This window comes from Anaerolineae bacterium (assembly GCA_016931895.1).
In the GTDB taxonomy this organism is placed as follows: Bacteria; Chloroflexota; Anaerolineae; order 4572-78; family J111; genus JAFGNV01.
Map to the genome: position 1 here is coordinate 1 of JAFGDY010000099.1, position 57,671 is coordinate 57,671.

47 protein-coding genes (1 of these 47 running past the window's edge) are annotated in these 57,671 nt (G+C 55.2%); 16 read left to right on the plus strand and 31 right to left on the minus strand.

Annotated elements, in window-relative coordinates; genetic code table 11:
• Positions 1-105 precede the first annotated feature (105 nt).
• On the minus strand, positions 106-654 hold the full coding sequence (locus JW953_07650; protein MBN1992566.1) for an NUDIX domain-containing protein: 549 nt from the start codon (positions 652-654) through the stop codon (positions 106-108).
• Between the two features lie 221 nt (positions 655-875).
• Here JW953_07650 and JW953_07655 point away from each other — a divergent pair, with 221 nt between their 5' ends.
• The 8 genes from JW953_07655 to JW953_07690 all read left to right on the plus strand — a co-directional run bounded on the left by JW953_07655 (position 876) and on the right by JW953_07690 (position 7,396).
• Positions 876-1,613, plus strand: coding sequence for a hypothetical protein (locus JW953_07655; protein MBN1992567.1), 738 nt, complete (start codon positions 876-878; stop codon positions 1,611-1,613).
• 40 nt (positions 1,614-1,653) lie between these two features.
• The gene (locus JW953_07660) at positions 1,654-2,016 is read left to right on the plus strand and encodes a cupin domain-containing protein (protein MBN1992568.1); all 363 of its coding nucleotides are present in this window, start codon (positions 1,654-1,656) and stop codon (positions 2,014-2,016) included.
• Positions 2,017-2,159: 143 nt separating this feature from the next.
• Positions 2,160-2,768: a TetR/AcrR family transcriptional regulator gene (locus JW953_07665; protein MBN1992569.1), complete on the plus strand. Its 609-nt coding sequence runs from the start codon at positions 2,160-2,162 to the stop codon at positions 2,766-2,768.
• 103 nt (positions 2,769-2,871) lie between these two features.
• The gene (locus JW953_07670; protein ID MBN1992570.1) at positions 2,872-4,476 is read left to right on the plus strand and encodes a hypothetical protein; all 1,605 of its coding nucleotides are present in this window, start codon (positions 2,872-2,874) and stop codon (positions 4,474-4,476) included.
• A 303-nt stretch (positions 4,477-4,779) separates the two neighbouring features.
• Positions 4,780-6,444 carry a dihydroxy-acid dehydratase gene (gene ilvD / locus JW953_07675; protein ID MBN1992571.1) on the plus strand — a complete coding sequence of 555 codons (1,665 nt, stop codon included), beginning with the start codon at positions 4,780-4,782 and terminating at the stop codon, positions 6,442-6,444.
• A 90-nt stretch (positions 6,445-6,534) separates the two neighbouring features.
• Positions 6,535-7,026 (plus strand): hypothetical protein, encoded by a 492-nt coding sequence (locus tag JW953_07680; GenBank protein ID MBN1992572.1) that lies wholly within the window; start codon positions 6,535-6,537, stop codon positions 7,024-7,026.
• On the plus strand, positions 6,942-7,184 hold the full coding sequence (locus JW953_07685) for a type II toxin-antitoxin system HicB family antitoxin (protein ID MBN1992573.1): 243 nt from the start codon (positions 6,942-6,944) through the stop codon (positions 7,182-7,184). The genes JW953_07680 and JW953_07685 overlap by 85 nt, the downstream gene beginning before the upstream one ends.
• The gene (locus tag JW953_07690) at positions 7,184-7,396 is read left to right on the plus strand and encodes a type II toxin-antitoxin system HicA family toxin (GenBank protein MBN1992574.1); all 213 of its coding nucleotides are present in this window, start codon (positions 7,184-7,186) and stop codon (positions 7,394-7,396) included. The genes JW953_07685 and JW953_07690 overlap by 1 nt, the downstream gene beginning before the upstream one ends.
• 99 nt (positions 7,397-7,495) lie before the next feature.
• On the opposite strand, the gene JW953_07695 is transcribed toward JW953_07690, so the two are convergent.
• The 11 genes from JW953_07695 to JW953_07745 all read right to left on the minus strand — a co-directional run bounded on the left by JW953_07695 (position 7,496) and on the right by JW953_07745 (position 15,764).
• Positions 7,496-9,205: a nucleoside kinase gene (locus JW953_07695; protein ID MBN1992575.1), complete on the minus strand. Its 1,710-nt coding sequence runs from the start codon at positions 9,203-9,205 to the stop codon at positions 7,496-7,498.
• Positions 9,206-9,207: 2 nt separating this feature from the next.
• Positions 9,208-10,206, minus strand: coding sequence for a M42 family metallopeptidase (locus tag JW953_07700; GenBank protein ID MBN1992576.1), 999 nt, complete (start codon positions 10,204-10,206; stop codon positions 9,208-9,210).
• Between the two features lie 117 nt (positions 10,207-10,323).
• Positions 10,324-10,713, minus strand: a complete 390-nt coding sequence (locus tag JW953_07705) for a HEPN domain-containing protein (GenBank protein ID MBN1992577.1) — start codon at positions 10,711-10,713, stop codon at positions 10,324-10,326.
• Positions 10,670-11,008: a nucleotidyltransferase domain-containing protein gene (locus tag JW953_07710; protein MBN1992578.1), complete on the minus strand. Its 339-nt coding sequence runs from the start codon at positions 11,006-11,008 to the stop codon at positions 10,670-10,672. The genes JW953_07705 and JW953_07710 overlap by 44 nt, the downstream gene beginning before the upstream one ends.
• Before the next feature lie 54 nt (positions 11,009-11,062).
• A complete protein-coding gene (locus JW953_07715; GenBank protein MBN1992579.1) occupies positions 11,063-12,118 on the minus strand; it encodes a M42 family metallopeptidase in 1,056 nt (351 codons plus the stop codon).
• A 26-nt stretch (positions 12,119-12,144) separates the two neighbouring features.
• The gene (locus tag JW953_07720) at positions 12,145-12,606 is read right to left on the minus strand and encodes an FHA domain-containing protein (protein MBN1992580.1); all 462 of its coding nucleotides are present in this window, start codon (positions 12,604-12,606) and stop codon (positions 12,145-12,147) included.
• Positions 12,600-12,992, minus strand: a complete 393-nt coding sequence (locus JW953_07725) for a DUF3662 domain-containing protein (protein ID MBN1992581.1) — start codon at positions 12,990-12,992, stop codon at positions 12,600-12,602. The genes JW953_07720 and JW953_07725 overlap by 7 nt, the downstream gene beginning before the upstream one ends.
• An 86-nt stretch (positions 12,993-13,078) precedes the next feature.
• Entirely contained in the window at positions 13,079-14,332 is a 1,254-nt protein-coding gene (locus tag JW953_07730) for an MFS transporter (GenBank protein MBN1992582.1), read from the minus strand.
• Positions 14,333-14,360: 28 nt separating this feature from the next.
• The gene (locus tag JW953_07735; GenBank protein MBN1992583.1) at positions 14,361-14,753 is read right to left on the minus strand and encodes a hypothetical protein; all 393 of its coding nucleotides are present in this window, start codon (positions 14,751-14,753) and stop codon (positions 14,361-14,363) included.
• Positions 14,754-14,796: 43 nt separating this feature from the next.
• Positions 14,797-15,384, minus strand: a complete 588-nt coding sequence (locus JW953_07740; protein ID MBN1992584.1) for a hypothetical protein — start codon at positions 15,382-15,384, stop codon at positions 14,797-14,799.
• Positions 15,385-15,386: 2 nt separating this feature from the next.
• Positions 15,387-15,764, minus strand: a complete 378-nt coding sequence (locus tag JW953_07745; protein MBN1992585.1) for a DUF2089 domain-containing protein — start codon at positions 15,762-15,764, stop codon at positions 15,387-15,389.
• A gap of 407 nt (positions 15,765-16,171) precedes the next feature.
• Here JW953_07745 and JW953_07750 point away from each other — a divergent pair, with 407 nt between their 5' ends.
• Positions 16,172-18,646 carry a DUF2079 domain-containing protein gene (locus tag JW953_07750; GenBank protein MBN1992586.1) on the plus strand — a complete coding sequence of 825 codons (2,475 nt, stop codon included), beginning with the start codon at positions 16,172-16,174 and terminating at the stop codon, positions 18,644-18,646.
• Between the two features lie 229 nt (positions 18,647-18,875).
• The gene (locus JW953_07755) at positions 18,876-21,782 is read left to right on the plus strand and encodes a glycosyltransferase family 39 protein (protein MBN1992587.1); all 2,907 of its coding nucleotides are present in this window, start codon (positions 18,876-18,878) and stop codon (positions 21,780-21,782) included.
• Between the two features lie 23 nt (positions 21,783-21,805).
• On the opposite strand, the gene rpiB is transcribed toward JW953_07755, so the two are convergent.
• The 18 genes from rpiB to JW953_07845 form a co-directional block, all read right to left on the minus strand.
• The gene (gene rpiB, locus JW953_07760; protein MBN1992588.1) at positions 21,806-22,255 is read right to left on the minus strand and encodes a ribose 5-phosphate isomerase B; all 450 of its coding nucleotides are present in this window, start codon (positions 22,253-22,255) and stop codon (positions 21,806-21,808) included.
• Positions 22,256-22,365: 110 nt separating this feature from the next.
• Positions 22,366-22,809 (minus strand): response regulator, encoded by a 444-nt coding sequence (locus JW953_07765; GenBank protein ID MBN1992589.1) that lies wholly within the window; start codon positions 22,807-22,809, stop codon positions 22,366-22,368.
• An 87-nt stretch (positions 22,810-22,896) separates the two neighbouring features.
• Positions 22,897-24,369: an NADH-quinone oxidoreductase subunit N gene (locus tag JW953_07770; protein ID MBN1992590.1), complete on the minus strand. Its 1,473-nt coding sequence runs from the start codon at positions 24,367-24,369 to the stop codon at positions 22,897-22,899.
• Between the two features lie 69 nt (positions 24,370-24,438).
• Positions 24,439-25,923, minus strand: a complete 1,485-nt coding sequence (locus JW953_07775; GenBank protein ID MBN1992591.1) for an NADH-quinone oxidoreductase subunit M — start codon at positions 25,921-25,923, stop codon at positions 24,439-24,441.
• Positions 25,924-25,939: 16 nt separating this feature from the next.
• Positions 25,940-27,961 (minus strand): NADH-quinone oxidoreductase subunit L, encoded by a 2,022-nt coding sequence (gene nuoL, locus JW953_07780; GenBank protein ID MBN1992592.1) that lies wholly within the window; start codon positions 27,959-27,961, stop codon positions 25,940-25,942.
• Between the two features lie 69 nt (positions 27,962-28,030).
• Positions 28,031-28,342, minus strand: a complete 312-nt coding sequence (nuoK, locus tag JW953_07785; GenBank protein ID MBN1992593.1) for an NADH-quinone oxidoreductase subunit NuoK — start codon at positions 28,340-28,342, stop codon at positions 28,031-28,033.
• Positions 28,339-28,887 carry an NADH-quinone oxidoreductase subunit J gene (locus JW953_07790; protein MBN1992594.1) on the minus strand — a complete coding sequence of 183 codons (549 nt, stop codon included), beginning with the start codon at positions 28,885-28,887 and terminating at the stop codon, positions 28,339-28,341. Before JW953_07790 ends, nuoK begins: the two co-directional genes overlap by 4 nt.
• Positions 28,888-28,894: 7 nt before the next feature.
• Positions 28,895-29,437 (minus strand): NADH-quinone oxidoreductase subunit NuoI, encoded by a 543-nt coding sequence (nuoI, locus tag JW953_07795; GenBank protein ID MBN1992595.1) that lies wholly within the window; start codon positions 29,435-29,437, stop codon positions 28,895-28,897.
• Between the two features lie 33 nt (positions 29,438-29,470).
• A complete protein-coding gene (gene nuoH, locus JW953_07800; GenBank protein MBN1992596.1) occupies positions 29,471-30,535 on the minus strand; it encodes an NADH-quinone oxidoreductase subunit NuoH in 1,065 nt (354 codons plus the stop codon).
• 53 nt (positions 30,536-30,588) lie between these two features.
• Positions 30,589-33,258, minus strand: a complete 2,670-nt coding sequence (nuoG, locus tag JW953_07805) for an NADH-quinone oxidoreductase subunit NuoG (GenBank protein MBN1992597.1) — start codon at positions 33,256-33,258, stop codon at positions 30,589-30,591.
• Positions 33,259-33,276: 18 nt separating this feature from the next.
• Positions 33,277-34,995 (minus strand): DUF11 domain-containing protein, encoded by a 1,719-nt coding sequence (locus JW953_07810; GenBank protein ID MBN1992598.1) that lies wholly within the window; start codon positions 34,993-34,995, stop codon positions 33,277-33,279.
• Positions 34,980-36,365, minus strand: coding sequence for an NADH-quinone oxidoreductase subunit NuoF (gene nuoF, locus JW953_07815; GenBank protein ID MBN1992599.1), 1,386 nt, complete (start codon positions 36,363-36,365; stop codon positions 34,980-34,982). Before nuoF ends, JW953_07810 begins: the two co-directional genes overlap by 16 nt.
• Positions 36,366-36,500: 135 nt before the next feature.
• Positions 36,501-38,654 carry an Ig-like domain-containing protein gene (locus tag JW953_07820; protein MBN1992600.1) on the minus strand — a complete coding sequence of 718 codons (2,154 nt, stop codon included), beginning with the start codon at positions 38,652-38,654 and terminating at the stop codon, positions 36,501-36,503.
• A 132-nt stretch (positions 38,655-38,786) separates the two neighbouring features.
• Positions 38,787-41,711: a glycosyltransferase family 39 protein gene (locus tag JW953_07825; GenBank protein ID MBN1992601.1), complete on the minus strand. Its 2,925-nt coding sequence runs from the start codon at positions 41,709-41,711 to the stop codon at positions 38,787-38,789.
• On the minus strand, positions 41,683-42,198 hold the full coding sequence (locus tag JW953_07830; protein ID MBN1992602.1) for an NAD(P)H-dependent oxidoreductase subunit E: 516 nt from the start codon (positions 42,196-42,198) through the stop codon (positions 41,683-41,685). Before JW953_07830 ends, JW953_07825 begins: the two co-directional genes overlap by 29 nt.
• A complete protein-coding gene (nuoD, locus tag JW953_07835; GenBank protein MBN1992603.1) occupies positions 42,198-43,970 on the minus strand; it encodes an NADH dehydrogenase (quinone) subunit D in 1,773 nt (590 codons plus the stop codon). The genes JW953_07830 and nuoD overlap by 1 nt, the downstream gene beginning before the upstream one ends.
• 26 nt (positions 43,971-43,996) lie before the next feature.
• Entirely contained in the window at positions 43,997-44,524 is a 528-nt protein-coding gene (locus tag JW953_07840) for an NADH-quinone oxidoreductase subunit B (GenBank protein MBN1992604.1), read from the minus strand.
• Positions 44,515-44,871: an NADH-quinone oxidoreductase subunit A gene (locus tag JW953_07845; protein MBN1992605.1), complete on the minus strand. Its 357-nt coding sequence runs from the start codon at positions 44,869-44,871 to the stop codon at positions 44,515-44,517. Before JW953_07845 ends, JW953_07840 begins: the two co-directional genes overlap by 10 nt.
• 337 nt (positions 44,872-45,208) lie before the next feature.
• Here JW953_07845 and JW953_07850 point away from each other — a divergent pair, with 337 nt between their 5' ends.
• From JW953_07850 to JW953_07875, 6 genes are all read left to right on the plus strand, one after another.
• Positions 45,209-48,454, plus strand: coding sequence for an N-6 DNA methylase (locus JW953_07850; GenBank protein MBN1992606.1), 3,246 nt, complete (start codon positions 45,209-45,211; stop codon positions 48,452-48,454).
• A 10-nt stretch (positions 48,455-48,464) separates the two neighbouring features.
• Complete coding sequence (locus JW953_07855; GenBank protein ID MBN1992607.1) at positions 48,465-49,982, plus strand: M1 family metallopeptidase; 1,518 nt, start codon at positions 48,465-48,467, stop codon at positions 49,980-49,982.
• A gap of 162 nt (positions 49,983-50,144) precedes the next feature.
• Positions 50,145-51,824, plus strand: coding sequence for a M1 family metallopeptidase (locus JW953_07860; protein ID MBN1992608.1), 1,680 nt, complete (start codon positions 50,145-50,147; stop codon positions 51,822-51,824).
• 242 nt (positions 51,825-52,066) lie between these two features.
• Positions 52,067-53,506 carry a CpaF family protein gene (locus tag JW953_07865; GenBank protein MBN1992609.1) on the plus strand — a complete coding sequence of 480 codons (1,440 nt, stop codon included), beginning with the start codon at positions 52,067-52,069 and terminating at the stop codon, positions 53,504-53,506.
• A gap of 50 nt (positions 53,507-53,556) precedes the next feature.
• The gene (locus JW953_07870; GenBank protein ID MBN1992610.1) at positions 53,557-55,659 is read left to right on the plus strand and encodes a GAF domain-containing protein; all 2,103 of its coding nucleotides are present in this window, start codon (positions 53,557-53,559) and stop codon (positions 55,657-55,659) included.
• Between the two features lie 202 nt (positions 55,660-55,861).
• Positions 55,862-56,641, plus strand: a complete 780-nt coding sequence (locus JW953_07875) for a class I SAM-dependent methyltransferase (protein MBN1992611.1) — start codon at positions 55,862-55,864, stop codon at positions 56,639-56,641.
• A gap of 6 nt (positions 56,642-56,647) precedes the next feature.
• On the opposite strand, the gene JW953_07880 is transcribed toward JW953_07875, so the two are convergent.
• Positions 56,648-57,671: the 3' portion of a hypothetical protein gene (locus tag JW953_07880; GenBank protein ID MBN1992612.1), read on the minus strand. It continues 80 nt past the right edge of the window; only the last 1,024 of its 1,104 coding nucleotides appear in the window; its start codon lies off the right edge, out of view — the gene reads right to left on this strand; its stop codon occupies positions 56,648-56,650.

Genomic DNA, 57,671 nt, shown 5'->3' on the forward strand with positions numbered 1-57,671 from the left:
CGATGACTTAAAAAAACGGCTGGAGGCTCTTCATAATTTTATGACAATTTAGCTTCACCCTAAAAACTTTTGAAATGAAGGTCTAGGGTGATAACCAGGCCGAAGTTACAAATGCCCCACTTCAAGTTTAGCCCCGTCTGTGCCGGCCTGTTCAAAAAAATACCTGTAGAATTCCGGCCTTGACAAACCCGAACGGTCGCGCAAAGCGTACAATTCTTCCCGCGATTTGATCTTTTGCCGGGGACGCACGTTAAAGGACCAGGCCACCCCGTTACCCACCCCGTTGAAAACATCCGCTATCGGCTGCCGGTGCCACCAGAGCATATCCTCCGGCAAAGCGTCGGGCGAAAAATACCCTAACTCAAGCACTTCACCCACCTGGGGTTTCAGTACGCCCCCTACCGGACTGGCCGCAAACAGGGCCAGATGCACATCAACACCGCTGCCTGTCCGCGAATAGACCCCCACCAGCCGCTCTAAAACAACCTCCAGGCCGGTTTCCTCTTGCGCTTCGCGGATGGCCGCTTGAGCCAGCGACTCCTCCGGGTCAACTTGCCCGCCGGGGATGCACCACACTTCAAAATCTTCTCGTTTGGTCAGCAAAATTTTACCGGCCTCAACAATAATGGCCACATTAACCCCAAGAACCAACATCGGCGCTACTCCGTATTTTCCAAATATTCGCCGAGTTTTTGGGCATACAAGGACAACGATAATTGGCTGGAGCGTGGTTAAACATGGGCCATCCTTTCTTTATAACCGGCGTGGACGTATTATACCAAGCCGGCCGGATTGCACAATATTTAACCACAGCGGCGCTCTTCCGTTTTTCTCCTGGCCCAAGTGATGGTATGATGAGAGAGAGGAGAGACATAATGACCACCCATCAAAAACTATTATGGGGGGGAGCAGGTTTTTTGGTAATCATTGCCTGCGGCATAGGCCTGATTTTGGGCATCATCCTGGTCCGGCGAGACACAATCGCACCACCCCAACCTATCGCCTCGCCGGAGATCATTTTTGTGCCGGAGCCGGCCACGCCCACGCCTTTGGTCATTATTGTGCCCACCACCACGCCCCTCCCCACCCTGCCACCCACCGCCGTGCCCACCCTACCGCCGGCCACCCCACCTGCCCCCGCAGAAACCGTCACCAATTTTGACGATATGGCCCAATACGCCGCCGCCATCAAACCTATCTTGGAAGAAGGGCTGGCCGCTGCCGAGCGAGACAACGATGTCCTCAAAACAGCCGAACAGAATCCGGCGGCTATTTGCGGCGCGGGTCTCACCCCCCATCCTACCCTGGTGGCCGATGCCGCTTTGATGGAAAACCTGGCCAATCGCCTGGACAGCCTCACTCCCCCGGCTGAAGCCGCCGACTCGGTGCATAAGCCGCTGGTGGAGAGCATGCGCCTGTGGAGCGACGCCCTGAATAATCTCAACCTCTCTTGCCAAACCGACGACCCGACCGGTCAGGGACTGCTGCGGCTGGGCGCAATGCTGCAACTGGGCGGCTCGTTGCTCAATTTTCAAACTGCTGCCGCCAATTTTTGGAAATTGGCCATCACCAAAGGACTGGAAGAGGTGGTGGGGCCGCTGCCACGTCAATGAAGTTCGGCTTATGAGTGAAAGATGTAAGGAGACAAGCACAATGAACCAAACCGTTATCAACCTCAAAGAAAAATTGGCCACATTCACCGACCAGTGGTCACCAAAGATTATAGCGCAGATGAACGATTATCATTTTAAGATCGCCAGGTTGCAAGGAGAGTTTGTGTGGCACAGCCACGCCGATACGGATGAGACGTTCATCGTTCTTGAGGGCGAGTTGGGTATTGACTTTAGAGACGGCCCGGTGACGTTGAAAAAAGGGGAGATGATCGTTATCCCCAAAGGTGTTGAGCATAAACCTTTTGCCCAAGAGGAATGTCAGGTGATGTTGGTAGAGCCTGCCGGAACCCCCAACACGGGCGACGCGGGCGGCGACAGGACGGTAGAGCCGGAGTGGATTTGATTTTCACACGGTGACAGTCACTTACAAAGTGACTGTCACCGGAACGCGCGTAAATCCTAATTTTGACAAAATGAGTGGCTTATATTATATTCCCCACACATACCAATCGTTCAGTATGTAATTTTTTCAATAGAGTTGTTCCCTTGACTAAAACCCAAAAACAAATTCAAAGCGAACAAACCCAACAAAAGATCATCGAAGCCGCCACCCAGCTTTTTGTGCGCAAAGGCTTCTATGGCACTTCGATATCCGATCTGGCCCAGGCCACCAGCTTGACCAAGGGCGCGCTCTACCATCATTTTGAAAACAAAAACGCCATCTTTTTTGCCGTCATCCAAACCGTGCGTAACACCTGGCACAATGAAGTAGCCCGCGATGTCTTAAAAGCCAAAACCGCCCCCTCTCGACTGACGGCCCTATTGGACAACCATGCCCGCCTGCACAAAAATAACGAAACCATCTGTCTTGTTCTGAATGGTTTGATGATGGAAATGGAGGGCATGAACCCTGAATTTATGCTGGCCTTGCAAGAAATTTATAATGAACTGGCTCAGTTTATTGAACATATTATCCAAAAAGGGCAGCAAGCGGGGGAAATAAAACCTGATTTGGATTCCCGCCTGGTCTCGCTCAACATTGTAGGGATATTGAGAGCCATCGGCTGTTCCGGGATATTCAACCACATGGATGTGGAATATGAAGCAATGACGGAAACATTGAAGCAAATGCTTTTGGACGGTCTGCGACCGTAGTTTTTTCGCTTAGTTCACATACCGGTCGTTCAGTACTTATAAGTTTTGGCTGTTCCCAAAATCAAGGAGTCGCTACAAAAAACAGGATAAGGTGAAGCCATAGATGAAATACAGAAACTTTTTAAGCATCGCCACCTTCATTTGGCTTTTTATCGTCGCCGGGATATTACCTGTCCCGGCAGCGGCGCAATCTTCAGAGGAGCCGGTGGTGCAAGCTGTTCTTTTTTACTCCAATAACTGCTATCATTGCCATCAGGTAATATCCCAACTCCTGATCCCGATGCAAGATAAATACGGCGAGCAACTTCAGATTTTGGGCCTGGAAACCTCGGAACCCAGCACAGGAGAACTTTTCCAGGCGGCCATTGCCTATTACCAAATTCCGCCCGAATACCAGGGCGTGCCCTTTTTAATCATCGGCGACACCGTGCTGGTCGGCAGCCAACAAATTCCCCAACAACTCCCGGCCATCGTCGAAGCGGCCCTGGCAGCCGACGGGATTGGCTGGCCCAATTTTCCCGGTTTCGCCCAAGTTTTGGCCGCAACTGGGCCTGCCCCGGAACCTTCGCCCTCGCCGCAGCCCACCGACACCCCCACCCCGGCGGCCGTAGTAGCTCTGGCCGGGGCGGTTGAGCCGGTTTATTTGGCCTATTTTTACGATCCCTCTTGTCTGGAATGTGCCCGCGTCAGCAGGGAATTGGCCGAAATTCAGGCCGGCTACCCCCAGGTAGTTATCCGCAAATTCAACGTGCAGGAGGAGGCCCCCCTCAACGAAACCATTTGCGACCAATACGATGTGCCCGATGAATATCGCCTGGCTTCGCCCATGATCTTCATTGGACAAGAATATCTGGGGCCTGGCGAAATCACCCTGGAGCGTTTAAAAAACCTCGTTGAAGCGCCTGCCGCGGCCAAAGCGTCGCCGCCCTGGGAATCAATCAAAACAAACCAGGCCGAAGTCACCGCCCGAATTACGGAACGGTTCAAACACTTTGGCGTGTTGGCCGTGGCCGGAGCGGGTTTATTGGATGGCGTCAACCCTTGCGCCTTCACCACCATCATCTTCTTTGTTTCCTACCTGGCCCTGGTGGGGCGCAAAGGGCGCGAAATTTTGCTGGTTGGCGCAGCCTTTACCCTGGCCGTATTTCTCACCTACTTGATGATGGGCCTGGGCCTGGCCGAAGTATTGCGCCGGCTCAAGTCGCTAACCCTGATCGGCCAGATCATTTACGGCGTAACGGCTCTCATCTGCCTGGTTCTGGCCTTTATCAGCATTTCAGATTATCTAAAGATCCGCCGGGGCCAACTGGCCGAGATTTCACTACAATTACCCAAGGCGCTCAAAAAACGCATCCATGGGACAATTCGCACCCACAGCCGGATGCGGGGCTATATTGGAGCTGCCTTTGTCGCCGGCGTACTGGTCAGCGTGTTTGAGTTGGCCTGTACGGGGCAAGTGTATTTACCCACCATTATCTTTGTTACCGGCGTGGCCGACCTGCGCGTTACGGCTATTGCTTACCTGGCGCTTTACAACCTGATGTTTGTGGTGCCCTTGATGGCCGTTTTTATGATCACCTATCTGGGGACCGGCAGCCGCCAACTCACTACCCTGTTCCAGACTCACGCTGGCACAGTAAAACTTCTCACGGCGGTTTTATTTGGCGTGCTGGGGGTATGGGTGGGATATATGGTTTTAACGGTTTAAGCTAAAGAGAAAAGGTAACTGTTCACCCATGTCATTTCGACCAAAGGGAGAAATCCCCAATATGAGCAGACCTGACAGATTTTGTTGTGGATTTAACGAAAAAACGAGTGTTCCACCAAATATTTGCAGGCCAAATAGCTTCAAAAGTGAAAACCTGTCAGGTCTTTATTCTAAAATGAGATATTGCTGGTTCCAAACTGCAAACTATTGTCAGCCCGAGTTGGTTGTGTTACAATGTCTCAATTCCCCAGGAGAGGGAATCATTCCAAATTGCTTTTTTCATATCTTTAAGGAGAGTTTGTTATGCGTAGCGACACTGTAAAAAAAGGATTTGAACGAGCGCCCAACCGCAGCCTGCTCAAGGCCAGCGGTTACACCGACGACGACATTAGAAAGCCCTTCATCGGCATTGCCAACAGTTATACCGATGTGGTGCCCGGCCACGTCCACCTGAACGAGTTTGGCGAAATTGTGCGGCAGGCCGTGCGCCAGGCCGGCGGCGCGCCCTTTATGTTCCACACCATTGCCGTGGACGACGGGGTGGCCATGGGCCACGCCGGGATGAAGTTTTCGCTGCCCAGCCGGGAGCTGATTGCGGACTCGGTGGAAACCATGGTCTCGGCGCACTGTTTCGACGCCCTGGTCTGCATCCCCAACTGCGACAAAATCATCCCCGGCATGCTGATGGCGGCTATGCGGCTCAATATCCCTACCATTTTTGTCAGCGGCGGGCCGATGCGGGCCGGGGTGACGCCGGATGGCAAAACAATAGATTTGATTTCGGTTTTTCAGGGCGTGGGCGCGTACCGGGCCGGAAAAATCTCTGCAGAAGAACTCAAAATTTTGGAGGATTACGGCTGTCCCGGCTGCGGTTCCTGTTCCGGCCTGTTCACGGCCAACTCCATGAACGCCATCTCGGAGGTGTTGGGGTTAGCCCTGCCGGGTAACGGCACTTACCTGGCCAAAACGCCGGAACGGGAAGCGCTGGCGCGTCAGGCCGGGGCGCAGATCATGAAGCTGATTGAGTGGGATTTGAAACCGCGCGACATTGTGACCCAGGACGTGATTGACAACGCCTTTGCCCTGGATATGGCCATGGGCGGCAGCACCAACACCGTGCTGCACACCATTGCCATTGCCCACGAAGCCGGGCTGGATTACTCGCTGGAACGGCTCAACGACATTTCGGCCAAAGTGCCCAACCTGTGCAAGGTCAGCCCTTCCTCTGCGTATCACGTTGAGGATGTTGACGCGGCGGGCGGCATCAGCGCCATTCTGTGGGAGTTGAGCAAAAAGCCCGGCGCGCTCAAACTGGACACCCAAACCGTCACCGGCAAAACCCTGGGCGAGAATATTCAGGGCTGCGACAGCAAAAATACGGACTGCATCCGCACCCTGCAAAATCCCTACAGCCAGACCGGCGGCTTGACCATGCTCTTTGGCAACCTGGCCCCCAACGGCGCGGTGGTCAAAACCGCCGGGGTGCTACCCGAAATGATGAAACACTCCGGCCCGGCCCGCGTGTACAACTCCCACGACGAGGCCAACGCCGGGATTTTGAGCGGCGACGTGCAGCCGGGCGAAGTGGTGGTCATCCGTTACGAAGGCCCCAAGGGCGGGCCGGGCATGCAAGAAATGCTGGCCCCCACCAGCAACATCACCGGCATGGGGCTGGAAAGCTGCGTAGCCCTCATCACCGACGGCCGTTTTTCCGGCGGTACGCGCGGCGCGTGTATTGGCCACATCTCGCCCGAAGCGGCCGAGGGCGGGCCGATTGGCCTGCTGGAAACAGGCGACATCATTGAAATTGACATTACTAAAGGCACGTTGAACGTGGCCCTTTCAGATGAGGAACTGGCCAAACGGCGAGTCAATTGGCAGCCGCCCAAGCTGACGCTGACCGGCTGGCTGGCTCGTTATGCTAAATTAGCCACCAGCGCGGATAAAGGGGCGATTTTGCAATTTTAAAGCTTTCTTCAATCGCCTGACCACGCCTAGCAGAAACAAATCAAGTAACGGTAAACTTTGCGGGTTATATCATCAAAGAGAGGCAAACCTATGAACATTGTTGACGTTATTCGCAGTTTAACAGTGCTGGTGTGGTTGGTGGCCATTGGCCTGTTAGTCCTGTTTGTCATCCGGGCTACGCGAGGGCAGGGGGGCGGCTTCAAGGGGATGATCGGCTTGCTGGGCATTATCTTGCTGGCCGCCATTGCTTTGACCACCGTGAGCGCCGGCCTGGTTTTCATCCAACCAGAGGAGCGCGGCGTGGTCATCTCCGCTATTTCGCCCACGGGCTACCGCACCCAGGCTCTTGAACCCGGCCTGCGCTGGATTATCCCCTTTGCCGAGTCGGTCATCACTTACCCCATTTCCAAACAAACCTACACGATGCTCCACCGCCCTCATCACCGAAATAAGGCGCTTTGTGGTATAATTAAGGGAAAAGGAAACAGACTATGCAAATGTACAAAATCAGGCTTAACCTTGAACTCAATCCCGGAACGGATCAAGTATACACCATTACCAGTCCAGATGTGCCGGGGTTGATCACAGAAGGCAGCACACCCGAAGATATACAACGTAATGTTCAGGAAGCATTAGAGGGTCTTATAATGGCCTGGAAAGAGCTAGGCAAAGAACCACCTCCCGCTTTGCAACCACTTGATGAAACACTCTTTACCTCCGAAGCCCTGGTTATCGCCTGATGCGCTATCGTGAGTTGAGTAAACGACTGGAAAAGTTGGGCTGCTATCAACTCCGGACCGCTAAAGGCAGTCATCGTTACTGGTATAACCCTACTACTGATAAAGTAGTCGCTGTGCCTGATTGGGGCCAAAAAGATCTCAAACCCGGAACCGTTCGTGGTATTTTAAGAAACCTGGGTATCAGTCGCAAAGACTTTGGGCCTATCAAGTAAGAACTATTTTGTCTTCTAAAAATCAAAACGCCAGCCATACAGGATGGTTGGCGTTTTGTATTTGGTTGGTTAAAACAACGCCTCTCAACTTTGGCTACTTTAGCCCTCAACCCCGCGCCTTGTATCCTGCAAAATAGAACCGCCGATGAACTCGCGCAGCAGGGAATTGTCGGGCACCAATTCGTCGGAGCAGGGTTCAAACCATTGTAAAAAAGAGAGCAGGCGTTTGGCTTCAACGTGTTCCGGTTTGCCCGGCTCAATCTGCAACAGCAGCGGCTCGGCAATGGGTTTGATGACGGCCAACTCGTAGACCAGGGCAGAGTTGAACATTACGTTAGCGTGTTCCTGGTAGGGAAAAATCCAGGTGTGTTCGCCCCGGCGCACTTTGGGCCAGCGGTTGATAGTTTCTCGGGCCGGGTAACCTCGCTGGCGGGCATCGCGGATAATGCGCCGCAGCAAACGCGAGTCGGTGGTTGCCACGCGATTATGCCGGTCCAGATTGAGCTGGGTTAAGGCCGACACGTAAATCCGGTAAATCTTATCCGGGGGGATGTGCGGCACCAATTCCGGATTCAACCCGTGAATGCCCTCAACAATGATCAAGTGTTGGTCGCTAATAGAGGCCGCGTCGCCCCACTCCCGCCGGCCGGTGAAAAAGTTGTAGTGCGGCAGGATGACCTCCTCTCCCTGCATCAGCCGCAGAAGCGTTTTGTTAAAAAGTTCTAAATCAAGCGCCTGGATATGCTCATAGTCGTACCCCCCCCCTTCATCAAGCGGCGTCTGCTCCCGGTCAACAAAAAAATCGTCCAGCCCCAACGCCAGGGGCTGAATTCCGTGCGCCATCAACTGAATGGCCAGGCGTTTGCTGAAGGTGGTTTTGCCCGACGAAGACGGGCCGGAAATAAGCACCAGCCGCACCTGGTCCTGCAAATCGGCTAACCTGGTGGCAATTTGGGCAATTCGCTGCTCCTGCAACGCTTCCGAAACCAGAATTGTTTCCAGCAGGTCTTTGCTAACCACCCGCAGATTCAAGGCCCCCACATCCCTGATGCCCAACTTGGCCATCCAGTCGCCATACTCATTGAAAACCGTAACCAGCTTGGGGTATTCAACGCAGGGCTGTAATTGGTCGGGCTGATGAGCGCGAGGATAGCGCAGCACAAAACCATCCGAATAGGTGTCAACGGCAAAATATTGTAAATAGCCGGTAGAGGGCACCATGTAACCGTGCATATAATCACGGTATTTACCCAACGTATAAACGGTGAGGTAAGGTTTACGCCGGGCGGCGAGCAGGCGCAGTTTGTCGTCGGCGTTCCGCGTTTGAAAAAGTTTCTCTGCTTCCGCCAAGGGGATCCGCTCCTTAAGAATGGACAGGTTGGCCTTGACCAATTCCCGCATCCGGGCTTCAATCTGCTTCAACTCGGCTTCGGTAAAAGGAGGACGCCCTTCCACCTCGCAGTAGAACGCGCCAAAGTTGAGGCCATAGTCAATGATGATTTGCGCAGTGGGAAAAAGCTCGTGGGCTACGGCAATGAGCAAAAAGGCCAGGGAGCGGCGATAAACGCGCATGCCGTCGCTATCGGCCAGAGTGAGCACGTGGACCTCAAGGTCCCGGTCGGCGTGATAGGTTAGCTCGCGCAGTTGGCCGTTGACCAGGCAGGCCATAGGCAGCGGCTCTGCCGGAAAATGGCCGGCCTTGATAAAATGTTCTATGGTGGTATTCAGCGGCCCTTCCAACACCTGGCCATCGCTGAATTTGATTTGGGCGGTAACGCGAGGCTGCGTGGGCCAGATATTATGGCTCATGGTCACTCCAATTTAGCCGGGCCGGCGAGCATGGCCAGCAAGAGTTTGACCGCATTTTGCACATCGCTGTAGCTGACCATTTCCGAGGGGGTATGGACATGGCGGCAGGGAATGGATATGGCCCCGGCGGCGCTGCCTTCGTGGGCCAACTGCATGGCCCTGGCGTCGGTGCTGCCCAGGGTGAGAATTTCCATTTGATAGGGGATTTTATTCTTGGTGGCCGTCTCAACCATCCATTTTTTCAGGCCGGGATGGGCCAGCATGCCTTTATCCATTATTTTGATGGCCGGGCCGTGGCCCATTTTAACCTCAAAATGTTTGCGTTCGGGCACGTCGCCGCTGTCGGTCACATCCAGGGCAATAGAAACATCGGGATGAACCTTATAAGCGGCGGTGGTTGCGCCACGCACGCCCACCTCTTCTTGCACGGTAAAAACAAAGTGGACAGCGTGGGGCGTTTGTTGGAGCTGCCGCAAGGTTTCAACCAAAATGGCGCAGCCAATCCGGTTATCCATACTTTTGGCTACCAGAGCGTCGCCCAGGTCCACAAAGGGACGCTGAAAAGCCGCCACGTCGCCTACCCGCACCGGCAGTTCTTTTTTATTTTTGACGCCAAAGTCAAGATACAGGCTCCGCTGCGAGTGGTCCGGGGCGTCCGGGTGGGGCCACTTTTCCACGTTGATGACGCCCATAGCCCCGTTGGTAAAAATGGCCCGATTGCCCACCATGGTGGCCGGGTGGACAAAACCCAGCGAGGTGAAGCGGGCAAAACCCTTATCGTCAACGTGAGATACCATCAGGCCGATTTCGTCCATGTGGGCGGCCAGCATGATCTTGACTCCCTGGCCGTTCCCTTTTTTAACAGCATGCAAGTTGCCCAGGGGATCAACTTCAACGCTGTCGGCGTGAGGGGTAACGTGCTGCCGGATGAGGTCGCGGACAGCCTGTTCGTAGCCCGGCGGACCGTAGGCTTCGGTGAGTTGTTTGATGAGATCTTTCATGTATTTTCTCCGTTAAGGATTACTGCGCCCTGGGCCGCAAACGCTCTGGCCGTGGCCGCGCCAATGCCATGATTGGCGACTGAATTAAGACCACTTTACCGGCAAGTTGGGGATTTATCATATTTTGTCCATTCCCAATTTTGACCGGATAAAGACACGCACGGTTTCCACAGTTTCAACAGCGCCTGCGGCCTCTTCAATTGTGGCAAAACGGCCTGGATAGCGAGTTTCAATACTGTAGCTATTGAGGGCTTGCATTTCCAACGCAATGGTGGAGAAAGAATTATCCCGTTCCTCGCACAGCAACAATAGTTGAGATAAATTATGAGTGCGTGGAAATTCAACTGATTGATAATGAAGATAGGCTTTGGCATATTTTTCGGCACATTGTTGGCAGTGAAAACAGATGGCATCAGCCATAGTCTCCAGTTTCAGCTTCAATAACGCTGCTGCCGCAACAAAATCATTTTCCGCCTTTTGAACCCACTCTAGCGTCAGTTCGTTCATGAAGAACTTTACCCTTGGTAACAATCTCGCGTAAGAAAAAATCATTTAATGAAATGCGATTCTCTATTTCTTGTGGAGTACGCACCAAAATATCTAACCCTATCGGGTCTCGAAAGGAAACACTAATATCTCTTTGCAATTTTTTGGGGTCTTCTGTCTCCGTAACCACCAATAAATCCACATCACTCCAGGGTTTGGGCTGGCCGTAGGCATACGAGCCAAAGAGAATTATTTTCTCCGGGGCAAAGGTTTGGGCAATATGCTCGACAACCGCCTGGATAGCGTCCAGCGGCACTCGCTCACGCTCATTGATATTGGGCACATGGATATTTAAATCTTTTAACAAATTTTACCACTCCTGTTTTGGCAATTGTTTCAACACCGCTTGCATCAGTTTGACGGTGTTCCAGAAATCGGCCAAATCCAAAACGGCCGCAGGAGAGTGAATGTATCGCGCCGCCATGCTCACCGCCACCGAAGGCACGCCCTCGCGGGCCAGGTGGATGGCCCCACCGTCCGTGCCGCCAACGCCGGGCCGTTTGAATTGATAGGGCAACCCTTCCGCCTCAGCCGTAGCCACCAGCAAGTCAACCAAACGACGGTCGGCCATAAAAGAACGATCCATGACCGTGATGGCCGGGCCCTGGCCCAAACAAGGAAATCCATCCAGGGCGCTTTCATCCAGGGGCGGCAGGTCATCCGCCGCCGTACATTCTACAACAAAGGCCAGGTTGGGATTGGCCGTGTATGAGGCCACTCGCGCGCCGCGCGCCCCCACTTCCTCTTGCACCGTAAATACGGCCATCAGGTCTACGGGATAATCGCCTTTGAGAAGTTCCAACAGAACCGCGCAGCCGGCCCGGTTATCAAGGGCCTTGCCCCTGACCAAACCCCGGTTCTGGCGCGGGCGAGCCTGCCCCCCCAGGCGGCCAAATTTGGTGGCAAAGGTGGCAAAATCGCCCACTTTAACCTTGCCGTTGGCTTCGCTATCGGTGGCGCCAATATCAATATACAGCGAAGCGATACCGGGCACTTTTTGTTCCTCATCGCCGGAGAGAAGATGGATTGGCTTGAGGCCAATCACGCCGGGAATACGTTCCCGGCCTACCACCACCGCTTTGCCCAGCAGCACGGCCGGATTGAAACTGCCTACCGGCTCAAATTTTAACAAGCCTTTGTCGGTGATTTTGGAGATGATGAAGCCCACTTCGTCCATGTGGGCGGTGACCATCACGCGCAGAGAGCTGGCTGCTCCACTACACCGTTGGCGCGTGACAAACAGGTTGCCCATAGTGTCCACGCGCCACTCATCGGCGTGCGGCCTGGCCGCTTCGATAATAATTTTTCTGACTTCATCTTCGGCGCTGGAAACGCCAAAGGCATTGGAGAGTTGTTCAAGATACATAGGCACGTTGAGTTTTACCTTGCCAATCAGGGATGCGCTTTTTCCACCGCCACTTCAAATTTAAAACAGACATCGCCAATCTCAATAATATCGCCATTCGTTAAAGGCGCAGGTTGGGTCAAAAACGCATGATTGAGCTTGGTGGTGTCCTCGCCGCCCAGGTTTTCCAGCCACCAAACGCCCCTTTGATGGCGCAAACGAGCCTGTTGGGTCAAGGCATCGGCCTCGCTCACAATAATTGTGTTTTCAGGGCCATAACCTAACAGGGTGGTTGATTGCAGCGGAAAAGTTTGGCCCACTACCAGCGCCTGGCCTTCAGCCGCCGCAACGATGCGCAATTGGTCGGACAATTGAGGAGCGGCGGTGGAGCGAGACTCGGCGCGTTTTAGATCACGCCAGATAAGGTAAAAGGCCAGCCCCAGAAAGGTGTACAGGATAACGGTGGCTAACACCCGCAGGCCAAACAAAATCCAATCCAGGCTCACCATGCTTCCCCGGAATTATGCCCCGTATGCCCGGTCCTTACTTCAACCCGTCCGGGTGGAACAGACTCGCTCTGCACCAACGATACCTGGAGCGACCCTTGAAATTGGCAATTCCCTTCGGCGGCCAGGCCGGTCAAATGATTAACCAGATCGGCCATAATGGCCCGGTCGCCGGCGCCATCAACCAGGGCCGGGTAATCAAGGGGGTTGATGATAATTTGGTAGTGATTTGGGATAAGGCGAGAGTCAGCCCCATCCCGACATGCCGCCACCACCATGGTCAAATGGTCGGCCAGGTCAGCCGGATGCAAGCGGGTCTGAAAGAGACGCTGAAATGGCTTTTCTATCAAACGTTGGGCCAGCCGTTCAAGGCGGTCTAATTGATTCATATCTTCATTATAACGCAGGCCGGGGGAATAGAAAATTTGGCAAAGGTTTTCTTAAGGGCGCTGTTTTGAATTTAGAAGAGTCGAATTCAGATGGCGGCTTTTGCAAACTGCCGGCGTTGCATCAGCGATACCGAAGCAGCCATGTAAATCCACACCAACCCCAAACAGACGGCCACCAGGAACAGGAAGGCCGTCATCCCCAATAAACCGGGCACCAGCAGCGGCGCCCCCAAAATGGAGATAAGCTGCCCGGCCACCATTGAGGCCTGATAATAGCCGGAAATTGTGCCCAGGATGGCGGGCGGGGAAAGCGTTTGCAATAATGTGCCAAGTTGCACCAGCAAAAAGCCAACTCCCACCCCGCCGATAAAAGAACTCACCAGGGCGATCCCCTTGGTGAACAGGGACGGCTCAAAAAAACTGGCCGAAACCAGCAGGCCGGGCAAAAACATGAGCAAAAACAGGCCCAGTTTGAGGTCCTGCCAGGGGTTAACGGTTTTTTGGCGCAGCAGCAAATAAAAACCACTGAGCACCGTGCCCAAGCCCACCGCGCCAATCAACAAGCCAAACATACTTTCGTCGCCTTGCAAAATGTCCCTGGTATAGATGGCGCCCAGAATGTCAAAGGCCATCACGCTAATGATCATCAAAAAACTGGTGACAAACAACAGGCGCAAGGCCGGCGTGCGCCAGATTACGGCCAGGGGTTTGAGGCCGGGTTGAGCCTGACCGGCCGCAACCGCGTCCTCAGCCGCGCCGGGATTGGTCCGGCCGGCTTTGAGATTGGGCAGGAAGAACAGGATACCCGCCCCCAGGATAAACGAGAGCACGTCAAACAACATTGCGTTATAAGGGCCAAGCCAGGTGATGAGCAACCCGGCCAGCATCGGCGCTCCAATTTTGATGAAGCTGGCCAACTGCTGCAAAAAGGCGTTGGCCCGCGTCAACTCGTCGGGGTGCGAGACCAGCGCGGGCACCAACGCCTGCCGGGCCGGGCCCATCACCGACCCCAACGCCGCTTGCAGGGCGATCAAAACGTAAATCAAGGCCGGGTTCTGGGTTAAAAAGATGGCCAAAATGACCGCCGCGCTTAACAATTCGCTGGCCATCATCAGGTATTTTTTGCTGAAACGGTCGGCCAATTTTCCGGCCAGCGGGCTAAAGATTAATAACGGCAGCAGCCCGGCCAACATAATGCCGCTGCTTTGCCACACGTTGCCGCCGCCCTTAAAAATCAGGATAGAAAAGACGGCCATCATGGTGATCCAACTGCCCATGCCGCTGATGGTTTCGGCCAGGCCCAGGGTGATTAAGTGTTTGTTTTTCAGGATGGTTTTCACGGTGATGCTCCAAAGGGCTATCCGCGCTCTATTCCACAAAAACCTCTACCCGCTCGCCGCCTTCATCGTCTTCAACATCTACAATTTTGCCGTGCGCGCCGCTTTTGATGGCCTCGATGGCGGCCATCACCTGCTCAGAGTCCATCTGCTCCAGCTCGGGCACAAAACCGGCCCCTATTTTTAAGGCCACGTTCACCAGGCTCACCGGCACGTTTACCGTAACTTTTGGCTTGCCCGTTTGTTGATTGGTCACCCGAACGCGCAGCCATTTAGCCTTGTCCACGGTGCTAGGCGGTAAAGCCGTTCTTTCTTTGGCCGTGCCGGTTTCCAGGGCGGCCAGCAGTTGGGCGGCTTCATCTACCGTAATAATGTCTTGTTCCAACATTTTAAGAATTTGCATACGTTCTTCATTCAGGGTCATGATCTTCACTCTCTTTCCTTAAAATTCAGGTATGCGCTCCGGTTCAACCGTAATAAACCTGCACATACTCTTTGTCTTCATCAACTTCTACGTGAAAAATACCTTCGGCTGAGGCGTCAACCAGCGCGTCCAGGGCATCATCGGTCACCATTGCCAGCCGAGGCTCAAAAAAGCGGGCTATTTTAAAGCCCCCCACCAGCCAACTCAAGGGCAGGGGCAGGTTAAAGCCAAAGTTAACGTCCTCGGTTTTAACCCGCAAATGCAGCCAGCGGTTGTGCTCACTCCACCAGGCCAACAGCAGCAGACACACGCCCACCAGCATCACGGGCAAAATTAACAGCAGCCACCACGCGCCAAGAGGGCCGCCAAACACCAAAAAAATAGCGCCCAGCCCAATGATAACCAGCGTGCCGCCCGGCACCAGCAGCGCCGCCTGGTACCTGGCCCAGACCGGCCGGGGTGGGAAATCAAACGGCGCCGACCGAGTTTCTATCCTGGCCGGGCCGGGGGAGATCGATTCCCCGGCCCAGGTTCCGGCCGTGTTCAACACGGCCAACAGGCGCTCCCCTTCCTCGGCCGAGATAGCGCCGGCGGCCACCAGTTGCAGCACTTTGTATTGGACCTGGTCCATGGTCAACCGCCCCTTAATTTCTGCGCGGCTTCTTCCGCCGTAATTGCGCCGGCGGCCAACTGGTCTAAAATGGCCTTTCGATCCACTCCTTTGGCCGGGCTTGCTTCTTCTTCTTTTACTTCATACCCCATCGCCCGGATGAGATCGTGCAGCCGGGCGCGCACGGTAGGATAGGAGATGTTCAACTCCTCGCCCACCCGGTTGATCTTGCCTTCGCAGCGAATAAAGGTTTCCACAAAATTGATCTGCTCCGGCGACAGGCTGTGAAACCGTCCCAGGGCAAAGTGTCCCTCCAGGCCGGTGTCGCAATTGCGGCAGTAAAGTTTGGTCACCACCAGGGATTCTTTACAAATGGGACATTCATTGATCACAGGATACATTTTGCCACTCCTTTCTCTAAGACGATGGACAAACGACGATGGACGAAATTTGGTCGTTCGTCGTTGGTCGTTCGTCGTTGGTCATTGGTCGTTGACCGTTCGTCAAAAGGTATAATATCACCTTTTCCCCAACGTTACCTATTCATTGGCTATTCGCCAACTATCAAAACGTTATCCAATATTATTGATATAATAGTGGATAAAATTAAAGTTGTCAAAATAAAAATTAAATAAAATCAATATCATTATTAATTTTTATCATTACGCCCATTGGGGGCGGTGGGCAGCTAAACAACAGTGAAATGCCCCCAAGCTTATTTTGACCATTTCCCGCTTACTATGGTAACATTGTACACCCGCCAGGATTTACAGCGGGTCACGACCCATGCTGAAAGTGAATAATCGCCTTGCCGCGTTTATCTCTGCTTACGCCATCAAAAATTCCGGGCCTGCTGCTGGCCTTGTTGATGCTGGCCTACGCCGGATACTTCTCCTGGTACAGCCTGCACCGCCACGCCACGCTCAACTCCTACGCCGCAGACCTGTCGCTGATTGACCAGCCCATGTGGAACACGGCGCGGGGGCCGGGCGCTTTTATGGAATTGACCTGGGGCCAACGCCAGCAACCGCGCCTGGCCGAGCATTTTGAACCCATCCTGCTGCCCCTGGCCCTGCTCTTTTTTGTTTGGGACGACGTGCGCCTGCTGCTCATTGTCCAATCCCTGGCCCTGGCTCTGGGCGCCCTGCCCGTTTATTGGATAGCCCGGGACCAACTCAGGCTTGACCATTCACCATTCACCATTCACCATTCACAATTCACCAACTGGGCCGCCCTGGCCTTTGCCCTGGTTTACCTGCTCTTTCCCCACCTGCAAGCGGCTAACGTGGCCGATTTTCACGCCGACCCCCTGGTGGTCGCGCCGCTCCTTTTTGCCTTTTGGTACGCCGGCCAAAAACGCTGGCCCTGGATGTGGGTTTGGGCTGTGGTGGCCATGGCCGCCAAAGAAACCCTACCCACCCTGACCGCCATGTTGGGCCTGTTCCTGCTGCTTCACTCCTACCCGGCCAAAAACAAATCACAAATGGCCAATTACAAATCGCCGCTGGCGCATGGCCTGTTGCTCATTGTGCTCAGCGTCGTCTGGTTTTTAGGGGCCACTTTTTTGATTGTGGCCCCGCTGGCCCGCCAATACTTTGGCACAAACGGGCCAATCTATTTTGCCCATCGTTACCCCGGCGGGCCGGCCGGGTTGGCCTCGTTGCTTCAGGACCCGGCCCGGTGGCAATATTTGCTGGGCCTTTTTGCCGCCGCCGGTTTTTTGCCGCTGCTGGCGCCGGAGTTGCTGCTGCTGGGCCTGCCCGTGCTGGCGGCCAACCTGTTAAGCAACTTCCCCGGCCAATACTCCGGCGAGCAGCACTACTCCGCCCCCCTGGTGGTCGCTTTTGTGCTGGCCGCTATCTACGGCGCGCGCCGCCTGGTAAACCACACCTCCCCCGGCCAAACCAACCGGCAATCCCACCAAACCACCATGCTTAGCGGCGTGGTGTTGTGGCTGCTGGTATGGTCGTTGAGCTACCACGCCCTGCACGGCTGGACGCCGCTCTCAATCCGTACCGAACATTATGCCAAACGCCCGGCCGCCACCCGCCTGCCCGATTTTATCCGGCCCATCCCCCCCCAGGCCGTTGTCTCGGCCAGCGCCGCCGTTCATCCCCACCTGGCCCACCGGCGCGTCATTTACGTTTTTCCCACCGGCCGGCAAACAGCAGACTACATGCTGGTGGACGTCACCGACATTCCCGGCGTCCATCCCGCCGACGCCCACGTCCAAATCATGGAACTGCTCTCCGGGCCGTGGCAGCTTCTGCAAGCCGACCAGGGCCTCATCCTGGCCCAAAACTCTCTCGCCACTGCCCCTCTCCTACCTCCTGCCCCTGGCCTTACTTCGCCTTGTTCGCCTATCCTGCCCCTACCCTGCTCTTTTTATGACTTTGCCCGCGCCAGAACGGAGCCTGCTCACCCCGTCTCGCTTGCTTTTGGCGACGGCCGCTTGCAATTGGTAGGCTACGAGGCACACGACGATCCGGACGACGGCGTAACTTTTGACTTTTACTGGCAAACTTCCGGCGCGCTGCCAACCGACCTCCGGCTGTGGCCCCTGGTCTACGACGACAACGGCCAACTCCTGAGCGACCCCGCCCAGGTGCCCATGATCGCCCCGCTCTGGTATCCGCCCGCCGCCTGGCAGCCCAACGAAATCATCGTCACCGCCACCCTGCCCCAGCTTTTGCCCGACACTTTTCACCTGGGCCTGGCCGCAGGGCCGCCGGATAGTTTCAGTAACTTTACCCAACGCCTGCCCCTGAGCAGCAGTTCAGAAAACGTCCGTTTACAGCCCGGCCGCTGGGCGCAACTGGTCACGTTTCATCGCCAGGGGCCATTTTTAGAACGCCACGCCCCGGTTCCCACCTGGCAGCCTCTCACCCAAATCGAGGCCCGGTTTGGGGCCGATATTCGGTTAACGGGCTACCGGCTTAAGGCCGGCAGCCTGCGCCCTGGTTCAAACCTGTCGCTGCTGCTGAACTGGCAGGCCACGCAACCGCCCCCCGCCGATTACACCGTCTTTGTCCACCTCCTGGCCCCCGGCGATGTTCTGGCCGCCCAACACGACGCCTATCCTACCTGGCTCACGCCGCAGCCCACCTCGCAGTGGCCGCTCCGGCAGCCCATCCTTGACCGCCACGTGCTTAACCTGCCCCCCGACCTGCCGCCCGGTGTTTATACCCTAAACGTTGGCCTCTACAACGCGCAAACAATGGCTCGGCTGGCCCTGCCCGACGGCGGCAACGCCTACCTATTGGCCCAAATTGAGATCAAGTAGAGGGCATTTTTGACGAACGACCAACGACCAAGGACAAAGGACCACCGACGAAAGACCAACGACGAAGGACGAACCACTAAATTTGGCCGCAAGCTACCGGCTAACTGCTACCGGCTAACTGCTACCGGCTAACTGCTACCGGCTAACTGCTACCGGCTATTTTCAAACCAGATTCCGCCGCCGCTTTCTTTGCTTCTCCTCCTACAGCGTGGTAGCATGTTGGGCCATAATGAACAAACGTTTCCCGTTATTAGCCATCATCTTATGGATCGCTCTGGGCCTGGGCCTGCGCCTGGCCTGGTTGGGCCAACAAAGCCTGTGGTACGACGAAGGCGTCACCTGGCTGCTGGCTGAAATGGGCCTGCCGGAGCTGGTCCAATGGACCGCCGCCGACATCCAACCTCCCCTTTATTACCTGCTCGCCTGGCTTGCCGTCCGCGCCTACGGCGACAGCGAATGGGCTTTACGTTTTCCCTCTGTCCTTTTTAATATTTTGACCCTCCCCGCGCTTCACACATTGGCCCGCCGGCTTTTTCAGGTTCAACCTCCTGGCAAAAAAACTGGCCTGTTAACTACTACCTATTACCTGCTCCCGGCCATCCTCTTCACCTGCTCCCCCCTCATGGTCTACTACAGCCAGGAAGCCCGCATGTACACCCTGTTGGTTGGCGAAGCCACCCTCGCCGGCTATCTACTCCTAAAAATCCTGGCGCCTCGCCCCGCCGCCCGCCTCCTCCCTGCTTACGCTCTTCTCGCTGCCGCTGCCCTCTACACCCATTACTTTGCCGCCTTTTTACTCATCGCGCACGCCCTGTACGCAGTCTTTATACTCTGGCAGCGGGGCTGGCCCAAAGCCCTGGTCAAACCATTGCTGCTGACGGCCGGCCTGATCGCCCTGCTTTACCTGCCCTGGTGTTCCATCCTGCTTTCCCGCCTGGGCGACGACCCCAGCTATTGGCCCGGCGCTCTCAAACTCAACGAAGCCCTGCGCAAAATCCTGATCAGCTTCAGCGCCGGCGAAACCGTTTTTGAGCAAACCGGCCGGCGATTGGCCTTGGGCTACCTGGCTATCCTGGCCGGCGGCGGGGTATGGGCCATAATCAACCGGCAAGTCCCCCAATCAGCCGGTCAACAAACACCAAATAACCGACCTTCGCCCTTTATTTCATTCACCGCTCACCGATCATTATTTTTGCTGCTCTGGCTGCTCATTCCGCCCGCTCTCATCCTGCTCCTATCATCCCAATCACCCAAATTCAACCCCCGCTACACTATGCTTTCCTATCCCGCCTTCGTCCTCATTCTCACCGTGGCCCTGACCCAATTTCTAAAAACCCCAGGTTCCAGCCGTTTGGCCTCTTCCATGTCACATTTTATATTATTTTATGCCTCCCGCTTCCTCCTCACGCTCTGCCTTCTTTTCATCTGCTCAACCTCCTTTTTCAGCCTGTGCAACTGGTTCACCGACCCCCGCTTTGCCAAAGATGATTTTAAGGCCCTGGCCCAATTTGTCCGCGAGCGGCAAACCCCTGACGAAACCGTGCTGCTCAGTTCCGGCCACGTGTTCCCGGTGTGGGCCTATTATTACGGCTGGCAAAACTGGACGCCCCTGCCCCAAATGGAGCGTCTGAACGTAAGACGAGTAACCGATCTCAGCATCGCCGCGGAAATAGCGGCGGCGATCAAGGGCAAAGGGGGGGTATGGCTGGTCCGTTGGCAGGACGAAGTGATTGACCCCAACGGGGTGGTGCCTTTCTGGCTCAACCGCATTGGCCGGCGTCCGCTTGACGCGGGGGATTTTTGGGGCGTGGGCCTGGAACACTGGCGGCTTGAGGCTAACAAAACCAACTTGCTCTCCCAAAGTCCCATTGAGCAGCCCGCGCCAAACCAGGGATACAACTTTGCCAACCGGGTTGACCTGTTGGGCCTGACCCAACTGAACGACAACGAAATCGCCCTGTTTTGGGTGCCCCGCCAGCCTCTTCCCCAAGACCTTCTGCTCACGCTCAACCTGACCGACGAGGCCGGTTTTGGCTGGGCTGAAGAAACAGCCGTGGGCCGGCCGGGCGCGTATGAGTATCCCCCCTCTCGCTGGCCCGCGGGCCAGGTGGTGCTAACCCGGCATCAATTGGCCTGGCGCCCCGGCACGCCGCCCGGCTCCTACCTGATTGAAGTGGGCCTGGGGCAAGTTAACCCGCCCGGCCAAAACTTTGAGGGCTGGGACATTCTGGATGAGCAAGGCCGCCCCCAACGGCGGACGGCCCGGCTTGGCCCCATCCGGTTGAGCCACCCGGTCCCGGTCCAAGATATTGACCCGGCAACCGAGCCATTGGTTGACTTCCGGCCCGTTGTCGCCATTCGCCGCATAACACTGTCCGCCCCAACCGCCGAACCCGGCGACCGCCTCTTGCTGACCCTGCTCTGGCAGGCCGGAACGGCCAATCAGACCGATCCGGCGATTGCTTTTGAGCTACTTGACGCGGCCAACCAGACGTTTGACCTCGCTTTTTGCCCAACCTCCGGCTGCAACTTCAACCTGTCTCGCCGGCAGCCCGGCGAAATGGTGCTGGGCCAATATTGGCTGGACACTCCGCCCAACGCCGCGCCCGGCCCGGCCACGTTGCGTCTTCACTTCAGCCATAACGCCGTTCAAAACCGGGTTTTTCCACTTGGCCACCTGGAAATCCTGGCCACCGAACGCCATTTTACGCCGCCGGATAACGTCAACATGCCCCTCCAGGCCGACTTCTCCGGCCAAACCACGTTGCTTGGCGCTAACTGCTCCACCTGGACCGGCGCCGGCTGCCGGGCCGCGCCGGGCCAGTCAATCACCCTCACCCTTTACTGGCGCGCCGACGCCCTCCTGGGCCAAAACTACACCATCTTTACCCACCTGCTCGGCCCGGCGGAAACGGTTATCGTTAATGCCGACCACGCGCCGACCAAACCAACCCAGGGCTGGGTTACGGGCGAAATCATCACCGATCCCATCACCCTAGTTGTTCCGGCTACTCTTTCCCCCGGCCAGTACTCCCTTGAAGTCGGCCTGTACGATGCCGCCGAGCCGACCCGGCGATTACGGCTTACCAACGGCGACAGCCGGGTTATTTTGCCGCAGCCGTTGACGGTCAAGTGACAAAGGGCCTGCCAAAAAAATCCTCACTTTCGATACCGCTCATCTATGACCTTAAGCTTCTCCACTTTGGCCGCCGAACGCCCTCCGGCAAATTCAGCTTGCAGCCAGATGTCCAGCAATGATTTGGCCACCATCGGGCCAATAACTTGGGCGCCCATGGTGATGATTTGGGCATCATTGCTCTTGCGCGCTCGTTCAGCGGAATAAGGATCATGGCAGCAAGCCGCCCGCACGCCAGGGACTTTGTTGGCCGCAATGGCCATGCCAATGCCCGTCCCACAAACCAATACGCCCCGTTCATAGTTACCGGCGGCAATTTCTTGGGCCAGCGCTTCCGCCACATCGGGATAATCAACCGGCGTATCATCAAACGCGCCCAGGTCCACCACCTCGTAGCCCTGGGTTTTAAGATGCGCCTTCAAGTCATCTTTTAAGGCTCGCGCAAAATGGTCGCTGCCGATGATGATTTTCATAAGTTTGCCTCCACTTTTTTGAGCTGACGACTAAAAAACAAAAAGCCCAACCGCAGGGGGTGGGCTTAGGGCTAAATCCTTAGCAAGATGCTTATGGCCAAAGCAAGGGGTCAGCGCCGGCCAGAGGTTTTGACCGCGTTTTCAATGGTTTCGATAAGTTTGTTCAAATCGGGCGGTTTCACAAAAAAGCCATCGGCCCCGGAAATTTTGGCCTGAGTTCGTTCTTTTTTGCCGCTCCAGGCCGAAATGACAAAAACCGGAATATGTTTGGTCTGCGGATTCGCCTTTATTTGTTCCAGGGCCTTAAAGCCGTCCATCACCGGCATCCGTAAATCCATCAATACCACGTCGGGGTTCCAACGGCTGGCCATGGCCACACCTTCCTGGCCGTTTTTGGCATAGGCCACTTTGTAGCCGTTCAACTCCAGCAATCTGGCAATTGTATCCCGGATGACCTCGGCGTCTTCAACGTAAAGCACCCGGATGGCATCGTTTGGCTCTAACAGGCGAGATGATAATTTTTTCAACTTTTTTTTGGGTTCTTGCGCCGTCATTGGAATCTCCCATAGACAATCTTCTTCATTATAACATTATACCGCCATTAACCACAAAGTTGTACCCCAAAGATTTGGGGTAAAAGGTCAACCAAAAACGCCAAATAAAATCAAACGCCAGAGAGGGGCCGGCCAAAGACCCAACAGCAGGGTCGCCGTGCCGGCCACGGCCAGCGTCACCGTTACCGGCCAACTTAAGTTGAGCGGGGGGGCTTCGGCTTCAGCCGCCTCTTCCGGCGAACGCGGCGAATGCATGTACATTTGCACCACCACCGCCACGTAATAAAAAGCGGAGACGGCGCTATTGAGCACGCCCACTACCACCAGCCAACTTAAACCGGCGGCCACCGCCGCGCCAAACACGTACAATTTACCCCAAAACCCAATAAAGGGCGGCAGGCCGGTCAACGAAAACATAAAAAAGGCCATCACCAGGGCCACTAACGGCCGGCGCGCGGCCAGCCCGGCATAGTCGGTGATAACGGAGCCAATGGCGTGGCGACGTTCAAGGACCGCGATAACGGCAAAAGCGCCCAGGTTCATAAAAGCATAAGCCATCAAATAAAATAAAACGCCATACACCCCGGTCATTGTGGCCGAGGCCACCCCCACCAAAATATAACCGGCGTGAGCAATGCTGGAGTAGGCCAACATGCGTTTGACATCTTTTTGCGCCAGCGCAGCCATATTTCCCCCGGTCATGGTGACGACCGCCAGCCCGGCCACGGCTAATTGCCAATCGGGCGCAAAGGCCTGGCCAAAAGAACTCATCAACAGCCGGATGAGGGCCGCAAAACCGGCCGCCTTGGCCCCCACCGACATAAAGGCCGTCACCGAGGTTGGCGCGCCGTGATACACGTCGGGCGTCCACCATTGAAAGGGTACGGCTGCGATTTTGAAGGCAAAGCCGACCAACAACAAGCCCAACCCAACCAAAGCCATCGGATCGCTCAGGCCGGCGGGATTTTGGGTAAACCACCGGCCGATCAGGTGTAAATTTGTGGAGCCGGTGGCGCCATAAATCAAAGCCACGCCATACAAAAAAAAGGCCGAAGCATAAGCGCCTAACACAAAATATTTCAATCCGGCTTCACCGGAAGCCATCTGACGACGATTGAACGCGGCCAAAATGTAGAGGGCAATAGACATAATTTCCAGCCCCAGGAAAACAATGATCAAATCGGTGGCCGCGCCCATCAGCATCATGCCGCTAACGGCAAAAAGCAGCAGGGTGTAATATTCGCCGCGCTGCATGCCCTGGCCCGTAAGATAGCTCATGGCCACCAACACCGACAGCGCCGCGGTGACAATAAAAATCAGGTTGAGGATCAGCGAGTAACCATCACTGACCGCCATATTCTGAAAAGCAGGCGCAGGCGACGCGCCCAGGAGCATCAAACAGGCAATAGCCGCCACGGTTAAACCCAACAGGCTCAAATGGCCCAGCCCCCGTTTGGGGCTGATGAACAGGTCAAACAACATCACCAGCAGGGCGGTGATAATGACAATTATTTCTGGAAGTAAAGCCGTAACATCAATGGTCGGGAAGTCTATGGGCATTGGTTCTCCATAACAGAGGGAGATGAGAGAATTGGAGTATTACGTCAATCTCTAATTTTTATTCCAACTTCACCATCCGGCTAAAGTTGAAGCAGCCTTGAGCAAAGTGTCTAACCGGGCTGTGGCCGGGTTGATTTTGCCAAAGAAAATATGCGGGAACAAGCCAATCACAAAGAAAAAAACCACCAGGGAGACCGCAATGAGCATCTCCCGCCCGTTCATATCTCTCAAGCCGTCATTGGCCGGGTTAAACGGGCCGTACAACAATTTGCGGGCCGCAGTGAGCAAATACCAGGCGGCCAGCACAATGCCAAAGGTGCCAAACGCCGCCGCCACCCAATTTACCTTGAACGTGCCCAGCAAAATCACAAACTCGCCCACAAAACCATTTAGCCCCGGCAATCCCACCGACGAGAAAACGGCCAGCAAAAAGAAAACGCCAAACACCGGCACTTTAACCCATATTCCACCATAATCCTTAAACAAACGGGTGTGGCGCTGCTCGTACAATACCCCAATCATAAAAAACAGCATGCCGGTGCTGAGGCCGTGGTTGACCATCTGCAAAACCGCACCGCTCAAACCTTGTTGGCCTCCGCTAAAAATACCCAAAACAATAAAGCCCATGTGGGCCACCGAGGAATAAGCCACCAAGCTTTTGGCGTCCTCTTGGGCCAGGGCCACCATGGCCCCATACAAAATACTAATGACGGCCAGCGTGGCCAGCCATGGCGTCCAGAAAGGCACGGCAGCGGGGAAGAGGGGGATGGCAAAACGCATAAAGCCATACGCGCCCATCTTAAGCAAAACCCCGGCCAGAATGATCGAACCGGCGGTGGGCGCTTCAACGTGTGCTGCCGGAAGCCAGGTATGAAAGGGAAACAGCGGCACTTTTACGGCAAAGGCCAGGGCAAAGGTAAAAAAGAGCCACACCTGCCAGGATTCCGGTAAATTTAAGCCTGCTACCAAGGCCGGTAAATCTGAAGTGCCTTCCCGGAAATAAAGCACCAGGGCCGCCGCCAGCATCAAAGCGCTGCCGGACATAGTATAGATAATGAACTTGACCGAGGCATATATCCGGCGCTGCCCGCCCCAAATCCCCACCAGCAAGGCCATGGGGATAAGACTGGCTTCCCAAAAAATATAGAACAGGAATAAATCCAACGAAACAAAAACGCCCAGCATGGCCGTTTCCAGCAACAACATCAGGGCATAATACTCTTTGACCCGCTCGGCGATGGCCGTCCACGAACTGAGAATAGCCACCGCCGACAGAAAGGTGGTCAACAGAACCAGAAACAGGCTAAGTCCATCCAGGCCCACGTGGTAATTGATATTGAGGGCCGGGATCCAGGGCAGCACGTGCTCAAACTGATAACCAACCACGTTATCGGCAAAGTTAAAATAAAGCGGCCAGGAAACAGCCAGGGCCAACAGAGTAATGACCAGGGCCAACCACTTTATCAAATCTTGGCGATGGCGCGGCGTGAGCATTACCAAAATTGCGCCAAGCGCCGGGATAAAGATTAAAACAGACAGTAAATAGGCTTGCATGCGCTGCTCCGCAAAACTACCTTAAAAAGAAGTAACTCACCACTGCCAACACCCCCACAAACGTAGCCAAAACATAATGGCGCAAATAACCGCTTTGCAGATAACTCAACCACCGCCCCCCCCGGCCAATAACTTTGGCCGTACCATCCACCAGGAGGCGATCAAGCAAAAGAACGTCCACTCCTTTGGCCATGGCTTCGGCCAATTTAAGGCCGGGTTTGACCACAAAGGGCGTGTAAATCTTTTCGTCAACGTAATATTTATTGGCCAGCAAAACAAAAATGGGGCGCAGATTCCGGGCCAGGGTTTGGGGAATAGTAGGCCGCACGCGATAAAAAATCCAGGCCACAAACATTCCCCCAATGGCCACAGTGGCCGAAATCAAAAACAGGCTGAGTTCCACCATGAACGGTAAATGATGTCCCGGTTCGGCGGCAGTATGTTCAGCCGCAAGGTAAACCGGCTCCAGCCAATTGGCTATAAAGTGGGGCGCGTCCAGGCCAAAGCCGTGCAACAATTCTGCCGGTAATCCCAGAATGCCGCCGGCCAGGGCCAAAATGGCCAGCATAACCAGGGCCGCGGTGATCGGCCAGCGACTTTCGTGGGCGTGGTCATAAAGATATTGATCGCGGGGCCGGCCGTAAAAAACAATAAACACCGCCCGAAAGGTGTAAAAGGCGGTTAAACCGGCCGTAAGAACCCCAATCAGCCACAGAGCGGTTGAAGCTTGATAAGTTTTGGCCAAAATCTCATCTTTAGAGAAAAAGCCGGAAATAAACGGGAACCCGGCCAGGGCCAGGCCCCCGGCCAAAAACGTTAGCCAGGTCAGCTTCATTTTGTTTTTTAACCCACCCATGCGGCGAATATCAATCACGTCGTGCAGGGCGTGCATCACCGAACCCGCGCCCAAAAAGAGCAGGGCTTTAAAAAAGGCGTGCGTGGTCAGGTGGAACATGGCCGAGGTGTACGCGCCCACGCCGGCGGCCAGAAACATGTAACCAAGCTGGCTGACCGTGGAGTAGGCCAGGATCCGTTTTAAGTCAACCTGCACCAGGGCGATGGTGGCCGCAAACAGGGCCGTGGCTGCGCCAATGAAGGCCACCAGCATAGAAACGCCCGGCGATAAGGTATACAACACGTGGCTGCGCGCAATCATATACACCCCGGCCGTAACCATTGTGGCCGCGTGAATAAGAGCCGAAACAGGGGTTGGCCCGGCCATCGCATCGGGCAGCCACACATACAGCGGAATCTGCGCGCTCTTGCCCACCGCCCCAATAAAGAGCAGCAGGGCAATCCAGGTGATGGCGGCGGGCATGGTTTGGGCAACTCGCGGCGCTTCGGCAAAAATCGGGGCAAACTGCAAGGTGCCAAAGGTTGTCCAGAGCAAAAAGACGCCCAGGGCAAAGCCTACATCGCCAATCCGGTTGACGATAAAGGCTTTCAGGCCCGATGCGGCCGGGGAGAGCAAAGGGAACAGCTTGACCGGCGGCCGGCCGGGGCCGAGGTCAATGGGGTCTTGTTCCTGGGCCGGCCGATCAAACCAAAACCCAATGAGCAAATAAGAACATAAACCCACCAGCTCCCAGCCCACGTACATCAGCAGATAATTATCGCCCAGCACCAGCACCAGCATGGAGGCAATGAAAAGATTGAGAAACGTGAAGAAGCGGGCATAATCGCGGTCGGGGTGAGCGGGGCCATTTTCAGCGCGATGCACCATATAATCGGTGGCGTAAACGTGGATGAGAAAACCAACGCCGGTGACCACCAGCACCATCAGCAAAGAGAGGGGATCAACCAGCAAGCTGACCGAAACGTTAAAGTCACCAATTGCGGCCCAGGTCCACAGGGGCACAACCACCGCCCCGGTCTGCCCCAGTTGGAAAGCAGCGATCACGCCCACCATAAAAGCGCCAAGCACGGCCAGGGAGGCTACCGCCCCCACCACCTGGTATCCCAGGCGGCGGCCCCAGATGCCGTTTAAAACCACCCCTACAATTGGCAAAAAAATGGTCAGCCAGATTAGTTGGATCATTGACAATACACCCACAGAAACCTATAGATATTCAGAATGAGCTACCATCTACTCCTTACGGTATCTTTTTCACCCTTTTAAGGAGTTCATTTCATCGGTGTTGACAGTTTGTTTATGGCGATTCAGTTCAACCAACAGGGCCAGCCCCACAGCCACTTCCACCGCAGCCACCGCCATAATCATAAACACAAAAATTTGCCCGGCGGCAGAGTCAAGATAACGCGAAAAAGCCACAAAAGAAAGGTTGACGGCGTTCATCATCATCTCAATGCACATTAACACAACAATGGCATTGCGCCGGATAAGCACGCCGCCTGCGCCTATGGCAAACAAAATGGCGCTGAGCAGCAAATAATAGGAAACGGGGACGTCGTTGATCATTGATTTTCCTCCGGCCCGGCGCGTTCTTGGGGTTGGCGGGCCAACCAAACCACGCCCACAATGCCCACCAGCAACAACACCGAGGCCAGTTCAAAGGCCAAAAGATAATCGGTAAATAGGGCGCGGCTGATCATTTGCGTTTGCCCATATTGCTGCACGGCGGCAGTGGTGAGATCGCCGGTTTTGCCGGCAGTTTGAAAAACATGATTATTTTCAAAAACAGCCGTGCCAATAATGGTCAACAAAACCAGGCCCAGGGCCGCTAAAAAAGCATTGCGCACGGTCAGCCAGGTTGACACCTTTTCGCCCAACTCCGCGCCCAGAAGCATAACCACAAACAAAAACAGCACCACAATAGCGCCCGCATACACCAGTATTTGCACAATGGCCAAAAATTGCGCGTTGAGCATAAAGTAAAAAACGGCCAGAGCGCAAAAATTTACCAGCAGAGAGAGGGCGCTGTGCACCACGTTTTTATTAAAAATAACCCCAAAGGCAGCCACCACGGCCATGGCCGCCAGGATAAAAAAGAATATTAGGCCCATTCTATCATCACGTTCCGGCTTTTGCTTTAATTTTTCCCCACGTTGGCCCGCTCAAATAAACCTCATCATCACGAACAACAATGTGCGGCGGGTGGTGGGGTTCCAGGAGTCTCTCTTTGGTGTAAACGGCAGCCCAGCGGTCATATTCGGCCAGAGCAAAATCGTGTTCCAGCACAATGGCTTCGGTGGGACAGGCTTCGGCGCAGTAGCCGCAAAAGATGCAGCGCAGCATGTTGATTTCATATACTTTGGCGTACCGCTCGCCCGGCGAGTAGCGCTCTTCATCGGTATTCTCAGCAGACTCTACATAAATACAATCGGTGGGACAGGCCGCCGCGCACAACGAGCAGCCAATACATCGCTCCAGGCCGTTAGCGTAGCGTTTTAAAACGTGGCGCCCCCGGAAACGGGGGTAAACGGCTACCGGCTCGCTGGGAAATTCATTGGTGACCGGCCTGGTGAAAAAATATTTCAGGGTCACGCCCATGGCCCGGACAATTTCTACTGCGCCGGTAAAAATATTTTTGACGCCTTTAAAAATTGGCTTCATCTATCTCTCTTTCTAAACAACCCGGCTACTATACTACCAATGCCCCAAGATAGAATTGTACACAGCCACGCCTATGGCCGTGACAATCAAATTCAAAATCCCTAACGGCAACAGGAATTTCCAGCAAAACTGCATCATCTTGTCAAAACGCACGCGCGGCACGCTGGCCCGAATCCACAAGATCAAAAAAATCACCAACGTGACCTTGATGAGCAGATAAATCACGCCCAAAAAGGGGTAGGCGTTCACCCCCGGCCCTTGCCAACCGCCCAAAAAGATGGTGGAGGCAATGAAACTTAACACCACAGCATGAACATATTCGGCCCCAAAAAATAGACCAAACTTCATGCCCCCGTATTCGGTGACAAAACCGCCGATCAATTCGTTTTCCGTTTCCGGCAGGTCAAAGGGGGAACGCCCGGCTTCGGCCAGGGCGCTGATAAAAAACACAATAAAAGCCACCGGCTGAATAAAAATGAACCACCCTAACCCGCCCCACAAACCTTGCAACTGCACCAGCTCATTTAACCGCAGCGTGCCGGCCATCAGCGTTACACTCAGTAGAGCCGCCCCCATTGGCAATTCATAACTGAGCATCTGGGCGCCGGTCCGCAGGCCGCCTAACAACGAATATTTGTTGTTGCTCGACCAACCGGCCAGGATCACACCATACGTGCCCAAGCTGCCGACGGCCAGGATGTAGAGCAGGCCCACGTTAACGTCGGCCACCCAGGGGGTAATCTCAATAGACGCGCCAAAAAGCCGCTGACTAAAGGGCAGCACAAAGGGTTGGCTGGCCAGGGGCACCACGGCAAACCCAATCAAGGCCGGCACCAACGCCAAAGCCGGCGCAATCAGGTAAACGAGCCGGTCCACGTGGGTAGGGATGACCTCTTCTTTAAAGAACATCTTGAACATATCGGCAATGGGCTGCAACAGGCCAAACTTCCCGGCCCGGTTGGGGCCGTAACGCAGCGTAAAACGAGCCAGCGCTTTTCGCTCAATGAGCGTCATTGCGGCAAAACTCAACATAAGAGCCGTCCCAATGATGAGAATTTTGATGATTTCGACAATGGTGGTGATAATTGTTGGATCCATAAGTCAATTGTCACTGCAAATAGGGATTAGGGGTTAAAAAGTTCGACTCCTTCCTACTTCTTTTCTACCTTTACGCGGGCATATAAACCACCGGGGCCAACCAGCTTTTCTGCCGGATAGCCGGCCAGGTTACGCGGCAAGATGGCTATACCCTCGGCCAACACCCGGTTGACCTGCACCGGCAGGTCCACCGATACCCCCTTACGCGATACGGTAACCGGATCGCCGCAACTCAGTTTTAACCTGTCGGCGTCGGGGCGGGAAAGGACCAATCTTGGTTGAACAAGATGCGCCTTAACCACCTCGGCTTCGGCCAGCAAACGGCCTCCATCATACAATACGCGGGGGGCCACCAGGGTTAGATCGCCCTCCGCCGGAGACGGGCCGGCGGGCGCAATGAAACGCAAGGGCAATTTGGTCTCGCCTTCGGCCAGGGTAGGCCATTGTAAACCCTCGCGCACGTCGGCGGTGAAACTCATGCCCTGGTAGATGTAATGGGCGGTCTTACGCGCCAGGGAAACCGGCGCGGTCAAATTGGCAAATTCCATCCCGGCGTAAAGGGGCACGGCCCGCGTAATTTCGGCCATTACCCCATCGGCCGAAGCATAGGCCCAATCCGCGCCCATTTGCCCGGCCAGGGCGGTCAGGATCAACCAATCGGGCCTGGCCCGGCCCGGCGCGGGCGCGCCCGGATCAAAAACCTGCACCCGGCGTTCCAAATTGGTAAAACTGCCGTCCCGTTCGGCCACGCCGCAGGCGGGCAGCACCACGTGGGCCAGTTGAGCCGTTTCGGTTAAGAATAAATCCTGAACCGCCAAAAAGTCAAGCCGGCCAAGCGCGGCCCGGTAAGATTCGCTCTCTGCCGCCGGGTCCGCGCCGGCAATGAGCATGGCCTTGACCGGGGATTTTTTGGGCGTTTGGCCCAGCATTTCCAGGGCCGATAAACCCGGCTCTCCCTCAAGCGGCACATAGCCCGGCAGGCGGTCGGGCGCAAGCCCCATATCTGCCGCGCCCCGGCTGTTGGCGTGGGGCAACACGGCCAGCAAACCGTTGTTGGGTTTGCCCGCGTGGCCCGTCACCAGGGCCAAGGCTTCCAAAGCAGCTCGGAGGGCCGGATCGTTGCCCGCTTCCAACCCAAAAATAATGATACCGTTATCCGCCCGGGCAAAAGCCGCGGCGGCCGCTTCAATCTCAACGGCGGGAACGCCGGTAATATCCGCTACTTTGTTGAGCGGATAATCTGCCAGCGCCTTTTTTAACCCGGCCAAGCCAACGGCCCGGGTGTCAACAAAGGCCTGATCCAGCAGTCCCTGCCCTACTACCGAGGCCAGCAGGCCCAAGGCCAGGTGCGCCGCCGTGCCATAACGATACCGCAGCCGGGTTTGGGCCTGGGCGTCGAGTTTGGTCCGCCTGCCGCCGGCATTGATCACCTGCGCCCCGCGCCGGGCGGCCGCGCCCGCCACCCGCAGGTAAAGAATGGGGGCTTCCTGGTCCAAATCCGAGCCAATAACCAGAAGGGTTGTTCCCCGGCCAACCCGCCCTAAATCCGTGCCTGCGCCCACGCCAACGGTAAAAGCCGTTTCATCGGCCAGGGCCGCATTCAGGCCCACTCGATGATCAAGGTTGTGCGTGCCAATAATCTCCCGAAAAAACTTCTGGAACAGGTAGAGGTCTTCATTAGGCAAACGCGCCCCGGCAATCCCGCCCAGGGCATTGGGGCCGTAGGTCTCTTTAACGGCCGTAAACTTTTCGGCCACCAGCCGCAGGGCTTCGCGCCAATCGGTTTCAACCAGTTGGCCCTGGCGGCGAACCAGCGGCATGGTCAGCCGGCGCGGGCTGCCGTTGAAATGATGCCCAAACCGGCCCTTGTCGCAAAGCCAAATCTCATTGACCGCTTCATTTTGCCGCGGCATCACCCGGCGAATCGTGCCGGCGCGCGTGCCCAAAACCGTGTTGCAGCCTACCCCGCAATGATTACAAATGCTGGGCACGTTGGTCAATTCCCAGGGTCGCGCCCCAAAACGAAAATCGCGGGTGGTCAGCGCCCCCACCGGGCAGATGTCGGTGGTATTGCCGGAGTAGTGGCTGTTAAAAGGCGGGTTAGAGTAGCTGACAATGTGGGCGTAGCGGCCCCGTTCTTCAAGGGCCAAAACCGGGTCGTGGGCAATTTCATCTTGAAAACGCACGCAGCGGGCACAGATGATGCAGCGCTCCATGTCCAGTACAATCAAATCGCCCAGGGGATATTTTTTGGGAAAGTGCTGCTTGTCCTCGTAATCAAAGCGGCTCAAGCCCGGGCCGTGGCGGAGGGTTAAATCTTGCAGGGGGCACTCCCCGCCTTTATCGCACACGGGGCAATCCAGCGGGTGGCTGGTCAGCAAAAATTCCAGCACTGCTTTACGGTCGGCCAGGGCCGCCTCTGAATCAATGTTAACCACCATGCCCGGGGAGACCGGCGTGGTGCAGGCCGTCACCGGTTTGGGGGAAAAGCGGATGACGGGCTGATCGTGCTCGTCCAGAACCGGCTCGCCCGTATCCCGGTTGATAACCGGCGCGCCCACTTCCACCAAACACATCCGGCACATGCCCACCGGCTCCATTTTGGCGTGATAACAAAACACCGGGATTTCTTTGCCTATTTTTTTGGCTGCCTCGACGATGAGCGTTCCCGGGGGAACGGTAACTGTAAAGCCGTCAATGGTTAGCGTAATTTGCTGGGTCATTTTTTGATCTGCATTAACTCAATCTTGTTTAAAAACTACCGGCAGAAAAACATCAGCTCGATCCAGGCCCAGGGTAAAATCGCCCAGATACATAGTTGTAACGCTTAATTCCTGGCCTACGTATTTACACTGATCTACCTGGCAGAGATCAAGCCATTGTTGCCGGTCTTCTTGCCACCGCCAGAGATGTATCTTTTCAATTGGGGTAAGCAAGGTAGGAATCCGCAAGGTGAAGGTTATGGGTGAAGCCAGTTGGGAAATGGCCGTACCCGCAGGAATATTTGTCGCCGTCAACCTAAAATCGTAACCTGATGGGTGTGGGAAACGGGGGTCCACAGGGACCATCGGCCCACTCAATTCTGAAAAGGTGAAGGCAGTGGTTTGGGTGAGAATACCCGTTGTCATGGCCAGCCAAGTGGTGGGCGTCCAAATTCCGCTACTGTTCAGTTGCGTATGCGTAATGGCCAGAACTCGGTTTATTACGGTGGTAGCGGTTGAGCCAACTGCATCAACCTCGGTTCCATAAACAGAGGTATAGCGGGCCAAACCATGATTCCATAACACCATTCCACTGTAAGTGCGGGTAGCAGTGACCATCAGGCTAAATGAAATGGTTTCTCCTGGATCAATGTTTAGATTACTCCAGGTGGCCGAACCGTTATGGTCACATCCTGATGAACAAGCCCCAAAATTGAGAAAGGGATAGAGTTGATCTTTTACAAGGAACCCTTTGGCCACACTAAAGCCGGTGTTGGTCACGGAGAGGGTATAGGTGAGCATTTGTCCAGACTCAACCACCGCTGGCGTGACAATTTTGGTCAGTTGTAAGTGGGGGCCCATTGCTTCTTGGAGATCCACCTCCGGTTTACCCACAAAGGCATTGTTATACTGCCAGCGTTCACTCCAATAGTCTTTATCAAGCCACATAACGTAAGCGGCATTATGGGGATAGGTTGAACGATCTACTGTAGCGGCATTAAAGTCAAAGTACGACTCGTAAGCTTTGCCCAGGGTTTGCCCGGCAAACAGATAACGCACATACATTTGAAATGCATTACCAAACCAATTAGCATAATAACCGGAGATGTTTAAATCTACAAAGGGATGGGCATACATGCCAACCCGTCGTTTGGCCTCAGTAATATCAATTTGACCTTCACCCGCGGCGCTTGATGAGCCAGCCGTAAAACAACCGTAAAGCATTACAATAGCATTGGGAGCCAAATTTAAATCGTTGCGAATATCATCCGAAGAAACAAATTTATCTTTGAGCGCAAATCCTCCCACCCAAGTGGGCGGCATGTCGCCAGAATAAACGCCATGTCCCCGATAAAAAAGAAAGTGGGCGCCATTGGCAGCGGTTTTTATTTGTTCCCAATTGTTGTTGGGGGTATAGAATTTGTATACTGTTACGCCATGAGCCTGCAACTCTGCGGCGGCCAGATCCATATTTTGTTTTTCTTCTGTTGTCCAACTCCCGCCATCGCCATCTATTGGCCCCACCAACAACACGGCTTTGAGCGGCGGCAGGTTTTGAGCAACACCCACCTTTTCTGCGTTTTGGGCAAATTGCGGCGCAGAAACACCATCAGGGGGTCGGGGCGGATAGGGCGGGTGTTGAGGGGTAGGGGGAGGAGAAGCTGCGCCGGTGGGCGGATGCATGCTCAAGATCAAGATGAAACCAACCAGCCAGGCCCCAGCCATGGACAGGCAAAACCGTGCTATCTGTTTAAACATAAAAATATCCCCCTATCAAATTGGATAACAAAATCAGAGTCATCGCCATTATCTTCAATACACATGCATACATGCATCAAATCCGGCGCGGTTTTCCCTGTTTCAACTTTTTCACGGGCCAACGCCTCGTACTCATCCGCAAACAATTCAAGGCTCGTGCGCACGCCGGGCACCACAAACTCTCCCAGCAAACAAAAGCAATTGCCTTCCATCTGGCTGATAATGGTTTCTAGCAACGCAATATCCTGTTTTGTGCCGTCTCCCTCGCGCAGTTTACGGTAGACGGCCGCCAGCCAGTGCGTTCCTTCGCGGCAGGGGCTGCACTTACCGCAGCTTTCGTGCTTAAAAAATTTGATGTTTTTTTCGGCGGCCCACACCGCGTTTACAGTTTCATCCAAAATGATAAACGAGGCCGAGCCAAGCATCGAGCCGGCGGCGGCCATAGACTCGTAGTCCATGGGCGTGTCCAGCTTATCCGCGCCCATAATGGCCGAGGACGCGCCGGCGGGCAAAATACCCTTAACCGCTTTGCCCTCAATCACGCCGCCGCCACATTCTTCAATAAGATAGCGGATCGGGGTTCCCAGCGGCAGTTCATAATTACCCGGCCGGTTGACCCGCCCGCTCAGACAAAAGATTTTAGTGCCGGGGCTTTTTTCGGGGCCAAACTGGCGATACCAATCGGCCCCATTGGCGATGATGGGCGGGACGTTGGCCAGGGTTTCAACATTGTTAATGACGGTCGGTTTGGCGTATAATCCCGCCACGGCCGGAAACGGGGGGCGGCTGCGGGGCTGGCCCAACACGCCTTCCAGGCTATTAAGCAGGGCGGTCTCCTCGCCGCAGATGTAGGCCCCGGCCCCCAGGTGCAGGTACAGGTTCAGAGAAAAATTGCTACCCAAAATGTTCCGGCCCAAAAAGCCCTGGGCGTAGGCTTCGTCCACCGCCTGCCGGAGGGTGGTAGTAAAAAGGGTTTTAAATTCGCCGCGCCCGTAGATGTAGGCCGTTTCCGCGCCCACGGCATAGGCGCACAAGGCGATGCCCTCAAGCAATTGGTGAGGGTTGGCTTCCATAATTTCCCGGTCTTTAAAAGTGCCCGGCTCGCTCTCATCGGCATTAACCACCACGTACTTGGGGAAAACGTCTTTGGGGATAAAGCCCCACTTGACCCCCGCCGGAAAACCGGCCCCGCCGCGCCCGCGCAGCCCCGCCGTTCTCACCTCGTTGATCACTGCCTCCGGCAGCATGGCGGCCAGGGCGTGTTTGAGGGCCTGGTAACCGCCGTGAGCCAGATAAGTATCAATCTGGTGGATATTGGCCACATCTCGATGTCGCAGCAAAACGTGTTGTGCCAGTAATTTATTGACCATAATTTAAACGTCCGTGGTTATTATGACGACCAACGACCAATGACCAACGACCAATGACCAGCGATCAAATTTCGTCGTTCGTCGTCCCTCGTCCTTTCTTCGTCGCCCCTTGTCCTTCGTCCTTCGTCGTCCTTTCTACTCTTTTGCAACCACCGGCAAATAATATTTTTTCCAGTTGGTCAAAACCGGAACGCTACCCAGCGCCGATACACCCTGGGCGCAGGAAACCCGGTAGGCCACGTTAGCGATACTGCCCGTTGTGGTCACCTCAAAATTTACCTCGGTGACGCCCCCGTTGGCGGCCAAACTGGGCACCGTCCAGGAGACAATGTTGCCGGGCATTAACGTCCCACCGCTAACATAGTTTGCCCCCACCGGGATCGCATCGGTGATGACCACGCCGGTGGCGGGGGTAATCCCGCTGTTGGTGACGGTCAACGTGTAAGCGATGAGTTCGCCGGGGTTGGCCGTTTCCGGGCCGCGTTTGGTGAGGGTCAGGATGGGCAGGTCGGTGATGGTGACCGAGGTGGTATCCTCGTCGCTCAAGCTGCCGGTATCCGTGGCCCTTACCCGAAACACGGCCTCGCCTAACGTTCCGGGCGCTACAAAAGTAACCTGGGCTGCGTGATGCTGGCTCAAACTCACCGGCGGGCCGCTTTCCTGAACCCACTCGTAAACCAGCGCATCGCCATCGGCGTCCCAACTGCCGCCGGCGTTTAAGCTTACAGTTGCGCCGGGCGGCACAGTTTGGGCTGAGCCGGCCCGGGCTACGGGCGAACGTTCCACCCAAACCGGGCTGCTGTAGGCCGGATAGGTCCAGCCATCGTAATAAGCCTCGGCGTAATAATAATGGCCCAGGTAGGCCGGCAGGCTTGGCGTCCAGGTGTATAACGATGTGCCGGGATACGTGGGCAGCGAGGCGCCAACCAAACGCACCCCATTATCGTACACGGCCAGCCGGAGTGGTTCTCCTGCCGCCTGGGGGTCGTACACGTAAACCGTAAAATTAAGCGTAGCCGGGTCCGGCACCGCCGACCCCATCCAATAACCATTGGCTTGCATTACCAGGGCCATACTTTGGCCGTGCGGCGATACGTAAAACGTGCGCCTGGCCCGCGCGGCTTCCAGGATGGCCGCTTCGGTCAAACTCGACGCCAGCAGGCCCATAAATTTTTGCGACCCCCAATCGGCCACATGCGTATCGGAATTGAGCAAGTTGCCCACGTGCCAGCCCTGGTTAAGGCTCAACAAACTCTGGTCGGCGCGCAGTATTTCGCGCAGGGTTATCTGGTGGTCAACCACGCCATCGTAGGCAAAGTTGTAAAAATTAAAATCGGGCAGAGGATGATTGAATTGACCGATCGCGGCCGGTTGGGCCGCCAACCAGGCGTAAAAATCCACCAACTCCCGATAACGTTCGTCGGTCCAAACCACAAACGTGTCGGTGTTCAGCACGTTCAGGTGTCCGGCGGAATGGGTAAACTCAAATCCCCGCAGCCCAATAAACGCCCCGGCAACGGTAGCGGCATTAGCCCGGGTAAGAATTTCCTGCCACCGGGTCTGGTTAAGGTGCGTGTCGTGGCCGGTCAGGGCCATAAATTCCAGGCCGTTGGCCCGGCCCACCACAAAAGCCTGGGCCGGGGTGCCCGGCAAATAGTTATCGTCCACATAACCGGAATGGGTATGCAGGTCGCCAAAGTAAATCGTCATCCCGCCCAGGGGGATATTGGCCGCGCCTAAATCCTGGCCAAAAACAACCGGGCCGGAAAAGGTGGTAAACGTCCACGAAAAGTCATCAGGTAGAGCGTATCCCGTCGCATCTCGCGCGCCCGCGGTCACGGTGGCCGTATAGGTGGTATGGGGCAGCAACGGCGCGCCAGGATAAAAGATGACCATGTTGTTCACCGAAATGTAGTCTACCCGGCCCCGCACCCGAGTATGGCCCTGCTCAACGTAAAAGGTATCGGCTTTGAGCGTATCCGCCGCCATAGGCCCGGCAAAAGTGGCCGACACCAGGGTATAGGTAGGCACGTCCCGCACGCCCACCAGCGGGTTGGTTTGTTTGATAAAGGCGTTCAACGCGCCCGCGGTCACATCGTCGGGGCGGGCAAACTCACAATCCGCGCCAAGTTCCAGGCGACAGCGCGGCGCAGTGGCCTGGCCGGGCGCGGGCGTTGGCGTCGGCCCGTTAGCCATCGCCATCCCGGCCGGAAAAACCAGCGGCCATAGGGCCAACAACGCTGCCCCTATCACAACAAAAGTGATGGCCGGTTTAAAAACTACGCGCATTTATGTTTTTCCGCTCTTCTAACTGCTCAGGCATGTCACTCCTTTCAACCACCATATCCAGGAGATTCCTCGCTATCACTCGGAGCAACATGGAGGCTGAACAGTTACCCGCTCTTACTCAGGCTAGGCCGGTTAAGGCAGCCTGATCTTTTCAACCAATACTACCTGGTTATCTTGACCCGCCCTTAAGCGCGCGCCGGTTTTTTCATTATAAAGACCCGCTACCAGCCGGTACGATCCTGCCGGGAGTTCCGGCGGCACCGCCAACTGCAACTCATCTTCAATAATCTCGCCGGCCAGCCAGCCGGTGGTTGGCGCTGCGCCCTGTTGGGGCAGCGTATCCACCTGGCTAACTATTTGACCCGCCGGGTCGGTCAGATGCGCAAATATTTTGTACGATTCCGGTATCGGGCGCAAAGCCTGCCACTGTAATTTTAAAAGAACGGTTTGGTCCGGCGAAAACAGGTCAAACTCAAACCCCCGCAGCCGAATTGCGTTTTCAAAATCAACGTTCAACTCATTGGCCAGGGCCGGCGCGTCAAAAACATGGGGCCTCGCCTCAATGGACACCGGCAGCAAGAGCTGCTCGGCCAGCGGCTCCAGGGTGTCCAGGTTGAACAGGCGCATGGCCAGGGCGTACTCGCCGCCGGCCGTCTGGGCCGGGATGAGGGCCTGGTAGTTGGCCCGATAAACAGACCCCGCCGGCCACGTTGAGGTAGGATAACCGGCCAGCAACGGCTGCGGCGCGTCAAACAAAAGCGTGGGCCGGCCATCGGGAACGGCCAGGGCCAGCATCAGCCCAATATTTTGGGCCAAAACCTCATCCGCTTGCCACCACACCGCCACTGCCAACTTATCGCCGGGACGGGCGGACGCGGCAGAAGGCTGCACGCCAATAAGCCTTAATCCGCCCGGAATTTGCGTGTCAAAAATTTGAGCCACAGGCAAGGCGGCGGGGTCTACGGGCAAAGGATTGGGCCGCACTTCTATCTCCGCCAGGCGCAGCGACAGGTCTGTTTCTCCCCCCGCCGGCGGCAAGGGCGCGCCGGTGGCCGCGTTATAGGCCACCACCCGCACCGTGTACGGGTCGGGCGGGGCGTCGGGCGGGATGGTCAGGGCGTAGTATCCATTCGACTCCGTGCCGGGCGGCCAGTGACGGGTGGTCAAATAATCTTCCGCACCGAGCAGCGGCTTGTCCACTTTGGCCCACTCGTAGCCCAGGCTGTCGTACAGGGCCAGGGCGGCGTTGTAATCGGCTTCCGCCGGTGTTTGTTTGAGCCAGCGCAGGGCCGCGCCCAGGGTTTGCCCGGCGGCCAATGCGCCGGGTTGAAGCCGGTAGCCGGTTAAACGCAATACCCCGCCAAAGTCAAACTCCGCCGGGCTTAGGGCCGTTTCAAAGGTTTCTCCCGGCCGCAAATGATAAGTAGTGACCCGGTAATCCGGCTGCTGCTCTCGGCTGGCCACCGCGCCCAACGACCCCAGGGCGTACTCAAAATAACCTTTGGGATCAACCTCTATCCGGCTGTGTTGCATCAATTTGACCACCGCCGGTTGAGCCGCCAGCAAATTGGCCCACTCCGGGCCGATTGTGGTTTCATCCAACACGGGAAAGGCGGTTTGGGCGGGGCCGTCATACAAATAACGCACCGTAAACAACTCCGGGCGGGTGGTGGGGCTGACGTTGGGCCGCACAGGAAAAACGTAGAGCAGATCGGGCCGGCTTTCGGCTTCCATCCACTCAACCAGCCGCACCGGGGCCTCGGCAAAGAGGGCCGTCATTACGCCGCTATTGGCCCATTGGTTGAAGTAGAGCCAGTAGCTCAGGCCGGCGGAGATGATGACCATCAAGAGAACGGGGAACAGGTAGACATTTGGGTGGTTGAGTGGTTGGATGGTTGGACGGTTGGCGTTTTCAGTAGCTCGGACCTTAAACCGCTCAAAGCGATTCAAGATTTCCCCAACAGCCAGGGCAGGAAAAATGAACGAAACCGGCTGCGCGCCAACTCCCCTGCGCCAAACCTCAAAAATGAAACCTTGACTGGCCGAACGGGATAAAATCGCCGGCGCAATCATGACCCCCCACCAGATCAACAAAAACAGGTAAGCCGGTTGGGGCCAGCGCCACAACGCCAGCAGCAGGCCGATGACAAATAAAATTGTGACCAGCGGGTCAAAGGCCAAATACTGAAAATGCCCCTGTACCAGCCAATTTGGATACAGGCCAAAGGTTGATAGAAAATCTACCCCGCTCTGCCACCAGGAACCCGGCGCAGACAATTCATTGGTATCCGCCAGTTGGAGAGGACGCTGCAAGGTGGCCTGGGGGTTGAGGGCAAAGAAGCTGAGAATAGGGGCGGCAACGAGCAAGGCCACCAGGAAAGGCAGGAGGAGGTGGAAGACCGGCGGATTGGGTACGCTTTCCGTATCCCGTATCCCGTAAAAACCACGAATGAGCCAGGTCAGGGTCAAAAACAGGGCCAGTACCAACGGGACAAAATAGCCGGGCAGGTAGCCGTAAAAAAGCAGGCCCATCGCCAGGCCGGCAGCCAAAAAATAACCACGCCGCCCGGTATTCAAACCAAGCCAGAACAGGTAAAAAACCAAGGTGGCCAGCAAAGGCGTCAAACTCCAATTAGGCGTGGCCATCCGGCCCAGGCCCAACAGCCAGGTGGATACGACAAAGAGCAGGGCGGCGGTTACAGCAATAGCGCGTTGAGGGATAAATGGAAGTTGGCCAACCAGCAGATACAACAAAACGGCGGAAATCAGGTTGACCAGGCCGTTGAGTACCCGTAAGCCCACCAGATTCCGGCCAAACAGGGCCATCCAGCCGGCCTCTAGCCAAACGGCCAACGAGCCTCCGGCCAGTTGGCCGGGATAAAAAAGCTGCGGGCCGCTGTTGAGCGTGGCCACGGCGTCGGCGGCAATTTCGCTCTCATCAGACCAGGGATATGGTGGCGGTATTTCGCCAATTTTAAAGAACAAAGCCAGCGAACCGGCGATAAGGATGCCCAAAATAAAAATTAAATCAAGGCGGTGTTTGGCGAGCCAGGCCATCGCTACTCTGCTCCGCCTCCTTTCGCAGCCCGGCGATAACCTGGTCAATCTGCTCGTCGGTTAAATTCTGGTAATACTCCAGGTTAATTTGCAGGCAGGGCGCTTTATCGCAGGCGGCCAGACAAACCACTTCTTCAACCGTGAACAGGCCGTCGGCCGTGGTGCCGCCGTTTGGCCCCAGCCCCAAACGCGCGCACAGGCGTTTGTAAAAATCTTCCGCGCCGCGCAGGGCGCAGGGCAGGTCGGTGCAAACCTGGATCATGTATTTGCCCACCGGCTGTTTGCGGAACAGGGTATAAAAGCCAATGATGGAATGAACGTGGGTCACGCTCACGTCCAACGCTTCGGCCACGGCGGCAATATCGGCCTGGTCCAGCCAATTTTTTTCGCGTTGGGCCAGGTAAAGCGCCGGCAAAATGGCCGAGCGTTTATCGGGATATTTTTTGAGGATTTCGGCCAGCTCCAGTTGTTCTTTTTCTGACCACATTACCTATCCACCTCACCCAACACAATATCTATTGAACCGATGATGGCCACCAGGTCCGACACCAATCCCCCCCTGGCCATTATATCAGTAGCCTGAAGATTGACAAAGGAAGGCCCGCGCACGCGCAGGCGATACGGCATGGCCGTGCCGTCGCTAATGAGGCCAAAACCCAACCAGCCCTTGGGATTTTCCGCCGCCAGGTAAACCTGTCCCTCCGGCGGGCGGTAACCCTCGGTGACCAGTTTAAAATGGTGGATGAGGGCTTCCATGCTGGTGGAGATTTCCTCTCGCGGCGGCAGGGCCACTTTGCGGTCGCCGGTACGGTATGGGCCGGGTTTAAGTTTGTCCAGTCCCTGCTCCACAATACGCATGCTCTGGCGCATTTCCAGGATACGCACCACGTAACGGGCGTAACAATCGGCCTCGGTGGCGGTGGGCACGTCAAAATCAAATTGATCGTAGCCGGAATAGGGCCGGATTTTGCGCAGGTCAAGCGGCACACCCGCCGCCCGCAGCAGCGGCCCGGTGACGCCCAGGGCAATGGCTTCTTTGGCCGGCAAATAGCCAATGCCTTTGGTGCGGCTCAACCAGATAGGGTGTTTGGTCAGCATGGCTTCCATATCTTCAATTACGGCGGAAAAATCCCGTAAAAAAGCCTTGACCGCCTCTTTGAACGCGCCGGGCAGGGGCCAGCGCAAACCGCCCACGCTAAAGTAGCTGGTGGTCATGCGCGCGCCGCAGACCATTTCAAAAATATCCAAAATCCGCTCGCGCATGGTAAAGGCATACATTAATAACGAATGCATGGTGCCGCTGACGTCCATGGCGTGGGTGGCCCACCAGGCCAGGTGGCTGCCAATGCGCTGCAATTCGTTGAGGATGACCCGCGCAAATTGCGCGTATTCGGGCAGGTCTACGGCCAGCAATTTTTCCACCGCCAACACGTAGGCCAGGTTGTTGCTCATGGGGGCCAGGTAATCCAGCCGGTCGCAGTAGGGAATGAATTTTTCGTAACGTTTGTTTTCGCCGGTTTTTTCAAAGCCGGAATGGAGATAGCCCACTTCCGGGTTAACCTTAATCACGGTTTCGCCATCCAACTCTACGGCCAAACGCAACACGCCGTGCGTGGCCGGATGCTGCGGCCCCATGTTGACCACCATGTGGGTTTCAGCGTCCATATCGGCGGGCAATTCGGTGAGAAAAGAAGGGCCGACCATGATTTGCCGGCCCAGGTGAGCAAATCGAGGATTATCCCGGTGGTGGCTAAAATTAACCGGCTCGCCGCCCAGGGCGTAATCTTTACGCAGGGGATGGCCCACCCAATTATCGGGCATCATCATCCGGCGCAGCCAGGGGTGCCCGCCGAACTCAATCCCCATCAAATCGTAAGTTTCCCGTTCCAGCCAGTTGGCCGTGGGCCACACATCGGAAACGCTGGGCAGGACGGGCAAATCGTTTGTGCCGTTGCCGGGGGTGGGATCGGGCGCGGGCACAATGACGCGCAAGAATCTGTTTTTGGGGATAGAGTAAAGCTCGTAATTTGCGGCAAAACGGGCCGCCTGGTCCGCCGGCCGGCTCAGCTTAAGGCGGTCCGTGCCGTAAACGTCAACCAGCAGGTCAAACTGTAACGCCTCGTCATCGCGCAGAAAAAGGGCCACGTCGTGGAACTGCTCGGCGGCCACGTAAACCGTGGTTCCCCCACAAAATTCGGTATCGGTTTTTAGCCCATAGGGAAAAATATTTTTTAGTTTCTCAACAACGGCGTCGGTCATTTTGGTGTATTCGTTTAAGGCTCAAACTATTCTTCGCGGTTGCCCAATTTTTCTTGGGCCTTGATTTTTTCTTGTAACATTCTCAGGGCGTAAAAGAGAGCTTCGGGGCGGGGGGGACAACCGGGCACGTAGACGTCAACGGGCAAAATTTTATCAACACCCTGGATGATGGCATAATTATTAAACGGGCCGCCGCAAGAAGCGCAATCGCCCATGGCAATCACCCACTTGGGTTCCGACATTTGGTCGTACAGCCGTTTGATGACCGGGACCATTTTATTGGACACCCGGCCGGAAACGATCAACAAATCGGCCTGGCGGGGCGAAGCCCGGAACACCTCGGAGCCAAAGCGGGCAATATCAAAGCGGGACATTCCGGCGCTGATTTGTTCGATGGCGCAGCAGGCCAAACCAAAAAGCAGCGGCCAGATGGAATAAGAGCGGCCCCAGTTGACTAGGTCTTCCAGCCGGGCCACGGCCACGCCCACCGCGCCGGTTTTATCTTGGGCCGGGTCGGTTTTAAGGGGCGGCGGGGGCGGGAGTTTTACTTCCATTCCAAGGCACCCTTTTTCCAGATGTACACGTAGCCAATGATCAACAACGCGGCAAAAATGCCCATCTCAACCAAACCAAACCATTTTAAATCCCAAAACAGCACCGCCCAGGGATAAAAGAACAGCACTTCGATGTCGAACAAAATAAAGAGCATGGCGATCATGTAATACTGAATGGGCACGCGGCGGCGGGCGCTGCCATAACTCAGCTTGCCCGACTCAATGACATCTAACTTGACCTTATTGGGCCGATGCGGGCCTAAATAGTGGGGCAGAATCAAGGCAAAGGCGGCAATAAAGGCAGCCACCAGCACAAAGATTAGAATGGGCAAATAGTCGCCGGGCATCTATGGGCTTCTCCTGGCGTGGACGAGGTAAACCTGACCGGGTGGAAGATAATACGTTAAATTCTATCACATAAAGCAGTAATCACAAAACAAAAAGCGGGGCTTTGGGAATTTCCGTGCCAAATCGTATATCGGGTAGGGGCGTCCGGCCAGACGCCCCTACGGGTAAGGCCCCGGCCTTACGGAACCCTCGCAGTGACATCTCGCCCCCAAATTGAATCACACCCCAATTAAGGCCAATCATTGCCAGCAAGTTAAAAGTTATGCTACAATAGACTCTACCGGAAATAGGTCAGTCATTTTCAGTGACTGTCACCCTAAATCCAAGCGAGCAGCCATGCCAGACAATCTTAAAGAATATCTCAAAAGCATTGAGAAATTATACCAAACCGCCCAGGCCACCGAACACAGTTACCGGGCCGCCCTGCAAACCCTGTTACAAAATCAGCAACCCGGTTTAACCGTGATTAACGAGCCAAAACGGGTTGAGTGTGGCGCGCCCGATTTAACCATTCTCAGAGATGATTTTACCATCGGTTATCTTGAGGCCAAAGACATTGGCCGGTCACTGGATGAAGCCGACAAAACCGAGCAACTCAAACGCTATAAAAGCTCACTGGATAACCTGATTTTAACCGACTATCTTGAGTTTAGATGGTATCTCAAAGGTGAACTGCATTACACGGCCAAATTGGGCGCGGCCACGGGTCAGAAAATAAAAAGAGCCGCCGACCTGACCGACGCGGAAAACCTGCTCACTCAATTTTTGGCCCAGAGCTTGGTCAAGCTCACCTCTTCCCAAGAAGTGGCTCAACGGATGGCGAAACTTACCCACCTGATTCGCACCATTGTTATCCAAACCATTGAACAAAATCACGCCTCTAACCTGTTGAAAGATTTGCGCCGGGCATTGGCTCAAACCCTGCTCCCCGGCCTGGACGAGCCGGGCCGCGTGGCCGAGTTTGCCGACATTTACGCCCAAACCATTGCCTATGGCCTTTTTGCCGCCCGATGTAACCACCAGGGCCATACCCCCTTTACCCGCGCTACCGCCGCCGCCGAAATTCCCAAAACCAACCCCTTTTTGCGCCGCCTCTTTACCGAGATCTCCGGCCCGGACTTGGCCGACGAACCCTATATCGGTTTTGTCAAAGATTTGGTACAATTGCTGGCTAATGCCGATATGGAGGCCATTCTCACCGATTTTGGCCGGCGCACCCGGCAAGAAGACCCTATTGTTCACTTTTACGAAACTTTTTTAGCCACCTATGACCCCCGCTTAAGAGAATTGCGCGGGGTATACTACACCCCCGCGCCGGTTGTCTCTTACCTTGTCCGGTCGGTTGACCACCTGCTTAAAACCCGCTTTAACCTGCCCGATGGCCTGGCCGATATTACCACCTTTACCCACAACCACCAGCAATTGCCCAAAATGTTATTGCTTGACCCCGCCGCCGGAACAGGCACTTTTTTGTATGGGGTCATTGACCATATCCGCAACCGATTCAGACAACAAGGCAACGTGGGCATGTGGAGCAGTTACGTTAAAGACCACCTGCTCAACAAACTCTATGGCTTTGAACTGTTGATGGTCCCCTACGCCGTAGCCCATTTTAAGCTGGCCATGCAATTGGCCGGGCAGGATTTGGACGAAGCGGAACGGGCCAACTGGGCTTATGATTTTGGCAGTGAGGAACGCCTAAAGATTTTCCTGACCAACACCCTGGAAGAAATAGAGCAAGAAACCCAAACCCTGTTTGGCCTGTTGCGCATTATTACCGAAGAAGCCAAAGCCGCCGCCGCAGTCAAGCGCGATTTACCTATTTTGGTGGTAATGGGCAACCCGCCCTACTCCGGCCATTCCGCCAACCGCAGTTGGACGGTTGACGCCACCGGCAAACGAACCCCCACTTTTATTGGCGAATTGATCCAGGACTATTACCGGGTTGACGGCCAGCCGTTGGGCGAGCGCAACCCCAAGTGGTTACAGGACGATTACGTTAAATTTATCCGGTGGGGGCAGTGGCGCATCGAGCAGACCGGGGCCGGCATTTTGGCCTTTATCACCAATCACGGTTATCTGGACAACCCCACTTTTAGAGGCATGCGTCAAAATCTGATGCATACCTTTACCGACATTTACCTGCTAAACCTGCATGGCAATGCCAAAAAGAAAGAAACCGCGCCCGATGGCGGCAAGGATGAAAATGTCTTTGACATCCAGCAAGGCGTAGCCATTGGCCTGTTTATTAAAGAGCCGGGCAAAACCGGCCCGGCCAACGTGTACCACGCCGATTTATGGGGAGAACGTGCTACCAAGTATGAATCGTTGGCCGGTCAAGATATAGCCTCAACTGAATGGATTGAATTTGAACCAAAGAAACCTTTTTATTTATTTGCGCCTCAAAATGTTAATTTGTTTGGCGAGTATCAACAAGGGTGGGGTATAACGGAAATCTTTGTAAACAATAATATGGGGATTACAACGGGCCGGGATGCTTTTGTTACTGATTACTCATCAGAAGAACTAAAAAACAGGCTTTCAACTTTGAAGGGGCCAGCAACCGACCAAGAAATACGTGAAACCTATAATCTTCACGACTCCTCATCTTTTTCGCTTAAAGAGGCTCGACTATGGTCAAAAAATGTAGATGCAAAGGATTGTATTATCCCCTTTGGTTATCGTTGTTTTGACCAAAGATACATCATTTATTCTTCTGCTTTATTAGCCCGTTCCCGTGAAGATATTTCTCAGCACTTCATCAAAAAAGAAAATTTAGCGCTTATTACTTTTAGAGCAATTAGGGAGTTGCCCTGGTTACATATTTTTGTATCAGATCAAATTGTCGCTAAAGAATTTATCAGCAGTTTGGACAATTGCTTTATTTTCCCCCTCTATCTCTATCCCCCACCCCGCCACCAAGAGAAGCAAACCAAAGGCGGCAAAGTGGTTTTGATGTCATTATTTGAGTCTGAAGCCGGATATACCGCCCGTCGGCCCAACCTAAACCCTAAATTTGTGCAAGATGTTGAGCAGCGGTTGGGCCTGGCCTTTACCCCGGAAGGGCAAGGGGATTTACAAACAAACTTTGGCCCGGAAGATATTTTTGATTACATTTACGCCGTGTTTCACAGCCCCACTTACCGCAGCCGTTACGCCGAATTTTTGAAAATAGATTTTCCCCGCGTCCCCCTCACCCAAAACCGGGAGTTATTCGCCGCCCTGGTCAAGTTGGGGCAGGAGTTGGTCAAGCTACACCTGCTGGAGCAAGTCCCCCCCTGGCCGGTCAGTTATCCCGTAAAAGGGGATGATACCATCGCCAGAGCATACCCCAAGTATAACGAGGCCGCCCAACGGGTTTACCTCAACAAAACCCAATATTTTGAGGGTATCGCCCCGGACGTGTGGGATTTTCACATTGGCGGGTATCAAGTGTTAGAAAAATGGCTCAAAGACCGGCAAGGACGCAAACTGTCTTATCAGGATTTGAGTCACTATCAAAAAGTTGTGGCCGCCCTCAAACAAACCATAGCCCTAATGGTGGAAATAGACAACACCATCCCCGCCTGGCCAATTCAATAGTGGTTACCGCATGGTGAATTACCTGAACCGACTTTGTTATTCATTTGCCCTGCCGGGCTTGCTGTTTGCCGCCTGCCTGCTCCCGGCCTGCGCTCTCAGCCCTTCCTCCGCGCTGGTTGACCTGGGCCTCATCACGCCCACCCCCACCCCCGACCCCTTCTTGCACTACCGCGCGGCCCTCCAGCCGGGGGCGCAAGGCGATATTGAAACTGCCGGGCCGCTGCCGCGTTATCACGTTAGCGCCCAATTGAACCCGGACGGTACGGCGCTGCACGGCGTGGCCCGGCTGGACCTGTCCCCGCCCGGGCCGGAGCTGGTTTTCCGGCTCTATCCCAACCTGGCCAACTACGGCGGCAAAATGCGCGTCACCGCAGCCCAGGTCAACGACACGCCGGTTAAAACGATGTCCCTGGCCAACGATACCGCCCTTCGTTTGGCCATACCGCCCTCGGCCGGCAATACCCGGCCAACTTTGGTCACGGTCAAGCTGGCCTTTGAAACAGAGCTGAACAGCCAACCCCATCTTGATTCATCAGATTACACCCTTTTTGGCTGGGATGGCCCGGTCCTCAGCCTGCCCGGTTTTTATCCTACCCTGGCCGTGCCGCAGGGCCAAGAATGGGCGCTCGATCAGCCTCCCGCTCACGGCGACGTGCTGTTCAACGAGGCGGCCCTCTACCAGGTTGATCTAACCCTGCCCCGCGAGTTGGTAGTGGCCGCCGGCGGCGTCACTTTGAACCTGATTGATCATCCCGGCGAAAATACGCGCACCTGGCAAATTGCCGGCGGGCCGCTGCGCGACCTCACCCTTATTGCCGGGCCGTTTCAGGCCATCAGCGAAGAGGCCGCGGGCGCTACGGTCACTTCGTATTATTTGCCCGGCCATGCCGCCGCCGGGCAGGCTGTTTTGGCCCACGCCGCCGCCTCGTTGCGGCTTTACAGCGATACCTACGGCCCCTATCCCTACACCGAACTGGACGTGGTAGAAGCGCCGCTGAACGTGCGCGGCATGGAATACAGCGGCCTGATTTTAATTGGCGAAGATTTGTACCAGGAACAACGCGAATACCTAACCTTTCTGGTGGCGCACGAAGTAGGCCATCAATGGTGGTACGCCGTGGTGGGCAACAATCCCTACCGCCATCCCTGGCTGGACGAGGGCCTGACCGAGTACGGCGCCTTTGACTATTACCGGGGCGTTTTTGGCCAGGCCGAAGCCGAACAACTGCTGACCGGCCGCTGGCAAATCCCCTTTGCCGTTGCCGCCGGCGGCGGCGTAGACGGCGCCGTGGACCGGCCGGCCGGCGATTTTGACCCAACGAGTTATGAATTACTTGTCTATGCGAAAGCTGCCCTATTTTTTAATGCCCTGCGCGAGCAACTGGGCGAGGAGACGTACCGGCAAGTGCTGCAAACCTACTACGCCGAAAATCGTTATCGCCTGGCCACTCCCCAAATCTTCCTGGCCACAGCAGAGCGCGTCTCGGGGCAAAATTTGAATCCGCTGGCCGAAGAATGGCTCAAATAGCCAATTAGTCCCATTTAGGCCAAAATTCTCCTTTTAACATTTTGATAATTGGCCTATAATAAGGACGACGAACGACCAACGACGAAGGACGAACGACGAAATTGGTCATTGGTCGTTGGTCGTTCGTCGCTTTTGCCAAAATACGCTTAGAGAGCCATTACCATGCCTCACAAGTTAACTAAACGCATCCTTTTAATTTGTCTGTTCCTACTTTTTATCCTGGCCTGCAACCCGGCAAATACTACTCCTGTTTCCCCTGACCCGCCTGCCGCCGCCGTCTCACCAACGCCATCACCCCCGCCGACGTCCTCCCCTGCGCCAACGCCTATCCCTTCTCCTGCACCCACCACTGCCGCCCCCATCGTTCCGGCCGATATCATCCCCCCGCCAAAATTCAATTTTGACGACCTGGCTCCCTACCGGCAGGCTATGCGGCCCAACTTTGCCGCCGATGTAGAGACTGTGGCCAGGGCCGGGGCCACCCGGTATTACCTTGAGGTCAGCCTGGACCCGGCCGGTTTTGCCGATGAAACCGGCCTCACCTTGAACGGGGTCGCCCAAATCTACTATACCAACACCGAAAACAAAACCCTTTCCGAAATCTATTTCCGGCTATACCCTAACCTGCCGGCCTATGGCGGCCAGATGGCGGTAGACGCCATTGCCGTGAACGGGCAAAGCGTGACCCCGACCCTGAAAGCCGAAAATTCCGCCCTGGTTGTTCCTTTGGCCCAACCGCTGCCCCCCGGCGAAACCATCACCATTAACCTGACCTACCAGGCTATGGTCCCCACCCAGCCCATGTTTGGCTACAACATTTTTATCTACAACGAGCACACTGTGACCCTGGCCGGTTTTTATCCGGCGCTGGCCGTATACGACGAAACAGGTTGGGACGTGGCCGTCCCTCCCCCTTACGGCGACGCCACTTACCTGGATGTCTCCCTTTATCAAGTAAAATTGAACGTGCCCCAAGAGATGGTGGTGGCCGCCTCCGGCAGCCTGCTCAACGCCCAAAACAACCCCGATGGGAGCAAAACCCTTACCCTGGTTTCCGGCCCAATGCGCGATTTTTACATTGCCATGCGCGATGATTATGAAATTGTTAGCAAAACGGTTGACGGGATCACGGTCAACAGCTACTACCCGCCCCAGTTGGAAAACGGCGGCCAGTCGGCCCTGCGTTACGCCGCCAACTCCCTGCGGGTATTCAACGAGCGTTTTGGCCCCTACCCTTACGCCGAGTTTGACATTGTGGCCACGCCCACCACCGCCGGGGGGGTAGAATATCCCGGGATTGTGGTGATCAACCAGCAGCTTTACGAATTTGAAGGCCCGTTTTTCCGGCAGGCCGTTTCGCACGAGGTAGCGCATCAATGGTGGTATGGGTTGGTGGGCAATGATCAAATTGAAGAACCCTGGCTCGACGAGGCGCTCACCAATTACAGCACGGTTTTTTACTGGCAAGAAGTTGAGGGCGAAAAAATGGCCGAGCGCGTCATCGAAGGCTATTTTCTGACCCCCTACGAAACAGCCGTAGAGATGGGCGAAGACAGAGCAGTGCTTGGCCCGGTTGGCGACTTTTCGGAAAGGGATTACGGCATTTTTGTGTACGGCAAAGGCCCGCTCTTTTTTCATGCCTTGCGCCGGGAAGTTGGCGACGACGTTTATCTCAAGATTATGCAAACTTATTGTACTAACTATAAATACAAAATTGCCCAGGCCAACGATCTGCTGGCCACCATTGAACAAGTTTCCGGCCAAAACATAGATTCTCTTTTTGAAACATGGCTGCAAAAAAGCAAAAACCAGCCCAATCGGTCTGCTACGGCCAATAGGTGACTATGCGTAAGCAGGATGAGGCCGACACTTTTGTGGAGCGACAATCTGAATGTCATTTCGAGGCCATAGGCCGAAAAATCTCCTTCTAAAGGTACGATTTTAAGAAGATTTCTCCCTTCGGTCGAAATGACATAATATTACGCCTGCGCTCCAAAAATAGTACTTTAAGCTACTATTTTCCCCCCCCAGGACATGATATAATAAACAAGTCCAATATCTTATTCCTCAAGGAGTGACTCTCAATGCCAGCACCGAGCCTGAAACGGATAGGTGAAACTCCCAGCCCAGAAAAAACTGCCGCCCCCGGCCCCACTCCAACCCCGGCTGGCGCACCCAAAATAGGCTTGCCCCTTGAACCCGACGATCCCACCGCCCCGCCCCAACGAGGCTCTATCAGCCGCCAGCGGGCCGAACAACTGCGGCTGCAACTGTGGCTGGCCGACAAGCTGCGCCAATCCATTGCCCCGGAACAACCCCTTGACGTGCCCCTGGAACGCACGCCCGAACGAGAGCAATTGGTGCAGCAGCGTTACCAACAGGCCAAACAAAGGGCCAATATCACCATCCCGCCCGGCGTTTCCGAACAGACGTTTTTCAACAATATCCTTGACGAAATTTTTGGCTTTGGCCCGCTTGAGGTTCTCTTTAGAGAAGACAGCATTTCAGAAGTTATGGTCAACGGCCCTTACATCATCTACATTGAACAAAAAGGCAAAATCAGCGAGTCTGGCCTTAAATTTTTAGACGACGACCACGTAGAACGCATCATCAAACGCATTGTCAAACCGCTGGGCCGGGTGGTTGACGAGAACTTTCCCCTGGTTGACGCCCGCCTGCCCGACGGGTCGCGGGTAAACGCCGTCATTCGGCCCTGCGCCATTGACGGCCCCAGCATTACCGTGCGTAAATTCTCTAAAGAAAGATTGACCATTGAAAACCTGATCAACTTTGGCTCCATCACGCCCGACATGGCCGAATTTCTCCGCGCCTGTGTGGTTTCCCGGCTCAATATTGTGGTTTCCGGCGGCACCGGCTCCGGCAAAACCACTTTGCTGAACATCCTCTCCAGCTTTATTCCCGAAGATGAGCGGATTGTTACCATTGAAGATGCGGCGGAATTACAATTACAACAGCGGCACGTGGTCCGCCTGGAAACCAAAAAATCCACCCCGGTCAACCCCAATGAGATTTCCATCAGAGACCTGGTGGTCAACTCGCTGCGCATGCGGCCGGAACGGGTGGTCATTGGCGAGTGCCGCAGCGGCGAGGCTTTGGACATGCTCCAGGCCATGAACACCGGCCACGACGGCAGCCTGACCACCATTCACGCCAACTCGCCCCGCGATTGCATTTCTCGCCTGGAGACCCTGGTGCTGATGGCCGGGGTTGATTTGCCGCTCCAAGTGGTGCGCCGGCAAATTGCTTCCGCCGTCCACCTGATTGTGCAAGCCAGCCGCCTGCGCGACGGCTCCCGCAAAGTGGTTTACATTACCGAAATCCAGGGCATTGAGGGCGATACGGTGGTGCTGCAAGATATTTTCAAATTCATTGAACAGGGCGAACAAGAGGGCAAAGTGGTCGGCGAGATGGAAGCCGGCGGGCTGCGCCCCAAGTGCGAGCCAAAATTAAAGCAGCACGGTTTTAATTTGCCGGCCTCAATGTTTATGAAAGGCGGCGCTTGACGACTGCTGAGAGCTAAGTTGCGGCGCTGCCGCATGCTCTGGACAAAACCATGTTACTGTTACCAGACACACCTGATGTTCGGTCACGTTTAGATCTTTTATATTTAGTTACCCGCGAGTTCAACGCCGGTCTGGATATTGACCAGGTGTTAAATCGAGTTTTGGCCGCCACCGTCGCCTCGGTAGGCGCGGCCGACGCCAGCCTCTTTTTGTTTGACGACAACGGCGAACTGGAAAACTTTTTTCTGATCAGCGGCTTTCAGATGCAAGAACGCAGCCGGGCCACCATGGAAGCCATTCACCAAAAAGGATTAATTGCCTGGGTTAAAGAACACCGCCAGGAAGCCATTGTTAAAGACACCGCCACCGATAAACGCTGGTACAAAGACAAAAACAACCTTGAACTGAGCAAAGTAGGCAGCGCCGTTTCCGTGCCCATTCAATTGCCCGACCAATTGCTGGGCGTGATCACCATTACCGCCACCGAGCCAAACTACTTTGACGAAAGTAACCTGGCCATGCTGTCCATCATTGCCGACCAGGCCGCTTTTGCCATTGCCAACGCCCGGCTTTTTAAGGCCGAACAACATCGCCGCCGCCTGGCCGACACCCTGGCCTCAATTGCCCACACCATTAATTCCACCCTTGATCTTAACAAAGTACTCAAACTTATCCTGGAGCAACTGGCCCTGGTTATTGAGTATGATAGCTGCTCCATCTTTCTGTACGATGAAGAGGGCGACCGTCTGGTGGCCCGCGCGGCCCATGGCTTTGATAAAACGGTGCTGGCCGACGCCCTGGGTACGGTATTGCCAATGACCGAAAGTTTGCCCAACTACCGGGTTTTTAAGCGGAAAAAGGCCGTGGTAATTCCAGACGTTGGCGCCGAACCCGGCTGGTTGAAAACGCCTTCCTCGGCCAAAATCCAAAGTTGGATAGGGGTTCCCCTGATAACGCGCAATAAAGTGCTGGGCATGCTCACCATTGACAGCCACCAGGTGAACAAATACAGCGAAGACAATATCAAAGACGTGGTGGCCTTTGCCGAGCAGGCCACCACGGCCGTGACCAACGCCCAGGTTTTTACCCTGCTGCAAAATGCCGAAGCCAGTTACACCGCCCTTTTTGAAGATAACACGGATATGATTATCATTTCTAACTACCAGGGCGTCATCCTTAACGTTAACCGTAAAGCCCGCCAGATGTTATGGCGGGCCAAAGAAGAATTTCTGGGCAACCAGGTTTCGCTCATTGATCCCAGCTTAAAAGATTACCTGGTGGAAAAGAAGCGGCGGTTGAAAGCCTGGCAAGAGGTGTCGTTTGAGGTGGAGGTGGTCAATGCCCACCAGCAGACCATCCCTTTAGAGTTTAAAGCTCGCCAGGTGCACTACGATGGGAAAGATTGTGTGCAATGGGTAGGCCGGGATATTTCCACCCGCAAAGAAGCCGAAAGATTGCGGCAAGACCTGGTTAAAATGCTGGTGCATGATTTGCGCGGCCCCCTGGGTAATCTGATTAGTACCATTGATTTACTGCCCCGCCTCATTGGCTCAACCACCGATAATCCCTCACTTGACCAGGTTTTAAGGATGGCCCGGCGTAACAGCCAGGAACTCAAAGACCTGATCGACTCGATGCTGGATGTGAGCCGGCACGAGCAGGGCCAGGTGCCCCTGCAACGCAAAGAAGTTAAGTTAGAAAAGATCATCCAAACGGTCAAAGACCAAGTTACGCCGCGAGCGGCCACCAAAGATATGGACCTTATCTTCACCCCCCTGCCCGACCTGCCGCCGTTGTGGGTGGATGAAAACATGATCCGGCGGGTGCTGGTCAACCTTATTGACAATGCCATCAAGTACACGCCCAATAAGGGCCAAATAACCATAACCGCTACTCACGAAAACAAGGCCGCCCACATTGCCATCTCCGATAACGGGCCGGGCATTCGCCCGGAAGACCAGGGCCGTATTTTTGAAAAGTTTTCCAGAGTGGACCATTCCGCCAACGCGCCCGCCGGGGTGGGCCTGGGCCTGGCCTTCTGTAAGCTGGCCGTTGACGCTCACGGCGGCGCCATCTCCATCCAAAGCGAAGGCGTGGCCGGTAAAGGCAGCACGTTTCACGTTCTGCTTCCCATTACCACAAACCCCCAATAGCCCGCGCGGAGCCGACGCTTCCATCGGCAGATTGCCCTTTTGCGGTGACATCCCTTTAAGTTAATTTGCGCTTTGATCTGGAAAAAATATACTCAGTAGAGTCAGATCTGTCGTAGGGCGGCATCCCTATGCCGCCCACTATGTCATTTCGACCGAAGGGAGAAATCCCCACAATGCTGCTTTTACTAAAAATTTGGCCGGTATGAGCCTCGATTTAATTGCCCAATATTACGATTTAATCCATAACAATTTTAACGACGATGGGCCAATGTGGGAAACGCTGGCCCGGCAGGCCAACGGCCCTATTTTGGAAATAGGCTGCGGCACGGGCCGATTGCTGCTGCCGCTGGCGCAACAAGGGCACACCCTGGCCGGTATTGATTTATCCGCAGTGGCTTTGCGTGCGGCCCAAACCAAAATCAAGTCCGCCGGATTATCTGAGCGGATAACCCTGCACCGGGCAGATATGCGCCATTTTGACCTGCCCCAAAAAGATTTTGCCCTGGCCCTGCTGGCCCTCAACACCTTTATGCACTGCCTTACTCTTGACGAGCAACTGGCTACGCTGCAAGCCATTTATGGCCATCTGCGCGCTACTGCTCCCGGCGCTCCGGCAGGCCAACTCATCATTGACCTGTTCTACCCCGACCCCACCCTGCTGGCCGAAGCCGACGGGCGGCTCTACTTTGAAGACGAAACTATCAACGAACTGACCGGCCACACCGTGCAATGGTACTGGCGACACGAAATTGACCTGGAACATCAACTGCGCCACCTGGTTTACATTTTGGATGAGCTGGATGAAGCGGGCGTGGTGCGCCGCGCCCAAATCCCCTTCTCGCTGCGCTTTGTCTATCGTTACGAGATGGAGTTGTTGCTACAGGCCAGCGGGTTTGCCCTGGAAACTATCTACGGCAATTACCAACTTGAGCCGTTCCACGGCCACAGCCCCAGGATGATTTTTGTAGCCCGGAAAGTGTAGGGTCATTCAGGAGATCAAAATGGGGACGCCTTGCGCCGGGGTGGGCGTGGGGGTAGGTGTAGGCGTTGGCGTGGGGACCGGGGTGAAAGTTGGCGTGGTCGAGGGAACCACAGCCGGGTCGGGAGGCCGGTGTTCCAGCTTGGTGACCAAATGCCACAATAAATGAAGCTGATCATCCAAAATGGCCTGCAAAGTGGGGTCATCATCACCTTGACGTTTCAACAATTCTGGCGTTTGGTTGAAGATGGTTGGACCTTTGGCGGCCAACTGCGGCTGCCTTGCCGCAAAGTCTGCCCGACGCATTTTCAGGCTGACCTGCGCCCCCGGCAGCAGGCGGAGCGGTTTCATTGGATCGGCGGTCTGCACCGGATGAACCCGCAGCAAAAATTCATAATGGTCGTAAAAAACTAACACCTGCGCCAACAAATAATAGGTTTCATTGTTTTGCGTGACCACCTGCATAGGTTGGAGCCGATTCAATAACACCCCTTCTCGCCGGGCGGCAAACTCTTCTGCCAGAGCATCTGGGGTAATCATAAACTTCTCGGTGGTGTGGTGGGCGGCAAAATTGGTCGCTAACGGGGACAAATCAATGACGGCCCGGCTGTTATCGTTAAAGGTTACCCAAACGGCTACATGCTCAACCAAATCACCCAAATCAGCCACCGGCGCGCTCAAGTCAAAACTGCCCAAGGCCGCCCAACGAACTTGCGGGGAATCCATCAAAGCATTACGCACGGCGTAGGCCAGCACAAAACTATCTACGGCCGGCCAGTCAGCCGGATCGGCCGCTTGGCGGGGATAGGCCAGTTTGGCCACTTCACCATCGGGTTGAGTTTCAATTGTTACGCGCGTTTCGTTTAACAGCAGCAATGGAGCCAGGCCAAACTCCATTTCACCTAACTTGGCCTGGGTGGCATTTAAAGCCGCCACATTTTCATCAACCGCCCGATTGATCGGTCTGGTTGGCATTAAGGTGGGAGTTGAGTTTCTCATAGAGTTAGCGTTACAGGCCAACAAGAGGGCCATC

What these genes read in the sequence shown, in the direction of transcription:
- nuoD (MBN1992603.1), bottom strand. Translation starts at nt 43,970, where the DNA reads ATGACCGACGCCGTTGTTGAGAAACTAAAAAATATTTTTCCCTATGGG.
- JW953_07705 (MBN1992577.1), bottom strand. Translation starts at nt 10,713, where the DNA reads ATGAACGAACTGACGCTAGAGTGGGTTCAAAAGGCGGAAAATGATTTT.
- JW953_07865 (MBN1992609.1), top strand. Translation starts at nt 52,067, where the DNA reads ATGCCAGCACCGAGCCTGAAACGGATAGGTGAAACTCCCAGCCCAGAA.
- JW953_07810 (MBN1992598.1), bottom strand. Translation starts at nt 34,995, where the DNA reads ATGTTTAAACAGATAGCACGGTTTTGCCTGTCCATGGCTGGGGCCTGG.
- JW953_07820 (MBN1992600.1), bottom strand. Translation starts at nt 38,654, where the DNA reads ATGCGCGTAGTTTTTAAACCGGCCATCACTTTTGTTGTGATAGGGGCA.
- JW953_07715 (MBN1992579.1), bottom strand. Translation starts at nt 12,118, where the DNA reads ATGTATCTTGAACAACTCTCCAATGCCTTTGGCGTTTCCAGCGCCGAA.
- JW953_07830 (MBN1992602.1), bottom strand. Translation starts at nt 42,198, where the DNA reads ATGTGGTCAGAAAAAGAACAACTGGAGCTGGCCGAAATCCTCAAAAAA.
- JW953_07870 (MBN1992610.1), top strand. Translation starts at nt 53,557, where the DNA reads ATGTTACTGTTACCAGACACACCTGATGTTCGGTCACGTTTAGATCTT.
- JW953_07685 (MBN1992573.1), top strand. Translation starts at nt 6,942, where the DNA reads ATGTACAAAATCAGGCTTAACCTTGAACTCAATCCCGGAACGGATCAA.
- JW953_07860 (MBN1992608.1), top strand. Translation starts at nt 50,145, where the DNA reads ATGCCTCACAAGTTAACTAAACGCATCCTTTTAATTTGTCTGTTCCTA.
- JW953_07680 (MBN1992572.1), top strand. Translation starts at nt 6,535, where the DNA reads ATGAACATTGTTGACGTTATTCGCAGTTTAACAGTGCTGGTGTGGTTG.
- JW953_07845 (MBN1992605.1), bottom strand. Translation starts at nt 44,871, where the DNA reads ATGCCCGGCGACTATTTGCCCATTCTAATCTTTGTGCTGGTGGCTGCC.
- JW953_07660 (MBN1992568.1), top strand. Translation starts at nt 1,654, where the DNA reads ATGAACCAAACCGTTATCAACCTCAAAGAAAAATTGGCCACATTCACC.
- JW953_07755 (MBN1992587.1), top strand. Translation starts at nt 18,876, where the DNA reads ATGAACAAACGTTTCCCGTTATTAGCCATCATCTTATGGATCGCTCTG.
- JW953_07875 (MBN1992611.1), top strand. Translation starts at nt 55,862, where the DNA reads ATGAGCCTCGATTTAATTGCCCAATATTACGATTTAATCCATAACAAT.
- JW953_07655 (MBN1992567.1), top strand. Translation starts at nt 876, where the DNA reads ATGACCACCCATCAAAAACTATTATGGGGGGGAGCAGGTTTTTTGGTA.
- JW953_07855 (MBN1992607.1), top strand. Translation starts at nt 48,465, where the DNA reads ATGGTGAATTACCTGAACCGACTTTGTTATTCATTTGCCCTGCCGGGC.
- nuoH (MBN1992596.1), bottom strand. Translation starts at nt 30,535, where the DNA reads ATGGATCCAACAATTATCACCACCATTGTCGAAATCATCAAAATTCTC.
- JW953_07850 (MBN1992606.1), top strand. Translation starts at nt 45,209, where the DNA reads ATGCCAGACAATCTTAAAGAATATCTCAAAAGCATTGAGAAATTATAC.
- nuoI (MBN1992595.1), bottom strand. Translation starts at nt 29,437, where the DNA reads ATGAAGCCAATTTTTAAAGGCGTCAAAAATATTTTTACCGGCGCAGTA.
- ilvD (MBN1992571.1), top strand. Translation starts at nt 4,780, where the DNA reads ATGCGTAGCGACACTGTAAAAAAAGGATTTGAACGAGCGCCCAACCGC.
- JW953_07695 (MBN1992575.1), bottom strand. Translation starts at nt 9,205, where the DNA reads ATGAGCCATAATATCTGGCCCACGCAGCCTCGCGTTACCGCCCAAATC.
- JW953_07790 (MBN1992594.1), bottom strand. Translation starts at nt 28,887, where the DNA reads ATGGGCCTAATATTCTTTTTTATCCTGGCGGCCATGGCCGTGGTGGCT.
- JW953_07765 (MBN1992589.1), bottom strand. Translation starts at nt 22,809, where the DNA reads ATGACGGCGCAAGAACCCAAAAAAAAGTTGAAAAAATTATCATCTCGC.
- nuoK (MBN1992593.1), bottom strand. Translation starts at nt 28,342, where the DNA reads ATGATCAACGACGTCCCCGTTTCCTATTATTTGCTGCTCAGCGCCATT.
- JW953_07740 (MBN1992584.1), bottom strand. Translation starts at nt 15,384, where the DNA reads ATGGACCAGGTCCAATACAAAGTGCTGCAACTGGTGGCCGCCGGCGCT.
- nuoF (MBN1992599.1), bottom strand. Translation starts at nt 36,365, where the DNA reads ATGGTCAATAAATTACTGGCACAACACGTTTTGCTGCGACATCGAGAT.
- JW953_07720 (MBN1992580.1), bottom strand. Translation starts at nt 12,606, where the DNA reads ATGGTGAGCCTGGATTGGATTTTGTTTGGCCTGCGGGTGTTAGCCACC.
- JW953_07690 (MBN1992574.1), top strand. Translation starts at nt 7,184, where the DNA reads ATGCGCTATCGTGAGTTGAGTAAACGACTGGAAAAGTTGGGCTGCTAT.
- JW953_07840 (MBN1992604.1), bottom strand. Translation starts at nt 44,524, where the DNA reads ATGGAAGTAAAACTCCCGCCCCCGCCGCCCCTTAAAACCGACCCGGCC.
- JW953_07825 (MBN1992601.1), bottom strand. Translation starts at nt 41,711, where the DNA reads ATGGCCTGGCTCGCCAAACACCGCCTTGATTTAATTTTTATTTTGGGC.
- nuoG (MBN1992597.1), bottom strand. Translation starts at nt 33,258, where the DNA reads ATGACCCAGCAAATTACGCTAACCATTGACGGCTTTACAGTTACCGTT.
- JW953_07770 (MBN1992590.1), bottom strand. Translation starts at nt 24,369, where the DNA reads ATGCCCATAGACTTCCCGACCATTGATGTTACGGCTTTACTTCCAGAA.
- JW953_07700 (MBN1992576.1), bottom strand. Translation starts at nt 10,206, where the DNA reads ATGAAAGATCTCATCAAACAACTCACCGAAGCCTACGGTCCGCCGGGC.
- JW953_07775 (MBN1992591.1), bottom strand. Translation starts at nt 25,923, where the DNA reads ATGCAAGCCTATTTACTGTCTGTTTTAATCTTTATCCCGGCGCTTGGC.
- JW953_07735 (MBN1992583.1), bottom strand. Translation starts at nt 14,753, where the DNA reads ATGACCCTGAATGAAGAACGTATGCAAATTCTTAAAATGTTGGAACAA.
- rpiB (MBN1992588.1), bottom strand. Translation starts at nt 22,255, where the DNA reads ATGAAAATCATCATCGGCAGCGACCATTTTGCGCGAGCCTTAAAAGAT.
- JW953_07670 (MBN1992570.1), top strand. Translation starts at nt 2,872, where the DNA reads ATGAAATACAGAAACTTTTTAAGCATCGCCACCTTCATTTGGCTTTTT.
- nuoL (MBN1992592.1), bottom strand. Translation starts at nt 27,961, where the DNA reads ATGATCCAACTAATCTGGCTGACCATTTTTTTGCCAATTGTAGGGGTG.
- JW953_07745 (MBN1992585.1), bottom strand. Translation starts at nt 15,764, where the DNA reads ATGTATCCTGTGATCAATGAATGTCCCATTTGTAAAGAATCCCTGGTG.
- JW953_07725 (MBN1992581.1), bottom strand. Translation starts at nt 12,992, where the DNA reads ATGAATCAATTAGACCGCCTTGAACGGCTGGCCCAACGTTTGATAGAA.
- JW953_07650 (MBN1992566.1), bottom strand. Translation starts at nt 654, where the DNA reads ATGTTGGTTCTTGGGGTTAATGTGGCCATTATTGTTGAGGCCGGTAAA.